At 65.6% G+C, this 55,008-nt stretch carries 54 protein-coding genes, 2 tRNA genes and 1 pseudogene (2 of these 57 running past the window's edge); 19 read left to right on the top strand and 38 right to left on the bottom strand.

Features of this window, described 5'->3' with window-relative positions; translation table 11 throughout:
* Positions 1-983: the 5' portion of a tRNA uridine(34) 5-carboxymethylaminomethyl modification radical SAM/GNAT enzyme Elp3 gene (locus ACOZ4I_RS08220; protein ID WP_424004688.1), read on the bottom strand. The gene continues 679 nt to the left of window position 1, outside the view; 983 of the gene's 1,662 nt are visible here — the first part of the coding sequence; the start codon lies at positions 981-983; its stop codon lies off the left edge, out of view.
* Positions 984-1,104: 121 nt separating this feature from the next.
* On the opposite strand from ACOZ4I_RS08220, the gene ACOZ4I_RS08225 reads away from it, so the two are divergent.
* Complete coding sequence (locus ACOZ4I_RS08225; RefSeq protein WP_424004689.1) at positions 1,105-1,239, top strand: hypothetical protein; 135 nt, start codon at positions 1,105-1,107, stop codon at positions 1,237-1,239.
* A gap of 25 nt (positions 1,240-1,264) precedes the next feature.
* Here ACOZ4I_RS08225 and ACOZ4I_RS08230 read toward each other — a convergent pair whose 3' ends face one another.
* From ACOZ4I_RS08230 to glmS, 8 genes are all read right to left on the bottom strand, one after another.
* Entirely contained in the window at positions 1,265-3,016 is a 1,752-nt protein-coding gene (locus ACOZ4I_RS08230) for a cation:proton antiporter (protein WP_424004690.1), read from the bottom strand.
* A gap of 96 nt (positions 3,017-3,112) precedes the next feature.
* The gene (locus tag ACOZ4I_RS08235; protein ID WP_424004691.1) at positions 3,113-3,601 is read right to left on the bottom strand and encodes a cupin domain-containing protein; all 489 of its coding nucleotides are present in this window, start codon (positions 3,599-3,601) and stop codon (positions 3,113-3,115) included.
* A 41-nt stretch (positions 3,602-3,642) separates the two neighbouring features.
* Entirely contained in the window at positions 3,643-5,811 is a 2,169-nt protein-coding gene (locus ACOZ4I_RS08240; RefSeq protein ID WP_424004692.1) for an OB-fold nucleic acid binding domain-containing protein, read from the bottom strand.
* A gap of 76 nt (positions 5,812-5,887) precedes the next feature.
* Entirely contained in the window at positions 5,888-6,151 is a 264-nt protein-coding gene (locus ACOZ4I_RS08245; RefSeq protein WP_424004693.1) for a hypothetical protein, read from the bottom strand.
* A gap of 24 nt (positions 6,152-6,175) precedes the next feature.
* Entirely contained in the window at positions 6,176-6,799 is a 624-nt protein-coding gene (locus ACOZ4I_RS08250; protein WP_424004694.1) for a YIP1 family protein, read from the bottom strand.
* A 127-nt stretch (positions 6,800-6,926) separates the two neighbouring features.
* Positions 6,927-7,505, bottom strand: a complete 579-nt coding sequence (locus ACOZ4I_RS08255; RefSeq protein WP_424004695.1) for an NADPH-dependent FMN reductase — start codon at positions 7,503-7,505, stop codon at positions 6,927-6,929.
* Between the two features lie 125 nt (positions 7,506-7,630).
* A complete protein-coding gene (locus ACOZ4I_RS08260) occupies positions 7,631-8,083 on the bottom strand; it encodes a hypothetical protein (RefSeq protein ID WP_424004696.1) in 453 nt (150 codons plus the stop codon).
* Between the two features lie 118 nt (positions 8,084-8,201).
* Positions 8,202-8,645, bottom strand: a complete 444-nt coding sequence (glmS, locus tag ACOZ4I_RS08265) for a methylaspartate mutase subunit S (RefSeq protein WP_424004697.1) — start codon at positions 8,643-8,645, stop codon at positions 8,202-8,204.
* A 238-nt stretch (positions 8,646-8,883) separates the two neighbouring features.
* Here glmS and ACOZ4I_RS08270 point away from each other — a divergent pair, with 238 nt between their 5' ends.
* Positions 8,884-9,420 carry an N-acetyltransferase family protein gene (locus ACOZ4I_RS08270; RefSeq protein ID WP_424004698.1) on the top strand — a complete coding sequence of 179 codons (537 nt, stop codon included), beginning with the start codon at positions 8,884-8,886 and terminating at the stop codon, positions 9,418-9,420.
* 18 nt (positions 9,421-9,438) lie between these two features.
* Here ACOZ4I_RS08270 and ACOZ4I_RS08275 read toward each other — a convergent pair.
* From ACOZ4I_RS08275 to ACOZ4I_RS08290, 4 genes and pseudogenes are all read right to left on the bottom strand, one after another.
* Positions 9,439-9,585 (bottom strand): annotated as a pseudogene (locus ACOZ4I_RS08275) (A/G-specific adenine glycosylase); the annotation flags it as partial.
* A 524-nt stretch (positions 9,586-10,109) separates the two neighbouring features.
* Positions 10,110-10,958, bottom strand: a complete 849-nt coding sequence (locus ACOZ4I_RS08280; RefSeq protein WP_424004699.1) for a hypothetical protein — start codon at positions 10,956-10,958, stop codon at positions 10,110-10,112.
* Positions 10,959-11,098: 140 nt separating this feature from the next.
* Positions 11,099-12,031 carry an A/G-specific adenine glycosylase gene (locus ACOZ4I_RS08285; RefSeq protein ID WP_424004700.1) on the bottom strand — a complete coding sequence of 311 codons (933 nt, stop codon included), beginning with the start codon at positions 12,029-12,031 and terminating at the stop codon, positions 11,099-11,101.
* 38 nt (positions 12,032-12,069) lie between these two features.
* Positions 12,070-13,965: an ATP-binding protein gene (locus tag ACOZ4I_RS08290; RefSeq protein ID WP_424004701.1), complete on the bottom strand. Its 1,896-nt coding sequence runs from the start codon at positions 13,963-13,965 to the stop codon at positions 12,070-12,072.
* 167 nt (positions 13,966-14,132) lie between these two features.
* On the opposite strand from ACOZ4I_RS08290, the gene ACOZ4I_RS08295 reads away from it, so the two are divergent.
* Positions 14,133-14,459 (top strand): hypothetical protein, encoded by a 327-nt coding sequence (locus tag ACOZ4I_RS08295; protein WP_424004702.1) that lies wholly within the window; start codon positions 14,133-14,135, stop codon positions 14,457-14,459.
* Here ACOZ4I_RS08295 and ACOZ4I_RS08300 read toward each other — a convergent pair.
* Positions 14,456-15,730 (bottom strand): MgtC/SapB family protein, encoded by a 1,275-nt coding sequence (locus tag ACOZ4I_RS08300; protein WP_424004703.1) that lies wholly within the window; start codon positions 15,728-15,730, stop codon positions 14,456-14,458. The genes ACOZ4I_RS08295 and ACOZ4I_RS08300 overlap by 4 nt on opposite strands.
* A gap of 134 nt (positions 15,731-15,864) precedes the next feature.
* Complete coding sequence (locus ACOZ4I_RS08305; protein ID WP_162414014.1) at positions 15,865-16,140, bottom strand: PadR family transcriptional regulator; 276 nt, start codon at positions 16,138-16,140, stop codon at positions 15,865-15,867.
* A gap of 210 nt (positions 16,141-16,350) precedes the next feature.
* Here ACOZ4I_RS08305 and ACOZ4I_RS08310 point away from each other — a divergent pair, with 210 nt between their 5' ends.
* A complete protein-coding gene (locus tag ACOZ4I_RS08310) occupies positions 16,351-16,623 on the top strand; it encodes an amphi-Trp domain-containing protein (RefSeq protein WP_424004704.1) in 273 nt (90 codons plus the stop codon).
* 247 nt (positions 16,624-16,870) lie between these two features.
* Here ACOZ4I_RS08310 and ACOZ4I_RS08315 read toward each other — a convergent pair whose 3' ends face one another.
* Positions 16,871-17,017 (bottom strand): hypothetical protein, encoded by a 147-nt coding sequence (locus ACOZ4I_RS08315; RefSeq protein WP_424004705.1) that lies wholly within the window; start codon positions 17,015-17,017, stop codon positions 16,871-16,873.
* A 59-nt stretch (positions 17,018-17,076) separates the two neighbouring features.
* Between ACOZ4I_RS08315 and ACOZ4I_RS08320 the strand changes: the two genes are divergently transcribed.
* Positions 17,077-17,796, top strand: a complete 720-nt coding sequence (locus ACOZ4I_RS08320) for a DUF7117 family protein (RefSeq protein ID WP_424004706.1) — start codon at positions 17,077-17,079, stop codon at positions 17,794-17,796.
* A gap of 40 nt (positions 17,797-17,836) precedes the next feature.
* Here ACOZ4I_RS08320 and ACOZ4I_RS08325 read toward each other — a convergent pair whose 3' ends face one another.
* The 4 genes from ACOZ4I_RS08325 to ACOZ4I_RS08340 form a co-directional block, all read right to left on the bottom strand.
* Positions 17,837-18,325 carry an NUDIX hydrolase gene (locus ACOZ4I_RS08325; protein WP_424004707.1) on the bottom strand — a complete coding sequence of 163 codons (489 nt, stop codon included), beginning with the start codon at positions 18,323-18,325 and terminating at the stop codon, positions 17,837-17,839.
* Positions 18,326-19,219: a bifunctional methylenetetrahydrofolate dehydrogenase/methenyltetrahydrofolate cyclohydrolase gene (locus ACOZ4I_RS08330; RefSeq protein WP_424004708.1), complete on the bottom strand. Its 894-nt coding sequence runs from the start codon at positions 19,217-19,219 to the stop codon at positions 18,326-18,328. It abuts the gene before it with no gap.
* A 160-nt stretch (positions 19,220-19,379) separates the two neighbouring features.
* Positions 19,380-19,748, bottom strand: coding sequence for a DUF5615 family PIN-like protein (locus ACOZ4I_RS08335; protein ID WP_424004709.1), 369 nt, complete (start codon positions 19,746-19,748; stop codon positions 19,380-19,382).
* On the bottom strand, positions 19,745-20,020 hold the full coding sequence (locus ACOZ4I_RS08340; RefSeq protein WP_424004710.1) for a DUF433 domain-containing protein: 276 nt from the start codon (positions 20,018-20,020) through the stop codon (positions 19,745-19,747). The genes ACOZ4I_RS08335 and ACOZ4I_RS08340 overlap by 4 nt, the downstream gene beginning before the upstream one ends.
* Positions 20,021-20,122: 102 nt before the next feature.
* Between ACOZ4I_RS08340 and ACOZ4I_RS08345 the strand changes: the two genes are divergently transcribed.
* Positions 20,123-20,758, top strand: a complete 636-nt coding sequence (locus tag ACOZ4I_RS08345) for an IS6 family transposase (RefSeq protein ID WP_423998662.1) — start codon at positions 20,123-20,125, stop codon at positions 20,756-20,758.
* Between the two features lie 23 nt (positions 20,759-20,781).
* On the opposite strand, the gene ACOZ4I_RS08350 is transcribed toward ACOZ4I_RS08345, so the two are convergent.
* On the bottom strand, positions 20,782-21,939 hold the full coding sequence (locus tag ACOZ4I_RS08350) for an acyl-CoA dehydrogenase family protein (RefSeq protein ID WP_424004711.1): 1,158 nt from the start codon (positions 21,937-21,939) through the stop codon (positions 20,782-20,784).
* Between the two features lie 114 nt (positions 21,940-22,053).
* Here ACOZ4I_RS08350 and ACOZ4I_RS08355 point away from each other — a divergent pair, with 114 nt between their 5' ends.
* Complete coding sequence (locus ACOZ4I_RS08355; protein WP_424004712.1) at positions 22,054-24,018, top strand: 3-hydroxyacyl-CoA dehydrogenase NAD-binding domain-containing protein; 1,965 nt, start codon at positions 22,054-22,056, stop codon at positions 24,016-24,018.
* Between the two features lie 15 nt (positions 24,019-24,033).
* Here the strand turns inward: ACOZ4I_RS08355 and ACOZ4I_RS08360 are convergent, their stop codons facing one another.
* Positions 24,034-24,699: a DUF502 domain-containing protein gene (locus ACOZ4I_RS08360; RefSeq protein ID WP_424004713.1), complete on the bottom strand. Its 666-nt coding sequence runs from the start codon at positions 24,697-24,699 to the stop codon at positions 24,034-24,036.
* 137 nt (positions 24,700-24,836) lie between these two features.
* Between ACOZ4I_RS08360 and ACOZ4I_RS08365 the strand changes: the two genes are divergently transcribed.
* The 4 genes from ACOZ4I_RS08365 (at position 24,837) to ACOZ4I_RS08380 (ending at position 28,764) form a co-directional block, all read left to right on the top strand.
* Positions 24,837-24,911, top strand: a tRNA-Glu gene (locus tag ACOZ4I_RS08365).
* Positions 24,912-25,124: 213 nt separating this feature from the next.
* Positions 25,125-26,306 (top strand): bifunctional sugar-1-phosphate nucleotidylyltransferase/acetyltransferase, encoded by a 1,182-nt coding sequence (glmU, locus tag ACOZ4I_RS08370; protein ID WP_424004714.1) that lies wholly within the window; start codon positions 25,125-25,127, stop codon positions 26,304-26,306.
* Between the two features lie 118 nt (positions 26,307-26,424).
* Positions 26,425-26,604, top strand: a complete 180-nt coding sequence (locus tag ACOZ4I_RS08375) for a DUF7576 family protein (RefSeq protein WP_424004715.1) — start codon at positions 26,425-26,427, stop codon at positions 26,602-26,604.
* Positions 26,605-26,778: 174 nt separating this feature from the next.
* The gene (locus tag ACOZ4I_RS08380; protein ID WP_424004716.1) at positions 26,779-28,764 is read left to right on the top strand and encodes an AMP-dependent synthetase/ligase; all 1,986 of its coding nucleotides are present in this window, start codon (positions 26,779-26,781) and stop codon (positions 28,762-28,764) included.
* Between the two features lie 5 nt (positions 28,765-28,769).
* Here ACOZ4I_RS08380 and ACOZ4I_RS08385 read toward each other — a convergent pair whose 3' ends face one another.
* The 7 genes from ACOZ4I_RS08385 to ACOZ4I_RS08415 form a co-directional block, all read right to left on the bottom strand.
* Positions 28,770-29,159 (bottom strand): secondary thiamine-phosphate synthase enzyme YjbQ, encoded by a 390-nt coding sequence (locus ACOZ4I_RS08385; protein ID WP_424004717.1) that lies wholly within the window; start codon positions 29,157-29,159, stop codon positions 28,770-28,772.
* Positions 29,160-29,197: 38 nt separating this feature from the next.
* Positions 29,198-30,184, bottom strand: coding sequence for a hypothetical protein (locus ACOZ4I_RS08390; RefSeq protein WP_424004718.1), 987 nt, complete (start codon positions 30,182-30,184; stop codon positions 29,198-29,200).
* 109 nt (positions 30,185-30,293) lie between these two features.
* A complete protein-coding gene (locus ACOZ4I_RS08395; protein ID WP_424004719.1) occupies positions 30,294-32,333 on the bottom strand; it encodes a SpoVR family protein in 2,040 nt (679 codons plus the stop codon).
* A complete protein-coding gene (locus tag ACOZ4I_RS08400) occupies positions 32,330-33,640 on the bottom strand; it encodes a YeaH/YhbH family protein (RefSeq protein ID WP_424004720.1) in 1,311 nt (436 codons plus the stop codon). The genes ACOZ4I_RS08395 and ACOZ4I_RS08400 overlap by 4 nt, the downstream gene beginning before the upstream one ends.
* The gene (locus ACOZ4I_RS08405; protein ID WP_424004721.1) at positions 33,631-35,913 is read right to left on the bottom strand and encodes a PrkA family serine protein kinase; all 2,283 of its coding nucleotides are present in this window, start codon (positions 35,911-35,913) and stop codon (positions 33,631-33,633) included. The genes ACOZ4I_RS08400 and ACOZ4I_RS08405 overlap by 10 nt, the downstream gene beginning before the upstream one ends.
* Positions 35,913-37,985 (bottom strand): PrkA family serine protein kinase, encoded by a 2,073-nt coding sequence (locus ACOZ4I_RS08410; protein WP_424004722.1) that lies wholly within the window; start codon positions 37,983-37,985, stop codon positions 35,913-35,915. Before ACOZ4I_RS08410 ends, ACOZ4I_RS08405 begins: the two co-directional genes overlap by 1 nt.
* A gap of 440 nt (positions 37,986-38,425) precedes the next feature.
* Complete coding sequence (locus ACOZ4I_RS08415) at positions 38,426-39,073, bottom strand: bacterio-opsin activator domain-containing protein (RefSeq protein ID WP_424004723.1); 648 nt, start codon at positions 39,071-39,073, stop codon at positions 38,426-38,428.
* 99 nt (positions 39,074-39,172) lie between these two features.
* Between ACOZ4I_RS08415 and ACOZ4I_RS08420 the strand changes: the two genes are divergently transcribed.
* Together ACOZ4I_RS08420 and ACOZ4I_RS08425 are read left to right on the top strand one after the other, a co-directional pair.
* Positions 39,173-39,550 carry a DUF5820 family protein gene (locus tag ACOZ4I_RS08420; protein ID WP_424004724.1) on the top strand — a complete coding sequence of 126 codons (378 nt, stop codon included), beginning with the start codon at positions 39,173-39,175 and terminating at the stop codon, positions 39,548-39,550.
* 32 nt (positions 39,551-39,582) lie between these two features.
* Complete coding sequence (locus ACOZ4I_RS08425) at positions 39,583-40,035, top strand: UPF0179 family protein (protein ID WP_424004725.1); 453 nt, start codon at positions 39,583-39,585, stop codon at positions 40,033-40,035.
* A gap of 23 nt (positions 40,036-40,058) precedes the next feature.
* Here the strand turns inward: ACOZ4I_RS08425 and ACOZ4I_RS08430 are convergent, their stop codons facing one another.
* The 3 genes from ACOZ4I_RS08430 to ACOZ4I_RS08440 form a co-directional block, all read right to left on the bottom strand.
* Positions 40,059-40,628 (bottom strand): hypothetical protein, encoded by a 570-nt coding sequence (locus ACOZ4I_RS08430; RefSeq protein ID WP_424004726.1) that lies wholly within the window; start codon positions 40,626-40,628, stop codon positions 40,059-40,061.
* Between the two features lie 121 nt (positions 40,629-40,749).
* Positions 40,750-41,538, bottom strand: a complete 789-nt coding sequence (locus ACOZ4I_RS08435; RefSeq protein ID WP_424004727.1) for a succinylglutamate desuccinylase — start codon at positions 41,536-41,538, stop codon at positions 40,750-40,752.
* Positions 41,539-41,582: 44 nt separating this feature from the next.
* Positions 41,583-42,065, bottom strand: a complete 483-nt coding sequence (locus tag ACOZ4I_RS08440; protein WP_424004728.1) for a DUF309 domain-containing protein — start codon at positions 42,063-42,065, stop codon at positions 41,583-41,585.
* Positions 42,066-42,169: 104 nt separating this feature from the next.
* Here ACOZ4I_RS08440 and ACOZ4I_RS08445 point away from each other — a divergent pair.
* The 5 genes from ACOZ4I_RS08445 to ACOZ4I_RS08465 all read left to right on the top strand — a co-directional run bounded on the left by ACOZ4I_RS08445 (position 42,170) and on the right by ACOZ4I_RS08465 (position 47,296).
* Positions 42,170-42,253 (top strand) — tRNA-Leu (locus ACOZ4I_RS08445).
* Positions 42,254-42,702: 449 nt separating this feature from the next.
* On the top strand, positions 42,703-43,983 hold the full coding sequence (locus ACOZ4I_RS08450) for a PGF-CTERM sorting domain-containing protein (protein WP_424004793.1): 1,281 nt from the start codon (positions 42,703-42,705) through the stop codon (positions 43,981-43,983).
* A gap of 211 nt (positions 43,984-44,194) precedes the next feature.
* Positions 44,195-45,814: a PGF-CTERM sorting domain-containing protein gene (locus ACOZ4I_RS08455; protein WP_424004729.1), complete on the top strand. Its 1,620-nt coding sequence runs from the start codon at positions 44,195-44,197 to the stop codon at positions 45,812-45,814.
* Positions 45,815-45,870: 56 nt separating this feature from the next.
* Entirely contained in the window at positions 45,871-46,392 is a 522-nt protein-coding gene (locus ACOZ4I_RS08460) for a metal-dependent hydrolase (RefSeq protein WP_424004730.1), read from the top strand.
* Positions 46,393-46,951: 559 nt separating this feature from the next.
* Complete coding sequence (locus ACOZ4I_RS08465) at positions 46,952-47,296, top strand: hypothetical protein (RefSeq protein WP_424004731.1); 345 nt, start codon at positions 46,952-46,954, stop codon at positions 47,294-47,296.
* A 34-nt stretch (positions 47,297-47,330) separates the two neighbouring features.
* Here ACOZ4I_RS08465 and ACOZ4I_RS08470 read toward each other — a convergent pair whose 3' ends face one another.
* The 5 genes from ACOZ4I_RS08470 to ACOZ4I_RS08490 all read right to left on the bottom strand — a co-directional run bounded on the left by ACOZ4I_RS08470 (position 47,331) and on the right by ACOZ4I_RS08490 (position 52,058).
* Complete coding sequence (locus tag ACOZ4I_RS08470) at positions 47,331-48,362, bottom strand: proline racemase family protein (protein WP_424004732.1); 1,032 nt, start codon at positions 48,360-48,362, stop codon at positions 47,331-47,333.
* Positions 48,359-48,682 (bottom strand): hypothetical protein, encoded by a 324-nt coding sequence (locus ACOZ4I_RS08475; protein WP_424004733.1) that lies wholly within the window; start codon positions 48,680-48,682, stop codon positions 48,359-48,361. The genes ACOZ4I_RS08470 and ACOZ4I_RS08475 overlap by 4 nt, the downstream gene beginning before the upstream one ends.
* A 1-nt stretch (position 48,683) precedes the next feature.
* On the bottom strand, positions 48,684-50,090 hold the full coding sequence (locus tag ACOZ4I_RS08480) for a sodium-dependent transporter (RefSeq protein ID WP_424004794.1): 1,407 nt from the start codon (positions 50,088-50,090) through the stop codon (positions 48,684-48,686).
* A gap of 208 nt (positions 50,091-50,298) precedes the next feature.
* On the bottom strand, positions 50,299-51,276 hold the full coding sequence (locus ACOZ4I_RS08485) for a DMT family transporter (RefSeq protein ID WP_424004734.1): 978 nt from the start codon (positions 51,274-51,276) through the stop codon (positions 50,299-50,301).
* A gap of 47 nt (positions 51,277-51,323) precedes the next feature.
* Positions 51,324-52,058, bottom strand: a complete 735-nt coding sequence (locus tag ACOZ4I_RS08490) for a helix-turn-helix domain-containing protein (RefSeq protein ID WP_424004735.1) — start codon at positions 52,056-52,058, stop codon at positions 51,324-51,326.
* 822 nt (positions 52,059-52,880) lie between these two features.
* On the opposite strand from ACOZ4I_RS08490, the gene ACOZ4I_RS08495 reads away from it, so the two are divergent.
* A complete protein-coding gene (locus tag ACOZ4I_RS08495) occupies positions 52,881-54,395 on the top strand; it encodes an alpha-N-arabinofuranosidase (protein WP_424004736.1) in 1,515 nt (504 codons plus the stop codon).
* A gap of 205 nt (positions 54,396-54,600) precedes the next feature.
* On the opposite strand, the gene ACOZ4I_RS08500 is transcribed toward ACOZ4I_RS08495, so the two are convergent.
* Positions 54,601-55,008 carry the 3' portion of an ABC transporter ATP-binding protein gene (locus ACOZ4I_RS08500; RefSeq protein WP_424004737.1) on the bottom strand. The gene runs 747 nt beyond the window's last position, so the window shows 408 of its 1,155 coding nt (coding positions 748-1,155); its start codon lies beyond the right edge, outside the window; the stop codon is at positions 54,601-54,603.

The following is a 55,008-nucleotide window of genomic DNA, read 5'->3' on the forward strand; positions in this document are numbered from 1 at the left end:
TTCAGGTAGTCGGGCCGGAAGTCCGGGTCGTCGAAGATGCGCCGGAAGTCCTCCAGGCACATCTCCTTGCTCATCCCGGGCTGGCCCGGCATCATGTGGAAGCCGACCTTGAACGCCGAGTCCCTGAGCCGGCGGTTCGCGTCGATGGAGGCCTGCACGCCGTGGCCGCGGTGCATCTCGCGGTTGATCCGCTCGAAGGTCGTCTGGACGCCCACCTCGACCTTCGTCCCGCCGAGGTCCAGCATCCGGTCGATCTGCTCGGGGTCACACCAGTCCGGCTTGGTCTCGAACGTCGTCGCGACGTTGCGCACGTCTGCGGTCTCGTTCTCGGCGATCACGTCCTCCAGGTACCGGAACTCGTAGTCCTCGCGGTCCTCGGCGAAGCTCACCCCCTCCTCGGGCGACGGTTCGGCGTCCACGTCGAAGTCGTTCATCGCCTCCAGCGCCCGCTTGACGAACCACTCCTGGTAATCGTGGCTCCGGGCCGTCATCGTCCCGCCCATCAGGATGAGTTCGGCCTTGTCCACGGGGTGACCGATCTCCCGGAGCTGATTGAGGCGGAGCGTGACCTGGCCGTAGGGGTCGTAGTCGTTCTGCTCGCCGCGGGCCGCCGCAGGCTCGTGGCCCGTGTAGGACTGCGACGACGAGAACTCGGAGTCGGGTCCACCGGGGCAGTAGAGGCACTTCCCGTGCGGGCAGCGCTCTGGCGACGTCATAATCGCAATTGGAGAGACGCCCGAGGCCGTCCGCACCGGCTTGCGCTGGAGGACCTCCTCCAGCACCTCGCGGTGCTCCTGTGGCGCGTAATCGAGCAGTTCGGAGTTCTTCGGGACTTTCGGCGCGGAGTACTCCCGACACACCTCGATCTTGGCCGACTCCACGTCGTCGCGCTCGACCTCGCCGGCGAGGATGCGGTCGACCAGCTCCGCACACACCTGCTGGAAGGCCTCCGTCTCGCGCGGGTCCGTCGTCTCCGTGCTCATCTGCGTTACCGAAAGGTGGTCGTCTCGCCCGAATAAGCGTGTCGCTCGGGTGTCGACGCGCGGCCGTCCGGGCCGCACAACTGCCGCGGGCTTGAATAGTGTCGCGGCCGTAGACGGTGGCATGGCCACGAACTCGGACGACGACGCGACGACGGATCGGCCGAAATTCCGCGGGTGCGTGTTCTGTTACGGCGCGGAGTGGGCCTACTACGGCGCGAAGACGGCCGCCCGGTCGGTGTCGTCGGACGGGGAGTGACAGACCGACTGCAGTGCGATTCGGCTTACTCTCCGCCCGCCGATAGCTCTTCGTCCCCGGTCGTATCGGCGTCCGTTTCCTCGGCGAGGTCGAGCCCGAACTCTTCGACTCGCTGCCGCCAGAACTCCTCGTAGCTCTCCTCGCTCTCCGAGACGGTCTGCTCGCCGTCTTGCACCCGGTCGAGTTTGATGTCGATCTCCTCGATGAGTTCGTCGCCGACGTCCCCGGAGATGACGCCGTTTCGCGTCGCGTCCATGAGCGCGCTCTTCTCGCGCCGGAGGAGTCGCCGCTCACCCGCGAGGATCTGCTCCTGTCTGAGTTCCGGGTTGTCCCGCATCAGCGTGGCGATGGCCTCGTTGAGCTGGTCTTTCTCCCGCTCGTACTCCGTGGTGAACCGGTCGTACACCTCCTGTGGGATGTCGCCGTTGGCGTGGAGTTCGTCGGCGGCGTCGAGGGCCGCGTCGACCGCCCGTGCCCGCCCGACCAGCAGTTCGTACAACTGTTCCGCGTCGCTCCGGGTGACGATGCCGAGGCCGTCCAGCACGTTCGACATCGTCAGGCCCTGAACGACCAGCGAGAAGGCGGCGACGCCGAACACCATCGCGCGGAGTTCGGTCCGCATCGGCGTCGACGGCGGGAGGCCGAGGACGAGCGCGATGGGGATTGAGGCGTGCAGCCCGCCCCAGACCATCACGTGCTGGTACGAGCGCGGGACGGAGGGTTCAGAGAGGCGGTTCGCGAGCGCTGTCAGCGGGTAGACGACCGCACTGCGGGCGAGCAACACCATGGGAATCGCCATCCCGATCAGCGCCGCGTTCGAGAGGAGGTCGCCGATCGGCGTCGTCACGCCGATCATCAGGAAGATGAACGTGTTGACGATGAACGCCGCCGTCTCCCACGTGTTGAACACGGCGATCTTCGTCTGGGGGCTCATCGCGTACTCCGCGCCGCGGTTGCCGATGAACAGGCCGGCGACGACGGTGGCGATGACCCCGGAGAGGTGGAAGCCGAGCACGTCGGCCGCGTAGTGTTCCGCCAGCAGGAACGCGCCGTAGGCGAGGATGATCGTCAGGATGATCTCGGTCATCTGGTCGTCCAGCGAGACCATCACCGAGTACGCGAGGACGCCCCCGGCCAGGCCGACCAGGAGGCCGCCGCCCGAGACGATCGCGATGTCGACGACCAGTTCGCCGATCCCGCCGACGGTGAACAGTTCGCCCGCCCCCGCGCCGCCCTCGGCGCTGCTCGTGACGTACCCGAGCAACGCCGAGAACACGACGACGCCGACCCCGTCGTTGATGAGGCTCTCGCCCTCGACGAGCGTCGCCAGTCGCTCCGGCGCGCCGAGTTCCTCGAACAGCGCCAGCACGGAGACGGGGTCAGTCGGCAGAATCATCGCCGCGAACAGCAGGGCGAGCAGGAGGTCGAATCCGGGAAACAGCGCCGCGCCGGCGACGCCGACGAGGACGACGGAGGCCAGCAGGCCGACGACGGCGAGCAGCAGGATGGGAACCAGGTTCCGTCGAAGCCGTTCGAGATCTGTCGTGGCCGCGCCCTCGAACAGCAGCGGCGGTAGCAACACGAGGAGAATCAGGTCGTGCGACAGTTCGATGTCGATGGTGACGCCGACGACGGAGGCGGCGACCCCCGCGATGAGCAGGGCGATCGTGTAGGGGAACTGCCCGACCTTGGTGACGAGGATGCCGACCCCCGCGGCGATGATGAACACCGCCAGGAGGTCGGCCAGCAGCGAGACGGGGATTCCACCGGTTGCCATGGGGGCAGTTCCGACGTGTCCCGGTTAAGCCTGCTCCCGGCGACTGACGTGTGCATCTGGACCGGTTCGGGCAGCGGACCGACGCGACTCCTCGACTTACTCGTCCCAGTAGTCTTTCTCCGCGGTGGCGTCGAGATACGTCGACAGGGAGCGCTCCGCGGCGTCGCCGCCGGGTGCCGCCCCGGCGTACAGCCCCACCATCTCTCTGTCGGGATAGACGGTAATGTCGGGTTCCTCCATCGTCGAGACCATCAGCAGGCGCAGTTCCTCCTCGCCGGCCGCGATCTCGTGGGCGCTCTCCTCGCCGGCCGGGAGCGCGACGTAGTCGCCGGGTTCGAGCGCGTGTTCCTCCTTCTCGGGCCCGAGCCACAGCGTCCCCGTCCCGCGCTGGACGAAAATCGCCTCCTCGTTGCCCTCGTGGTAGTGACGCAGCCACAGTCGCTTGCCCGCCGGCACGGCGTAAAGACTCGCGCCGAGTTCCTCGCCGCCGGCGGCCTCGCCCAGTTGCTTGCGCCGGAACTGCCGGTCGCCGTGGTCGTAGTCGGTCCAGTCGAGGTCGTCGGCGTTGACGGGGCCGTCGCTCATGGGCACGGTGACAGCACGCGACCGGAAAAAGACTCGCCGCGTTACAGCTGGTCGGCCAGCACGTCGAGCGTCGCGTCGAGCACGGCCGGGCGCTCGCCGGCCAGGTAGCGGATCGTCCCCTCGCGGACGCTCCGGGTCGCGACGCCGCCTTCGGGGACCCGTTCGGCCACGGCGGCCGCGAGGTCGTGCAGGGCAACGTCGCCGTCGGTCCGGACGTACATCGTGTCCGTGGAGATGCCGAGGACGGCCGAGCACTCGTCGCGCACGTCGCGGTGGAGTTCGTCCAGCAGGAGCGACTCCGGCGGGAACTCGTACTGATGGGTGAACGCGTCCGTGTCCAGCACGGCGATGTCCACGCCGTCGACGGTGCGGTAGTCGAGGTTGGCCCGCGCGGTCGAGACCTCCTCGTCGACCTTCTCGCGGAACTGTTCGGAGACGTGGCCGGCGAGGCCGCCCACGTCCTCCTCGTCGTCGCCGAAGACGAGGTCGGTGATGAGTTCGCGCTTGTCCTCGTAGGACTGGTAGTGCGCCTCCAGCGCGACGGCCTCGCGGAGTTCGGCGACGGCGTCGGCGTCGTAGCCGGCCTCGCTCGCTGCGTCGAGGTACGACTCCGGCGCGTCCTCCCAGAAGCTCACGGCCGGGAGGTGTCGAAGGTCGTCGCGCACGTCGTCGTTGACGTGGGCGGCGACGTTGGCCGCGAGCGCGGTCGCGGTGGTGTCCGGGGCGTCAGCCACGGTCGGCGAGACGACGGCGTCGACCGCGTCGACCACTGCGCCGTCCACGTCGATGTCGTCGATGACGACGCTCGGTGCTCCGTAGACGTTCAGGAGGTCGAAGCCGTCGAGGCTCTCGCGCGTGCCGCCGGCGGCGACGAAGACGAACAGCGGGAGCTTCTCCTCGTGGCGCTCCCGGTTGTCGAGCATCGTCGTCGTGTCCTTCGTGGCATCGTCCATGTCGTAGACGCCGCCCTCCAGCGGTCGGCGGTCGAAGTAGTGGTACTGCGCGTCGGCACGACGGTGCTGCTCGCTCACCAGCGGGAGCGTGGCGCGTTCGAGCGCGCTCCCGGCCAGGTAGCCGTCCGCGGTGTTGGCGTGCCGGACGATGACCGGCCGGTCGGTGAGGACGGCCTTGCGGATCTGCGTGGCCGTCTCGACCAGTTCCTCGGAGAGGTCCGCGATGGCGGGGTCGTCGGCCAGCGGTTCGACGGTCTCCGGTCGTGCCTCGTCGTCCAGCGCGTCGGCGAGCCGCTGTTCGACTTCGTCACGCTCGCCGGCTTCGAGGACTGTCAGCTCGTCGGTCTCCACCTGCAGTTCGCCGCGGCGGCGGCGGACCTCGCCATCCAGTCGGATCATGTCGGCCTCCTCGACCTCGGGGTAGGCGCGGACGCCGGCCTCGACGAAGGCCGCGCAGTCGACGGTGGCGGTCTCGTCTTGCAGTTCGAACACCGTCGGGCCGGAGGTCTGTCGGATGCCGACGACCTCGCCCTCCAGTCGGACGTCTTCGCCGACGTGTTCGTCGAGGTCGCCGATGGCGACGGCGACTGGCTCGGGAGCCGAGGCCGCTTCGTCGTCGGTCTCGTCGGATTCGGCGACGACCGCCGCTGATCCCCCGTCGCTCTCGCCGACGGAGCCGGCGCCCGAGACGCGGTCCTCGTCGCTGGCCCGGCTCACCGCACCGGCGCTCGAAGCCTCGTCGTCAGCGGTCTGTTCCGCGTCGTCGGAGTCGTTCTCAGCCTCGGCCTCGGATTCAGTTCCGGTTTCGGCGTCGGCGTCGACCGTCTCGTCGGTGGTCTCGGAGTCGCTCGTCTCCTCGTCGTCCTCCTCGTCATCGAGCAGGACCGAGTGGCCGATCTCCGGGTCGTCGACGAGGACGCCGCGGAACTCGCGTTCGGCCTGTCGGATCGACCAGCCGAGGTCGATGTTGCCGTTGTCGCGCACGTTCTTGACCTGGACGTAGACGTCGTCGCCCGGCTCCCAGTCGAGGGAGTCGAGCCGTCGGTCCAGTTCGCTCCGGTGGAGAAGCCCAGTGACACTGTCGCCGATGTCGACGAACACGCCGAACTCGGCGAAGCCGTCGACACTGCCGCGGTAGTACCGACCGACCGATAGCTGGTCGGGGCGAGAGCCGCGGAACTCGAACAGGGCGTCCTCCTCGTGGAGGTCACAGATGCGTCCTTCGACAGATTTGCCGCAGATGATACACGAACCCATTACACGGTGAAAGCATGTCGTGCCTAAAACGGTTGTCGAAATCCAGACGACTTCGAGACCGTCGGAACGGCACGGCTCAGTCGAACAGCTCGCTCTCCGTTTCGAGGAGTTCGAGGCCCGAGGCGACCGCTCTGGCCTGTTCCGGGAACAGGGCGATCTCGATCTCGCTGCCCTGTTCGTCTTCGAAGGCGAGTTTCACGCGCTTGTCGCCGTACTCCCGCACGTCGACCCCCTCGACGTCGTACATCTTGATCGTCGCCTCCTTGTTCGACGGGCCGACGCTCTTGAACGCGCCGTCTTTGAGTTCGAGCATGAACTGGTCGATGTCGATGCTGAGCATACCCGAGAGGAGAGCGGTGGCCACCTAAAACCCGGTCACCAGCGACAGCGCGTGGAACCCCCGGAAGCCGTACCCGAAAACGATAGCCGCGGGGACGGCCCCCACGACCGCCGCGACCGGGAGCCTGAGGTCGTGAACCGTCGCCGTTCCGAGGACGTACAGCCCCGCGCCCCAGACGGCGACGAGCGCCCGGACCTCGGGGCTCGGCAGGCCCGCGAACAGGCACGGAGCCATCGCGTAGCACAGCACCTGTACCGTCTCGCTGATACCGCCCCGGTCCGGCGCGGTGGGGACCAGGAGTAGCGTCTGCACCGCCGCGGTCAGGTGCACCGTCGCCGGCGTCACGAACATGATGATGGCCAGCAACACGAGCACGGCGACGCCGGGCGAGAAGCCGATGAGCGCCGGATAGTCGAACGGCCCGGTCGAAAGGAGTCCCCGCTCGGCCAGATGGACGACGGCGAAGCGACTCGCCTCCTCGACGAGTACGACCATCGACGCGAACACCAGTCCCGGTGCCTGATCGCCCGGCGCGACGCCGGTCCGGAAGAACCGCCGCGGTCGCCGGAGAATCTCGGCCCACGCGCGGACCAGCGCCGCCGGTCCGCGGTCACGCCCTCCGGTCGGATTCTCGACCCACTGCGTCACGCCGGACACTTGGAAACGGGCCGATTTGACGGTTTCCTTCTCCGCGTCGACCGCGGTTTTGAGCGAGAGGCTTCAGCCCCTTCGAACCGGCCGCTTACGGCTCGGACACGCTCCGCGGCCCTCCCGGCTAATCGTCCGCTCCGACGTTCTCCGTACTCTCGAAACACGCCGGATCGGGCTCGATGTTCGCGTACTGCACCGCTTCCTCGCCGAGCGTCACGACGCGGTCCTCGATGTCCTCGTCGGCGATTTCTCCGTCCTCGACGTAGGTCCGGGCCCGCGGAATCGCGGCCTGGTGGGGGATCACCCAGCAGTTGAGCGAGCGACAGACGGACCGGAGGTGTTCGAGCGCGGTGATCGGAAACCCGCCGCCGGCGACGGCGAGTAGGCCCACCGTCTTGTGTTCGAACTCGTCGAAGCCGCAGTAGTCGAGCGCGTTCTTCAGCACGCCCGAGTACGAGCCGTGGTACACGGGCGTCCCGAGCAGGATCGAGTCGGCGGCGTGGATGTGGTCGGCGAAGTCGACGGCGTCGCCGACCTCTCGCTGGTCCGCGTCGAACACCGGCAAATCGAACTCACCGAGATCGAGCAATTCGGTCGTCGCGCCGGCGTCCGCGGCGGCCGCGAGCGCGCGTTCGATGCCGACGCGGGTGTAGCTCTCGTCTCTGAGGCTCCCGACGACGCCGACGACGTGGGGTCTGGACATGGCCGGAGTATCGCATGGGCCCGGTATAGGGATGGTGGACGGGGTCGACGCGGCCGTCCAGGCTCGACACACCCGACCGTTCGGGCCCGCCAAACCCCGGTTTCGGCGGCTCGACCGTTCACGCGTCAGGATACGAGGCCGTCGAAGCGCCGGCGCGCGTACATCAGGGGAAGCCCCCCGACCGCGCCGATTGGTGCCGTCACCGCGAGAGCGAATCCGACGACGACGACGCCCGCGAGCAGCACCGTCCGTGGACCCCAGACGACCAGGACAGCGAGCGTCCAGAGCGACACCGTGACGACGGCCGTCACCAGGCCGAAGAGCGCGCCGAGCAAGTAGGATTGCGCCGCGCGCCGCTCGACGAGCGCCCACCAGCCGACCGCCCCGACGACACCGGCGGACGCTGGAAGGAGGACCGCCGCGTACGCCGATTGGAGGCCGAGAACCGTCAGCAGCGTGTCGGCGACGACACTCAGCGGCAGCAACACCAGCGAGCTACAGACGAACGCGTACGCGCCGGCGAGCAGCGACCACGCGACGGACGGGGAGGGCGACGGAACGGAGCGGTCAGGGGTCACGAGTGAGAGCAGCCCCAGGCACAGCATATATTTTCGGGATCCACTGACAGCGCTTCGGGTGATCTCGGACGGCGACGGCGCTATCGGCGAAAACAGACGCGACGGAGAAGGGCCGCCCTCAGGATCGCAGTCGCGTCCGCTCGGACGCAGCCTCGCGCGAGCGGTGGCCGAGGTCGGCCTTGAGCGCCTCGATGGCCTCCTGCGGGTCCGTCTCGGAGTTGAACACGCGGTCGAAGCCCATCTCGCGGAAGGTCTTTCGCGTCTCGTCGAAGGAGTCCTGCCCGACGGCGAGGTTCCCGCCGATGTACGTCGTCACGTCCAGGCCGGCCTCGTTCATCGCCTGATGGAAGCCCTGACAGTCCTGCTCGGCGTGGCCGTACAGCGAGGAGACGAGGATCGCCTCCGCGTCGTGGTCCGCCGCGGCCTCGATGAACTCCGACTGGGACGTCTGTACGCCGAGGTTCACGACTTCGAACCCCGCCGCTTCGAACGCCCGTTCAAGGATGGTAATTCCGACGACGTGCGCGTCGGAGCCGATGACACCGAGGATGACTGTCCTCATACAGGACCACCAACGAGGGTATCCTACATAAACCTAATGAAAGACCATTATAGATTGTGCCAACCCTTCCCACCCGCGAAGGGATGGATATTAGCCGCGATAGCTCAAATCACCTGTAGACTCCCCCAGCAATGGTATCCGAACCGTCGTCTCGCCTCGACGCCGCGGCGACGCCCGCCCGTCCGTCCCGGCGACGCGACCGGCGAGCGAACAGCCCAGACGCCCCGAGCGAGTCGCTATGACGACCGTCAGGCCGGCGTTCGACGCCGACGCCGACGACGTTCGCCGGGTGGCCAGGCGCGCGTGGCACGACGCGTACGACGAACTCGACCCCGCGGTCATCGAGTCGACCATCGACGACTGGTACGCGGACCCGCTCGGGGCCGCGCTCCACGGGTGGGCCGGCGGCGTCCCCGCGAACGACCTCGAAGATATCGAGGCGATTCTGCTGGTCGCCGAGCAAGACGGCGACATCGTGGGCTTCACGCAGGGCATCACGCTCCAGACCGTCGGGACGATTCTCCGCCTGTACGTGGACCCGGATTACCACCGCGAGCGCGTCGGGACAGCGCTGTACGAGCGGCTCAAGGAGATGTTCGAATCGCACGGCGTCGAGCGAATCCGGGCGCTCGACCTCGCCTCGAACGACAAGAGCCGACGCTTCTTCCTGAACCACGGCTTCGAGCGGTCGAACACGCGGACGGTCACCATCGGCGGCGAACCCTACGACGAGGCCGTCTTCTCCAGAGAACTGGAGACCGACGGCGAAGTGTGATGGCGGTTTCGGCAGTCGTCACCGCCGGAGTCGCGCGACCATCTCGCCGTCGCGCTCGTCCAGGTCTACGAGTCCGTCATCGTCGAGATCCGAGAGCAGTCCACGGAGCCACTCGCGACCGTACTCGCCCTCGGGGGCGTAGTCGACCCGGATTCGCGGCCCGAGTCGTCCGCAGAAGTCGTCGAGTTGGCTCTGCTTGCCGAGTTCGGCAACTCCGCTCCTCAGACGCACCTCTTAACTGGTCCTTCATCCCCTCGATCCGCCAGTCTACCGGGAGGTGTAAGAACGATTTGATGCGTTGTCCATGATATCTCTCCAGGGCGGGCTCTGGCGAGTCGAAAATAACTCGACAGAACTCCTTCAGAGTGTCTGTCCTTCGGGGATATGCATATGCGAGCCTTCGACAACGCTGTTTGGTGACCGTGGTATGTCTGACCGAATATTAGTTCCCCATTCAGGGTGAAAGTGAACTGTCGATTTCGACCGATTTGCTCTTCTGAGCACTACCTTTGGTCGTCGGGAAAGGTTCTTATGCGGGAATCACCTCTCTTATAACAGAACGGGCTGGAGGCTCCCACGATGACCTTTCAAGAACAACTCCGCTCGATAGAAGAGCGGTACGACGTAAGCGAGAGCGAACATGCCCGGGAACTCGGGCGCACTGTCGCGGACCTTCAGGACTAGCGCGGTTATTCTGCCTTTTCGAGGAACGAGACGAACGCCGCTTTTCCGATCCCTTCGATACTGACGAGTTCGTCGTGTCCAGCACGGGTAAGGGATTCAGTGAGGAACTCCGTACAGAGTTCGGTGTGTGCAGTCCCATAGTGTGCGTACGCTTCTGAACGAGTGAAATCGAGGTCGTACTCTGCAAGAACGATCTCGATACCGTTCTTCCGGATAACGGTGTCACACCCCCACTCAGAGAGTAACGAGAATGCCGTCGTATTCCGCCGAACCGTGAGAAGCCGCTTCGATTCGGTAATGTACTCGTTAACCCAGGTCTTCCAGTCGTACGCTTCGGTCGCAAAGTCCGGAAAGGAGAACCCGGTTTCGATGCTCTCTAGATACCACTGAGCCATGCTGATCGAAGTCCGGTGGTTCGCGTTGGGTAGCGCATGTTTCAGAATCAGCGTAGACATGAGTTGCCCTGCGACATCGACGGCAGTACCGGTCCAATCGACGCGTGCAATAGCATCGGGAATCCGCTCTAAATCGATCTGCTTGTAGATTTCGAGCTTCGCTTCCTCTTCCAGTTCCTTCTCCTCGACAATCTCCTCGAAGATCTGGAGCAACCGCACGGTGATCGTCCGATCCTCTGGTGACATCTCATCAAGTACGTCTTCGAATTCGTCGTCAAGGTCCTCAACCGTACCACTCGCCCCACGATTCGTATACAGCACAAAGAACTCCTCATCGAAATCGTAGTGCTCAATAATCGCACGTTGACCGGATGTCGTTATCTCACCCCTGTCCTGAGTGACATACGCGAGAGAATACTGAGAATCTTCGGGATGATGGTAATAGACACGGGCAGTCATCCAATGAGTGTAGGCGATAGACCGAAGTAAAATACACTACATGCGACGGTGGACACGCATGTTCGGACATACTGATGTCCGCACACCGATGTGAGTCGTTCTGGGGCTCTGGAGAAGTAGGCCAGCGAGTCTTAACTGGGTTATCGAAGGCGAGCAGTTATCTGACCGTCGTCTTCTTCGATCTTGACGAGACCGTCGTCGGCGAGATCCGAAAGGAGGTCTCGAAGCCACTCGCGGCCGTGCTCACCGTCGGGTGTGTAGTCCACACGAATCCGATGACCAAGCGTGTCCAGGTCCATCCCGTCGTGGTCGCCGAGGAGGCGAACGATCCGGCCCCGGAATTGCCGACGGCTCCCTTCGAAGGTCGGCTGTGTGGGCACGTCCGGCGCGGTGAAATCGCCCGTCTCGTAGGCCGAACACCACTCGCGCCAGGGACACGCCGCGCCGTCGCAATCGGGCGTCTTCCCGCAGGCTACGCCGCCCAGTTCCATGATCGCGTTGTTCCAGACGCGCGACTCGCCGTCGGGCATGAGCGCGCTGGCGACGGTCTCGAAGGCGTCGTCGTCGTCCGGCACGTCGAAGGCGCGGTACAGGACGCGCTTGACGTTGGTGTCGACGACGGCGTCCCCGTTGTTGAACGCGAAGGAGGCGACGGCGTTGGCGGTGTACGGGCCGACGCCCATCAGGTCGCTGAGGCCGTCGGGGTCGCGGGGCCACGCGCCGTCGAAGTCGTCGCGAACTTGCCGCGCGGCCTCGTGGAGGTACTTCGCGCGGTTGTTGTAGCCGAGCGAGTGGCTGGTCCAGAAGCCGACAACGTCTGCCCGATCCGCGGCGGCGAGGTCCGCGGCGGTCGGCCACCTGTCGAGGAAGTCCTCCCACGCGTCGACGACGCGGTCCAGTTGGGTCTGCTGGCTCATCACCTCGGAGACGAGAATCTCGTAGGGATCTTCGGTCTCGCGCCACGGAAACGAGCGGTGGTCGGCCTCGTACCACTCGATCAGCGCCCGCTGGACGGCAGCGGGGTCCTCGGGCACGATCCCTGGACGCTCTGCCGTCGACGACTTGTCGCTCATGCGACGCCCTTCGCGCCGTCCTGTTTTGTGCGTGGCGGTCAGTCGTCGGACTCGACGCCGACCCACTCGAAGTCGGTGCCGTACCAGTCCGGTTCGTCGGCGTCGAACACGTCCGCGAAGACGAACATCGCGCCGCCGACGTAGGTCGTGTCGACGTACAGCCGCCAGCCGTGCGCGTCGGCGATCGTCTTGACGATGGAGAGACCGAGTCCGGTCCCCTCGTCGCTGGTCGTGTGCCCGTAGTCGAAGATGTCGTCGACCTCCTCGGTGGGGATTCCGGGGCCGTCGTCGGCCACGTAGAAGCCGTGATCGGTCAGTCCCACAGAGACGGTCACGTCGTCGCCGACGTGGTCGATGGAATTCCGAAAGAGGTTCTCGAAGGCGCGCAGGAGCCGCGAGCGGTCGGCGTGAATCGTCCGGCTCTCCTGTACGTCGAGCGTGGCGTTCTTGCTGTCGATGTTGTCCCACGCGTCGGCGATGACGGCGTCGAGCGGGACCGGCTCGGTCTCCTCGACGCTCGCCCCTTTCCGCGTCAGCGTCAGCACGTCGTCGATGATCGACTCGATGCGGTCGTGTGCGCCCTCCAGTTTCTCGATGTGAGTCTGCAGGTCGTCGCCGTCGGGATCACGCTCCGACAACCGGGCCGAGAGGAGTTCGACGTGGCCGCGGGCGACCGTCAGCGGGTTGCGCAGGTCGTGGCTCAGCGTCGACGCGAACTCGTCGAGGCGCTCGTTCTGGCGCTCCAGCTCCCGACTGGACCGCTCGGCCGCCTCGCGCGCATCGTGCGCCTCTCGGATCTGCGTTCTGAGTGCGTCGCGCATGTTCGCGAAGGACTGGTACAGCCGGCCGATCTCGTCGCGGCGCGTCGTCGAGAGATCGACGCCGAGATCGCCCTGCTCCATCGCCTTCGTGCGGCTCCGGAGTCGGATGAGCGGCAGCAAGGTGTGCCGGCCGAGGACCACGCCTACCACGGACAGCGAGACGATGGCCGTGCCGACGATGACGATGAGGCTCCGCTGGATGGTCCGCGTCGTCGCGTACAGCGACGCGGTATCCGCCGACGTGGCGACGACCCAGTTCGTGCCGTTCACCGGTGCGTACGCCGTGACCGCGCTATCGGTTTCGACGACCGGCTGGCCGCCTGTCGCGGCTTCGTCGACACCCGCCTGCCGCACCGGGACACCGCGGGTCTGGTCGGCCCCAGCCATCGGCTCGCCCTCGGCGGTGAGCAGAGTCGTCTCGAACTCCGCACGGTGAGTCTGGAGTCGATCGGTCGGAATCGTCGCGACGAGGACGAGCGCGCCGTCCGAACCGGAGACAGGGCTTGCGAACGCAACCGTCGCGGGTTCACCGTCGCCGTAGACGGGCGACGTCGTCACGGTCCGGGTCGGGACGGCGGCCTCCGTCGCGTCGTCGAGCGCACCGGTCCACATCGGTTCGAGCACGGCCACCGACGTGCCGGAGGCAGAAACGTTGGTACTGGCGACGACCGTGTACCCGCCATCGGACGGTTCGGCGTAGTACAGCCCGCGGATCGGCGACGCGTCCGCCCCGAGGCTCGCGACGAGATGCCGGCGAACGTCCGCGGTCGTTCCCTCGCCGAACACGGGCGACGCCGCGACAGTCGCGGTCATCGCCTCGGTGTCAGATCGCCAGGCTGCGACGGTATCGGCGTGGTGGGACGCCGAGGTTCGGAGGTCCGTCTTCGCGTCACGCTCGACCCGCTGGTGGACCTGATAGTAACTGACCGAACCGACCGCCGAGAGCACGACGATCACGACGAGCAGTGCCACGGCGAACTTCGCCGCGTAGTTCCGGGATACGAACGTCGGCACCAGCCCACCGATGAGGGCGTCGCTCTCGCCGCCCCGTGTGTCGGTGGTGCCGTGTTCACCCCCGTTTCCACCCCGTGGCCCGCCGCCAGAACCCGTCATTGTTACCCCAAATCGGTCGGAGGACGACCGTCGCATATGCTATTAACATTCCATTTGATAAAATTTATTATCCTGATAGTTACTCACTGTCACGGTCGTGTGGCGTCGTCTGACCGGTTCCGATCGGAGTCGTAAGGGGTTTCCTCGCGCTGGACCTCGGGTGCGCTATGAGCCTCGACGATCTGCAGGACGACATCGAAGCGGCCTACGGCGACCTGGGCGACGATCTCTCGCTGTCGCTCGACCGCGAGACGCGCAACGAACTCGCGATGCTGTCGGTGGCGATGGATCCCGACGACACCGACGAACTGGTCCGGCGCGCGATCCACATGCTCTTTCAGTCCACCGTCGACCGGGGGACGCTCGACTTCCACCTCCGGTCTGGCTACGACTGCACGTACGACGAGTACCTCTCGGGGATGACGTTCGACGAGATGACCGGCAATCAGTTCCCCCAGCCCCAGGACAACGACGACCGACGCTACCAGTTCTAGAGGAGCAGTCCCAGCGCGAACACGGTCGCCACGCCGAGCACGACGGAGCTCCAGAACGCGACGCGGGACGCGAACGCCCGGTTCGGCCCCGGGGCCGTCAGCGCCGCCTTGACGCCGATGCTGGCCGCCGTCGCGGCCAGGATGGCAACCATCGCCGTCGGGCCGTCGATCGCGCCGCCGCGGTACAGTAACACGGCGGAGGTCGTCGCTCCGGCGCTCGAAACCAGCCCGCTGAGCGCGGACGTGACGTAGAGCCCGGCGGTACCGAACTGCGACTGCGCGACGCCGCCCAGGACAACGACCAGCAAGAAGACCCCGCCGAACGCCAGCGCGTTTCGCATCGAGAACGGGCTCTCGAGTCCCATCTCGACGGTCTCCGACCAGTCCGCAGTGTAGGCCGCGATGGCCACGCTACCGACGATGACCGCGCCGAGCGGTACGACCGCCTCGACGAGGATACCGCGCTCGATGGTGAACACGACGGTGATGAGGAGGTTCCGCAGCGCCATCGCGGCGTCGGCCAACAGGATCGCGGCCACCGCGTAGGAGGCCGCGTCCGGCCGCTGACGGACGTGGTCGAGCATCGTCCCGACCACGGCCGTCGAGGACGCGATGCCGCCGAAGAACCCGGTCACGGCGATGCCGCGGCCGCCGTAGCTCTGGACGATGGCGTAGTTGACGATGCCGATACCAGCGACGAACATGACCATCAGCCAGATCACCCGGAGCTCGACGCTGATGTCCAGCAGTCCGCCGGGGAGTTCGACTGGTTCGGCCGGGAGGAGCGGGTAGATGACGAACGCGAGGATAGCGAACTCCGACGCGGAACGCAGTTCCTCGCGCGAGAGGCCCCACGCGAGCGAGTGGAGTTCGCGCTTGAGCACCAGCAGGAGCGACGAGAAGACGGCGACGGCGACGCCTTCGAGGACGAACCCCTCCGCGACGAGCGCGCCCACGCCGTAGGCGACGAGCATCGAGACCGACGTGGTTAGCGACAGCCCCTCGCCGTTCTCGTCGTCGAGGAGGCCCTGCACTGCCAGCAGGATTCCCTGGACGATCACCAGCACGCCGCCGACGACCAGCAGCGCCTGGCTCTCTGCGAGAGTGAACACCGCGGCCAACAGGCTGATGAGCGCGAACGTCCGAACCCCCGCCGACTTCTGTGACCACTCGCGCTCCAGCCCCAGAAACATCCCGAGCGCCCCCGCCAGCAGGATGTGCAGGACCGACGCCTGGACTGGTGCGGGGTCGAACTGCAACAGCACGTTCACAGGTAGCATACGACAGGAGACGGGTAAAGTGGTCGGGTGCAGGCAGCACGCGGCGGGTGCCTCGCCGAGTAGCCGAGCGCTCTGCGTACGGCAGTCGCTCGTCCGTGCGCGAGGCCAACGCCGTCGTCAGTCGGCTAGAGGTCGACGTACTGGTCTTCCCAGTCGCGTCGCGCGTCGATCTCGCGTCGCCCGCGACGAGTGAGAGTGTAGAAGTTCGTCCGCCGGTCACGCTGCCCCTTCTCGACCAAGCCCTTATCTACAAGGGTGTCCAAGTTAGGGTAAAGGCGCCCGTGGTGGATCTCCTTCTCGTAGTATGCCTCGAGTTCCTCCTTGATCGCCAATCCGTGGGGTTCCTCCCTGCCGGCGATGACGTACAGGAGGTCCCGCTGGAAGCCTGTCAGGTCGTGCATCGATTGGTCCTATGTAATGATTATGTATCTATACTCTTAAATATATCGGCATAGAGAAGTTGTCGATTTCTGTGATGTCTAATTCTCCGAATACCGGAGATACAGACCGTTGTTACGGCGGTATATTTCTCACGAAATAGCATCAAATCTACATCACTCTCTGGAAACTGATGGCGATGAGATTATTTGTTAGTAGGGCGTATGGTCACTATGGTCGAAACTGTCCTCTTCGAGAACGAGCGCGTTCTCGACCGGAGCGCCGTGGCGGACTACCTCAGAAGCCTGGCCGACTCGCTCGACGAGGGATCGGACGTAACTCTCAGCGCCGGCGATCAGTCGGTGACGCTCGCGCCACCGTCGCAGGTGGAGTTCGAAGTGAAGGCCGAGCGCGAGGGACCGGCCGAGGGGAACGGCGAACTGAGTATCGAAGTCGAACTTGAGTGGCCGGAACACGCGACGGACGACGAGCTGTCGATCGAGTAGCCTCGTCCGTCTTTTTTCGGATTTCTTGACCACAGAATAGCCGCTGCTCGGATCGTAGCAGCGAAGTAAGTGGAAAGCGGTCGCGAAAATCGCGACCGCTTGCCGCCCTGAATTGGTCCCCGCTGACGCTTCGGCCCTCCAAGCGAAGCGTCACTTGGTCGAATGAGGCAGAATGACTTAAATGTACCGGCCCTGTCCTGCAGATGTTAGCTTTCGGAACAGAACTGGATGGAACGTCGCACACATCCTAGATGTGTTCCTCCTCTAAGACCCACCCGAGTGCCCGCTTGTAGTGGGTGAACATCATTCGGACCCGTTCGTGGTCCATCTCTTCTGAATCGAGTTGTTCGGCGAGGAACTCGTATTGCTCGCGGATCTCGTCTTCCGAGCGCATGCTCGCCGGTACGCGGCGCTCGCGGAACAATCTTGAGGGCGGCCCACAGAGTGTCGCACATGAAGATTCGCGGGGAGCGCGAGTGCCAGGAGTGTGGCACGCGCTGGGCCTACTACGAGACGGGCAGCGTGGAGTGCCCACAGTGTGGCAGCCTCCACAGCGTGGGCATCGACGAGCGAACCGAACACACGGACTCGCCGGCGACGCTCGACCTGACACCGGTCAGGAACCGCATCGACGCGGACTCGCTCCGCGAGATAGCGACCGCGACCGCCGATACCTGCCGCGAGTACGCGCAGAAGCGCGGCTTCATCGACGCGGGCGCTCTCAGGCCGCTGTCGGAGACGTACGTCGCGGCGGTCGAACTCCAGCACGTCGCCGCACACGTCGCCCGCGAGATGCGGGTCGACGACCCCACAGAGCGGTACTTCTACGAACTGCTCGGGGGCGCGGACGAAGGGGATCGACCGCCGGTCGACGACGTTCCGAACGCCCTCAGAGCGCCGTACGGGCTGGCGATGGCGACCGCGATCGAGCGCTATCAGGGTGACGTTCGGACGTACCTCGACGCGAACCCGAACGCCGACGCGCGCCGACTCTCCGGCCGCATTCGTGACCACCGCAAGCGGATCGAAGCCCTCGACGGCGACGTAGACCCAGCCGACGCGAACCGCCTCGTCCACGCGGCCCGCGACCTGGGCTCGTTCGTCGCCGGCGAGGAGAGCGCCGCCGTCAGGGCAGAGAACTGGCTGACCGGTATCGAAGACGAAGACGCCTGAGCGCGCTCCCTGTGCCCGTCCGCCGACGCGCCCGCGACGGCTACCGCAACCGCCGCAGCAGGTCCCGGTCGAGGCAGCTCTCGGGCACCGCCTCACGCCACGCGACCGTCTCTATCTCCTCGTCGACGAGGCCGGGGTCTGACGCGAGCGCTGTCGTCTGTGGCGTCCCGCGATACGTCCCGAAGAAGAACGTCTCGCTCTCTGGCGTTTCCGGTGTCGTCACCGTTACCTCGGTGACCGCGGCCAGGTCGTCGACGGTTATCTCGACGCCGGTTTCCTCCCGTACTTCCCGCACTACCGCCGCTTCGCGGTTCTCGCCGGCCTCGACGCCGCCACCGGGCAGTTTCCAGGTGTCGTCCTCGTAGACGAACAGCGAACGGTCGTCGGTGTCGGTGACGAGCGCGCCGACCGCCCAGTGGAGGCCGCGGTCCGCACGCTCGCGGACGCCGGCCAGCCCGTGCTCGTCGGTCTCGCGCGTGACGCGGCGGGTGTACACGTCCCGGTCCGCGAACGCCGACAGCGACGGCATTCAGGGGAGGTCGACCGCGACGTCGTGCTGGAGGCCGGCCGCCTTGACCGTGTTGTACAGCAACATCGCGCGGGTCATCGGGCCGACGCCGCCGGGAACGGGAGTGATGGCTCCGGCCTTCTCCTTCGCGCTCTCGTACTCCACGTCGCCGACCAGTTCGTAGCCCTTCTCGGTGTCGGCCTCGACGCGGTTGATTCCCACGTCGATGACCGTCGCGCCCTCGCCGATCATGTCGCCGTCGATCATCTCCGGGACGCCCGCCGCGGCGACGACGATGTCGGCGTTCCGGGTCCGCTCTGCGAGGTTCTCCGTTCGGGAGTGACACACCGTCGTCGTCGCGTTGCCGCCGGGGGCCTTCTGGATGAACAGGTTCGCCATCGGCTTGCCGACGATGTCCGAGCGGCCGACGACCACGGCGTCCTTGCCCTCGGTGTCGACTCCGGCGTGGGCGATGAGCTTCTGGATTCCGTGGGGTGTACAGGGCTTGTAGCGCGCGTCGCCGGCGACGAGGCGACCCACGTTCTCCGGGTGGAAGCCGTCTACGTCTTTCAGCGGGTCGATGGCGCGCAGGACCTCGCGGTCCTCGACGTGGTCGGGGACGGGCATCTGGACGAGAATGCCGTTGACGTTCTCGTCGGCGTTGAGGTCGTCGACGGTGTCGTACAGTTCAGACGCGTCGGCGTCCGGGTCGATGTCGATGTCGATGGCCTCGATGCCGACCTCCTCGCAGTCGTTTTGCTTCATCGAGACGTACGTCTCGCTCGCGGGGTCGTCGGACATCAGCACCGTCGCCAGCGAGGGGCGAACGCCCTCGTCGGCGAGCCGGTCGATCGCGTCCGTCAGGTCGTCTCGGATGGACTGGGCGACGGCGTTGCCGTCGATGATGTCGGTCATTAGGTAGTGTTGGTGACGCGCCCGCGTATGAACGTCCCGGATTCGGGTCGATGTAGGAAGGACGTCGGGTCGGCTGAAGGGGCGTGCGGAGAACCGACGCCGTCGCGGGGCGAGCGGTACTGAGAACGTCGGAGAGTCCTGAACGTCGCCCGTTAGCGTACTACTCGTGGAGCCAGTCGTACCACTCGCCCAGGTCGACGAGTTCGTTTTCGATGCCGTCCGTCCCGTACTGAGTGAACACCTCGTCGACAGCCCGTGCTAAGCCTTCGGGATCGGTATCCGGGAGCGTCTGCTGATAGTAGAGGAGAACGCCCGCGTGGTCGTACTCCTGGTCGAGCGCCTCGAAGTCCTTCGCGTTGTTCGTCAAGAGGACGGTTTCGTGGCTGTCACACCACTCCAGTAGTTCGGCATCGGTCGTGAACTCCCCGAACCGGTCTTTCGCCTGTTCGACGTCGTGACCGCGCTCGCGAAGCAGTCGCTCGAAGACGCGACCGACGTGTTCGTCGAGGAGAATCCGCGCGCCCGTCACTGGATCGTTTCTTTCGGCTTTAGCGACGAGTCGCGAACGCGGTCGAACGCGTCTTCGTTAGCTCGCTCGAACTCGCGCAGTTCCTCGACGTTCGCGTAGTAGTACGAGAGCGCCTCGTACACCTGTGACAGGGAGATGTCGAACTGGTCGGCGACGTGTGCGGGCGTGGAGTCGCTATCGAGGACCCGAGTCGCAACGTGGCGAACACCGACTCTCGTCCCGTCTATTCGGGGCTCACCACCGAGAATTTCATCGTCACAGGTGATACTCATGTACGGAATTAGACTCCGCCATCGGATATATGTTTTCGGCACGCTGACCGGGCGGTGTTTAGTTAAGCGTGAAAAGTGAGGCGGACGGATTTCTTGGTGCCTATGCCAGAAATCAGCCGCCTCAGCGGGAATAGAGACTGGATTGATTTGGATTTTGTGGAGCGCGAGCGGACACCCGAGTCGGCGATGGCGCTGGGTATTCAATCGCATGTTGCGGGACTCTCGCTGTCAAATACCGTCGAATTACTCGAAGATTTGGGTGTCAATCGAAGTCGAAAAGCCATCCACGATTGGGTGCAGAAAGCCGATCTACAGCCCAAATCCGGTAAATCTCCGAATCAGATTGCGCTCGACGAAACGGTGATTCGCATCAACGACCAGCAATTCTGGCTGTACGCCGCTGCCGATCCAGAAACGAACGAACTGCTTCACGTCCGGTTGTTTGCGACGACTACGATTACTCTCACGGAAATTTTCTTGCGCGAACTTCGGCAAAAACACGATATCGAAACTGCCATTTTTCTCGTTGATGGCGCTCAACACCTCCAAACTGCACTTCAACGAGCTGGACTCCGATTTCAGATGTGTCGCCACGGAAATCGGAACGCTGTCGAACGGATTTTTCGAGAGCTGAAGCGTCGAACCTCGTCGTTTTCGAACTGCTTCAGCCACGTCGAACCGGAAACAGCCGAAAATTGGTTGCAGAGTTTCGCTCGCTGGTACAATGCTCCAAACTAAACACTACCGACTAGTCAGGGACCTCACATGATTCCCTTGCCGAGTAGTTCGCGCGCGACGATGTTCTTCTGGATCTCGGTGGTTCCCTCGTAGATCTGCGTGATCTTCGCGTCCCGGTAGAACCGCTCCACGTCGAAGTCGTCGACGTAGCCGGCCCCGCCGTGGATCTGGACGGCCTCGTCGGCCACGTCGACGGCCACCCGCGACGCCTTCTCTTTCGCCATCGACGCAAGCTGGGTCAGCTGGTCGTCCGCGTGGTCGACGCTCCAGGCGGACTTGTAGGTGAGCTGGCGCGCGGCCTCGATCTCGGTGAACATCTCCGCGAGCTTGTGCTGGATGGCCTGGAACTCCGAGATGGGCTGGCCGAACTGCTCGCGCTCCTGTGCGTACGCCAGCGCGCGCTCGGCGGCCCCGCGAGCGATACCGACGCCCTGTGCGGCCACGCCGGTCCGCGTTTCGTCGAAGAACTGCATGAGCTGGAGAAAGCCCGCCCCGCGCGTGCCGACGAGGTTCTCCTCGGGGACGCGGACGCCGTCGAAGACCAGTTCCGCGGTGTCCGAGGCGCGGATGCCGAGCTTGCCCGTGATCTTCTCGGCTTCGAACCCGTCTCGGTCGGCCTCGACGACGATCTGCGAGAAGCCGTTGTAGCGGCCCTCGGCGTCGGGGTCGGTCTGACAGAGGACGACGAAGTAGTCGCCGACCGTCCCGTTCGTGATCCACATCTTCGTCCCGTCGAGGACCCACTCGTCGCCGTCTTTCTCCGCCCGGGTCGAGACCGAGGACACGTCCGAGCCGGTGTCCGGCTCCGAGATGGCCGCGCCCATGATCGCCTCGCCCGTCGCCACCGGTTCGAGGTAGCGCTCCTTCTGTTCGTCCGTCCCGAAGCCGACGATGGCGTCGGCCCCGAACGCGGCGGACTGGATGCTCAGACCGATACCCGCGTCCGCGGCAAACAGTTCCTCGGCGATGATCGCGTTCGTCAGCGTGTCGTAGCCCGCGCCACCGTACTCGAGCGGGATGTTCGCGCCGGTCAGCCCCATCTCGGCAGCGGCCTCGACGACCTCGTGGGGGAACTCCTCCGCCCGGTCGTACTCGGTGGCCACCGGCTCGATCTCGTTTTCGGCGAAGCGAGCTACCTCGTCACGGATCTGTCGCTGCTCGTCTGTCAGGTCGAAATCCATGTGCGGTATGTTGTCGTGGGCCGGCAATAATGGTTCGCAATCGATAATAAACTAGCGAGTGGTTGTCTCCCGAGAGAAACGTTGAAACGTCGGCCGAGAGTGAAAGGACATGTCATGGATTTCGAGGATATCGACACAATCGCCGTGCTCGGGGCCGGAAATATGGGTCACGGAATCACGGAAGTGGCCGCCCTCGCCGGCTACGAGGTTCGCATGCGGGACATCAAAGACGAGTTCGTCGAGAGCGGGTACGACAACATCGAGTGGTCCCTGAACAAACTGGCCGAGAAAGACCAGCTCTCGCAGGCCGAAGCCGACGCGGCGCTGGACCGCGTGACGCCGCTGGTGGACGTGGAGGAGGCGGTCGGCGACGCCGACGTCGTCATCGAGGCGGTCCCCGAGAAGATGGAGATCAAGAAGGACGTCTACACCGAGGTCGAGGAGTACGCGCCCGAGGAGGCCATCTTCGCGACCAACACCTCCAGCCTCTCGATAACCGAACTCTCCGAGGTCACCGAGCGACCCGAGCAGTTCTGTGGGATGCACTTCTTCAATCCGCCGGTCCGGATGCAGCTTGTCGAGGTCATCACGGGGGCCCACACCGCCGAGGAGACCCTGGAGACCATCGAGGCCCTCGCCGAGGACTTCGAGAAGACGCCGGTCCGCGTCCGCAAGGACTCGCCGGGCTTCATCGTCAACCGCATCCTCGTCCCGCTGATGAACGAGGCCGCGTGGCTCGTCCACGACGACGTGGCGACCATCGCGGAAGTGGACTCCACGACGAAGTTCGACATGGGCCTGCCGATGGGTTCGTTCGAACTGTCCGACCAGGTCGGCAACGACGTGGGTCTGCACGTCCTCGAATATATGCACGAGGTGCTCGGCGACCCCTACGAGCCGTGCCCGCTCATCGAGGAGAAGGTGGAGAACGAGGAACTCGGCAAGAAGACCGGACAGGGCTTCTACGACTACGAGAACGGCGGCGTCGACATCCCGGCCGACGCCGGCCGCGAGGACGTCCAGCACCGCCTCGTGGCCGTCATGGCCAACGAGGTCGGCAAGCTCGTCGAGAACGACGTGGCCCCCGTCTCGGACATCGACGAGGCCGTGATGCTCGGCGGCGGCTTCCCCGACGGCCCGGGCAAGATGGCCGACAAGATCGGGCTCGACACACTCGTCGAGACGCTCGAATCTGCCCACGAGGAGACCGGTGCGGCCCGGTACGCCGTCTCCGACGGCCTCCGAAACGCCGCCGAAGACAGCGGCTTCTACGGCGGCGACGACGACGGCGAGACCGAGTTCGACACGGTCTCGATCTCGTACCCCGGCGACATGGTGGCACACGTCGAACTCGACCGCCCCCACCGGATGAACACCGTCAGCCCGGAACTGCTGGACGACCTCGCTGCCGCCGTCGACCACCTCTCCGAGGACGACGACGTGCGTGCGATCTTGCTCACTGGAGCCGGCGACAAGGCGTTCTCGGCCGGGGCCGACGTGCAGTCGATGGCCTCGAACGCGTCCCCGCTCGACGCCGTCGAACTCTCCCGGAAGGGACAGGAGGTATTCGGCAAGCTCGAGGAGTGCCCGATGCCCGTGGTCGCCGGCATCGACGGCTACGCGCTGGGCGGCGGGATGGAACTGGCGACCTGTGCGGACCTCCGTGTCGCCTCCGAGCGCTCGACGCTCGGCCAGCCCGAGCACAACCTCGGTATCATGCCCGGCTGGGGCGGCACGCAGCGCCTCGCCCGCATCGTCGGCGAAGGCCGCGCCAAGGAGATCATCTTCACCGGCGAGCGCTACGACGCCGCCGAGCTGGCCGAGTACGGCTTCATCAACGAGGTCGTCGGCAACGACGAACTCGACGACCGCGCGATGGAGCTGGCGGCCGACCTCGCCGCCGGTCCGCCAGTCGCCCAGCGCTTCACCAAGCGCGCGATGCACGCCGGCCGCGACGACCTCGACGCCGGCCTCGAACTCGAAGCGCAGGCCTTCGGCGCGCTGTTCGGCACGGAGGACATGATGGAGGGAATCAACGCGTTCATGGGCGACGACGAGCCCGACTTCCAGGGCAAATAACAGACGGCAGTCTGGTCACGGCTGACCGGGCGTCGCCCGGTCCAGTTCGTCCTCGTCGAGTTCGATGACGCCGTCGGACTGGGCCATGCCGGTCGTCATCAGCAGCCGAATCGCCGCGCGGACGCTCAGGTCCGACTCGTAGGTCTGACTCTCGGGGACCAGCACGAGCATCCCCTGGGTCGGGTTCGGACTGCCCGGAACGAACACGCTCGAAACGTCCTCGTCGGCTGCCTCGGCCGCGTCACGCGGCCCGTCCCCGGTCTTCAGTCCCAGCTGGTAAACGCCTTCTCGCGGGTACTCGACGTAGACGACGGACTCGTAGTCCGACCGACGGTTGACGACGGAAGAGGTCATCTGGCGGATGCTCCCGTAGATCGTTCGGACGACGGGGACGAAGTTCACGAGCTGGCCCGTCCGACCGAACAGGCGCTGGCCGACGCTGCGCTGGGCGACGTAGCCGAGGACGACGATCAGCGCCACGAGCACCGAAAGCGTCAGCAACTGTGCGAGCAGGAAGTTGTCGGCCGTCAGCGTGGCGAGGCGCGTCCCCCGGATGAAGGGGTCGAGGAAGCCGCCGACCCAGCCGAGGACGATGCGCACGATGACGACGGTCGCCACCAGCGGGCCGACGAGGACGAGTCCGGCGAGGAAGTTGCTCTTGAGAAACGATTTGAGGCGCATACCGACAGACCGACAGCGAGCCGAATAAACTGTGTGGCGGGTATCACTGCGTTGACAGCCATTCGTCAGTGGGACGCATCCACAGGAAGCCGGGATTTCGATGGGGTTAAATTGGAGCACCCGAAACGCCAGAATGCGCTCGGTTGGTGTAGTCCGGCCAATCATCTTGGCCTTTCGAGCCGAGGACATGGGTTCAAATCCCATACCGAGCACATTCCTGCCGCGAACAAGTCCGTGAGCGGCTGGTGGGCGTGGATTTGAATCACGGCAGCCCGAACGACGTGAGGGCTGGCATCGGGTTCAAATCCCATACCGAGCACATTCCTGCCGCGAACGAGTCCGTGAGCGCCGGCTGTCTGTCGCTTTCCACCTCGCACCGAGCCCACAGCGGTAGGTATTTTTCGGGGCCGGGAGAGGCCCCGACCATGCAAGCTGTCGTACTCGCGGCGGGAGAAGGCACACGGATGCGGCCGTTGACCGAGCAGACGCCGAAGCCGATGCTCCCGGTCGCGGACCGGCCGCTGGTCGCACACACCGCCGACACCGCCATCGAGGCCGGGGCCGACGAACTGATCTTCGTCGTCGGCTACGAGGCCGAGGCGGTCCGGTCCTACTTCGGCGACCACTACGGCGGCGTCCCCGTCTCCTTCGCCGTCCAGGAGCGCCAGCAGGGCACGGCCGACGCCGTCGCCGCGGCGCGCGAGCACCTCGACGGCCCATTCGCCGTCCTGAACGGCGACAACCTCTACGACGCGGCGAGCCTCGGCGCGCTGTTCGACGCCGCGCCGTCGGTCGCCGCCTACCGCGTCGAGGACCCCACGAGCTACGGCGTGCTCTCGACCGACGGCGACACCGTGACCGGCATCGTCGAGAAGCCGTCGGACCCGCCGACGGACCTCGCCAACGCCGGCGCGTACGTCTTCCCCGCCGCGGCCCGCGACTGGCTCGACGTGCCTCTCAGCGACCGCGGCGAGCGCGAGATTACGGACGTGCTCGCCCGGGTCGTCGAGGAGTCGACTGTCACCGCTGTCGAGGTGGACCGCTGGCTCGACGTGGGCCGGCCGTGGGAACTGCTGGAAGCGAACGAGTGGAAGCTCGGCGAACTGGAGCGCCGCCTCGATGGCGAGGTCCGCGGCGACGCCGACCTGCGCGGCGAAGTGGTCGTCGAGGAGGGCGCGGTCGTCGAACCGGGCGTCGTCGTCGAAGGGCCGGCGCTGATCCGCTCGGGCGCGCACGTCGGGCCGAACGCGTACGTCCGCGGCGCGACGCTGCTCGGCGAGGACACCCACGTCGGCCACGGCGTCGAACTCAAGAACACCGTCCTGATGGCGGGCTCGAACGTCCCGCACGTCTCCTACGTCGGGGACAGCGTCATCGGTCGCGACGTGAACTTCGGCGCGGGGACGCAGGTGGCCAATCTGCGTCACGACGGCGAGCCGGTCCGGCTGACGGTGAAGGGCGACCGCGTCTCGACGGGACGACGGAAGTTCGGCGTCGTCGCCGGCGACGGGGCCAAGACGGCGATCAACACGAGCCTCAACGCGGGCGTCGTTCTCTCTTCGGGTGCGACGACGACGCCCGGCGAGTCGGTCACGCGGGATCGGTGAGGCGGGCGATCTACTTGCTCGGATTCGAGTACCGATTTCGACCCTGATTGCGTGTAGGATCGTTACGTACGGGCCAAGTATATGGGATTAAGTGGCGTGAAAAACACCCTCAACTAAGATGGTCGACCCCACATCCGATCACCACGAAGATATCGACGAGGACGAGGCACCGGAGTGTGCCACCTGCGGCGAGCCGATCGTCAACGAGGTGACCCACCGCGTCATCACCTGGATCGAGGACGAGAGCGTCCAGACGGCGCACTTCTGCGACGAGGACTGCCGGATGGAGTGGCAGTAGGCGCGCGGGCGACTGACCACCGCTCTCTCGACCGACGCTTCTGTCTGCCGTGGGACGACGGCGCTCTTGTTTCCCTCGGCGCGACGCGCTTCTTGCCTACCAAAGAAACTCCCGGAAACTGACCGACTGTTAACACCCTGCACGTATTTGGGTCTACCACCAGAATACGACGGTATGACCGGGGGCGACCGGACGGCCGACTGGCGGACTGCAGAGCGGGAGTACACCGACGAGGTGATCGGCGACGACACCCTCGGCGAGATGTTCGCCGCGAGCGCCGAGCGCAACGCCGACAGCACGGCCCAACTGTACAAGGGCGGCGTCTACGACCGCTCGCTGACCGACGACGTGATCGCATCGGCCCCCAACGGCGACTACGCGGCGATTTCCTACGAGCGAATGAACGATCTCGTCCGGCACCTGGCCGCCGGCTTCCGGGATCTGGGCGTCACGCCGGACACGCGCGTCGGCATCTACGCCGACACCCGCATGGAGTGGGCCCTGTGTGACTTCGCGCTCCTCTCGGCCGGTGGCGTGGTGACGACGGTGTACACCGACTCGTCGGCGAATCAGGTCGAGTACCTGCTCTCCGACCCGAACGCGAGCGCCGTCGTCGTGGAGAACGAAGCACTCCTCCAGCGCGTGCTCGCCGTCGAGGACGACCTGTCGCTGGAGTTCGTCGTCGTCATGGACGACCACGACGTGGACCGCGACGACGTGTACTCGCTGGCCGGCGTCTATCGCCGCGGCGTCGAGGCGTTCGACGAGGCGACGTACCGGTCGTGGCTCGACGAGCGCGACCCCGACGACCTCGCGGGGCTCATCTACACCTCTGGGACGACGGGCCAGCCCAAGGGGGTGCGGCTCACTCATCGGAACTTCCGGGCGAACGTCAATCAGACGCGCAGGCGGATCGGACCCCGCCCGGACAAGCACCCGGACCTGCCGGCGATCACCACCGATACGCGGTCCGTCGCGTTCCTGCCGCTGGCGCACGTCTTCGAGCGCCTCGCCGGGCACTTCCTCATGTACGCTTCCGGGGCCGCCGTCGGCTACGCCGAGAGCCCGGACACGCTGGCCGACGACCTCGGCAAGATCCGGCCCACGACCGGCGCGAGCGTCCCCCGGGTGTACGAGCGTATCTACGACAACATGCGCACAGAGGCGGGCCAGTCGGCCCTCAAAGAGCGGATCTTCGAGTGGTCGATGGACGTGGCGCGGGCGTACGCCCGGACGGACGACCCCGGCCCGCTGCTCGCCGCCAAGCACTCGCTCGCCGACCGTCTCGTCTACAGCACGGTCAAAGAGCGCCTCGGCGGCAACGTCGAGTACATGGTCAGCGGCGGCGGCAGCCTCTCGAAGACGCTCTGTGAGACGTTCCTCGGGATGGGGATCACGGTCATCGAGGGCTACGGGCTCACGGAGACGTCGCCGGTGCTGACGGTGAATCCTCCCGAGGACGTCAGGCCGGGGACGCTCGGGCCGCCCGTTCAGGACGTCGAGGTACGCATCGACACCGGTGTCGTCGACGGGAGCGAGTTCGACGGCGTCGACGGCGAGGTCGGCGAACTCCTCGTCGCGGGCCCGAACGTCACTGACGGGTACTGGAACGACGCCGACGCGACGGCCGCGGCGTTCACCGAACTCGACGGTTCGCGCTGGTTCCGCACCGGGGACATCGTCGAGCAGACGCGCGACGGCTACCTCGTCTACCACGACCGTATCAAGGAACTGCTCGTCCTCTCGACGGGCAAGAACGTCGCGCCCCAGCCCATCGAGGACGCGTTCGCCACCAGCGAGCGCGTCGACCAGGTCATGGTCGTCGGCGACGACCAGAAGTATGTGGCCGCGCTCGTCGTCCCGAATTTCGAGGCGCTCGGGCGCTGGGCCGACAACGAGGGCATCGACCTCCCGGCGGACCCGGAGGCCCAGTGCGAGGACGAGCGCGTGCGCGAGTGGGTTCAGGAAGCGGTCGACGAGGTCAACGCGGACCTCGAACGCGTCGAGCGCATCAAGGCGTTCGAACTCGTCTCTCGCGAGTGGACCGCCGAGAACGACCTGCTCACCCCCTCGATGAAGAAGAAACGCCGTAACATCCGCGGCGAGTTCCGCGAGAAGCTCCGGGAGCTGTACGGGCCCGAGCAGTTCGAACCTGCCTGACCGAGTTACTCGACCACGACGTCGACCGCGCGCTCTCGCGGCCCGTCGCAGTCGACCAGCAGCACCGACTGCCACGTCCCCACGTCGAGGCTCCCGTCCTGGACGGGAATCGTCTCGCTCGGCCCGACCAGCATCGCCCGGACGTGCGAGTCGGCGTTGCCGTCGAGTTCGTCGTGGGCCCAGCCGGTGTCGGGCACGAGGTCGGCGAGCGCGTCACCGAGGTCGCCGAGCAGTCGCGGCTCCGCCTCGTTGACGGTGACGCCGGTCGTCGTGTGCCGCGCGAACACAGTACAGGTCCCCGACGCGTCCGCCGGCAGGGCCGCCTCGACCCGGCCGGTGATGTCGACCACTGACAGCCGCTCGTCGGTCGAAACGGTGAACCGATTGGTGGTCATGGCGGTGACTACGGTCGGCCGGGACTCAAACACTCCGGTCAAGAGGGTGTCGCGGAACTGTCACTCGGGACGACGCGGACGCCCGTGGGCCCGTATGCGATTGCGTCGTCGCGGTCGTTGACGCTCGCGCCGTCGAGATACAGCGTCGCCGTCGCGGTTCCGAGGTCGGCGGTGATCGCGCCGTTCGTACTCTCCATCGTGGAGGCGTTCGCCCGGACGTCGCCGTTCGATTCGAGCGTCACGTCGCTGTTCTGCGACGCGAGCGATGCGCCCGTTACGTCGAGGATCCCGCCGCCGTTCCGCGTCGCCGAGAGCCTGACGTAGTTGTTCCGCGAGGAGAGGTCCGCGTTTCGGGCCGAGACCGTGCGCCCGGCCAGCGTGACGTGGCTGTTCTGGGCCTCGATGTGGCTTCTGTCGGCGTCGAGGGCAGCGTCCGTCGTGATCTGGACGTTCCCGTTCTGGGCGTCGATGTCGGTCCCGGAGACGTTCACGGCCTCGCCCGCCGAGAGCGTCACGTCGCTGTTCTGTGACGCGACCGTCCCGTCCGTCAGCGAAATCTCGCCGTTCGGCGCGTCGACGGCGACTGCCCCGTTCTGGGAGTCGAGCGTGCCGCCGTCGAGGGTCACGTCGCCGTCGACCGCCGTCAGCGAGACGTCGCCGTTCTGTGCGGAGACCGAGCCGCCGTACGTGATCGCGCCGGCCCGGATCTGCACGTCGCTGTTCTGCTGGTCGACCGACTCGACGCTCTCGGGGACGACGAGGTTCGCCGACGGATCGTCGAAGTCCGCCAGTTCGGCCGCCGAGTAGGTCGTCTCGCCGGCGTCGTACCGGCCGTTGCCGTTGGCGTCGTCGAAGGACTGCCCGTTGGGCGGCCCCGACGACCCGGCGGTGATCTGGACGGTCCCCGAGGCGGTGCCGTCGTCCGACAGCAGGCCGTAGGTGACGCCAGCCCCCGCGCCCGCAGTCGCGACTAGCCAGACGACGACCAGTACCGCGAGCCCCCCAGTTCGCGTTCGTTTGTCCATCAGACAGTGAGCGCCGGCCGGCGCTCCACACACCCGGGAGACAGTCGTCTCCCCGGACACATAATGGCACCTATCGTATCGATCCGGAAAACGGCGGCTGTGGCCCCGCTCAGGCCAGCCACTCGTCGGGCTTCGTGTTGTAGTCGATATCGGTCGCGGTGAGGTGTTCGACCTCCGACCAGTCCACGTCGCTGATGACCACGTCCTCGCCGTCGTACCGGATGCGCTTGCCGACCTCCTCGGGCTCGGGCTCGCGGTCGCGCCGCTTGGCGACCTCCACGTCGTGGTCGTCGAACTCCTTGACGATGGTCAGGAGGTTCACGGGTCTGCCCCAGAGCTCGAAGGTCCGCTTGAGCACCTCCTTGGCCTGGTTGATGTCGAGCATCACGCCGTTGTACTGGTGGGCCAGCAGCAGTTCGTTGCGGTTCTGGTAGTTGCCGTCCTCGACGACGATGGTCGGCTTCCCGAAGTTGGTGAACTGCAACATCAGCTTCTTCTTCACGTCCTCGTGGTCCGTCGAGGTGACGCGGTAGTCGCCCGAGGCGTGGGTGTACTCGTAGGTGAAGTAGTCGTTGTCGTCGACGAACTCCTGGGTGAGGAACTCGTCGAGGAAGGTCACGTCGTTGTGGCTCTCGCGGATCTCGCGCATCCGCTCCCAGCCGCGGGTGTAGTCCACGTCCGCGAGCGCCGCCTCGACGCTGTCGTAGCGCGAATCGTCGAACATGTAGCGGGCGGTCCGCTCCAGTTCCTCCTGGCCGACGCGGGAGACGAAGCCTCGGTACTGGGGCTTGACGAGCGAGTAATGGCGCTGGGCCAGTCCCTCGTAGGTCAGCACCTTCCACGGGTACTGCTCCACGTCGATCTCGCCGTCGCGGGCCGCCGCCAGCCCCTCGGCGTCGACCCGCGGGTCCTCCGGGTCGAGGTCGTCGAGGTGCGTCGGCACGTCCTGTAGCCACGCCGGCGGTTCGAGGTGCTCCTGAACCGCCGCGTAGTCGACGCTGTCGTCGAAGTTCCGCCAGGTGATGCCGTCGACGCGGAGCAGGCGCTCGATCACTTCCCGGCGGTTCTCCGTGTTCTCGACGTACTCCCAGATCTCCAGGCCGAGGCTGTAGGGGTTCAGTCCCCCCGAGCCGAGCACCTTCGACATGTGGTCGGCGTAGAGGACGAACTCGTCGTCGCCGGCGAAACCCTCGCCGGTCATCATCACGGACTCCCAGTAGCTCGCCCAACCCTCGTTCATGACCTTCGTCATCTTCTGGGGGGCGAAGTAGTACGCCTCGCGGCGCAGGAGTTCGAGCAGTTCCGTCTGCCAGTCCTCCATCTCGGTGGCGCGTTCGGCGTCCGCGTCGTACTGCATCCCGTGCTTGCGCAGGAAGCCGAGGATGTCCTTCTCGGGTTCGGCCGGGAACGTGACGTTCTCGTCGTCGTCGCGCTGGGCGTCCAGCCACTCGTCGTCGAACACCTGCCGCTTGACCTCCTCGGAGAGGTCGAGGTCGTCTAACTGGTCGGTTACGTCGGCCCCCTCCAGTTCCTCGAAGCGCTCGTCGACCGTCTCGACCGGGCTGTACGGCTTGTGCTGGTCGATATTGTCCTCCAGACAGAGGACGTGGTCGATGAACCGCTCGACCTCGCCGCGCTCGATCTCGGGGTCCTGCATGAACTCCTGGATGGTGTCGCCGTGGCGGGCGAGCATCCCGGCCGCGTCCGGGCCACGGCGGCGCTCGCCGCCGGACTCGTCGGTCGCGGTCCGCGAGGAGCCGTCGGTGAACATCCGGAACCACTCGTTGTTGGCGAAGAAGTCGGCGTGGGCCTCGACGTGGGTGATGACCGCCTTCTGGTCGGCCAGCGTGTTGGACTCCTGGAGGAAGGCGTGGGCGGGGTCGTCGTTGTTGACGATCTCGAAGGCCTTCCCGCCGAGGAACTGGCCCTGCTTTTGCTGGCGGTCGTACTGCATCCCCCAGCGCCAGTGCGGGTAGCGCTGCTGGAACCCGCCGTAGGCGATGAGCTCGTTCATCTCGTCGTAGTCGACGATCCAGTAGTTCACCGGATAGGGCTTGAGCCCGAGTTTCCGGGCGAGAGCGCCCGCCTCTTCGACGGGCTCTTCGAGGTCGTCGGCCACGCGCTGTTTCGCGAATCGGTCGTCGTTCATTGGTCCTCCGTGCTGAGTATCTCGTAGATGGCGTCCACCACGTCCTCCGGCGAGGAGACGTACGCGACCGCGACGTTGTCGGCGTCGCGGAAGCTCCGTTCGACCTCCTCGGCGTGGGTGGCGTTGATGGCGTTCCCGCTCGGCTGGGTCTCCACGTAGGCGTGGAGGTTCGCCGGGATCTGTTCCATCAGCGGGACGACCTTCTCCTCGGTGTCGTTCGAGGAGTTCTCGCTGTCGCCCGCCGCGAACACGTAGCGGTTCCACTCGCTCCAGGGATACTCCTCTTCGAGGATGGCCGCCGCGAGTTCGTAGGCGCTGGAGATGCGCGTCCCGCCGCCCGAGCGGATGCCGAAGAACTCGTCGCGCTCGACCTCCCACGCCTCCGCGTCGTGGGCGATGTAGACGAACTCCGCGTTGTCGTACTTGCCCGTGAGATACCAGTCCAGCGGCGTGAAGGTCCGCTCGACCAGTTCCCGCTTCTTCTGGCGCATCGAGCCGGACACGTCGCGGATGTTCACGACCACGACGTTCTTCTCGCGCTCCTCGACGATCTCGGGGTAGCGGTAGCGCTCGTCCTCCCGACGGAAGGGAATCTCGTCGACACCCTCCTGTCGGATGCGCTGGGAGGTCTCGACTCGCTCGACGTTCTCCTCCATCTCCTCGATGGACTCCCAGACGGCCTTCTCGTCGCCGGGCAGGTCCGCGTAGGCGTCGTCGATCCACGCCTTCGAGACCGGAATGTTCTGCTCGCGGGCCCACTCGTAGACGGTCGCCGGGCCCCAGCCGTCGACTTTCAGCGCCTCGCGGATGTAGTCCTCGTCGAAGTCCATCGCGAGCTTGCGCTTCAATCCCTTCTTGAACAGCCGTTCGAAGTCGAGCGTCGAGGAGGGGCCGGTCCGCGTGATGTCCGTGAAGTCGCCCTCCTTCTCCTCGATGACCTTCTTGCCCTTCGGTTCGAGGTCGAGCCCGAGTTGCTCGTCGAGCTCCTCGGCGAACTCCTCGGGGTCCATCTCGTAGTACTCGTGTTCGCCGCCCTCCTCGCCGGGCTCGCCGTCCTCGTCGCCGTCACCGGGCTGGGGCTGTGGCTGGCCGACCGGGTCGCCCTCCTCGGCCCCTTCGCCCTGGCCGACGCCGCCCATGTCGCGGCGGTCGTACTCGAACTCCGGCAGGTCGACGATCTTGATCGGGATGCGGACGGAGTCGCCCCGAGACTGGCCGAGGTCGCCGTACTGGATGAACTCGGCGAGGTCCTGGCGGCGCTCCTCGCCCACGTCGCGGTACCGTTCGAGGTCGTCTTTCAGTCCCATCTGTAGGTCACCTGGCTCATGACGTGCCTGCTCGTCAGTTCGGCCGACGCCTCGGTGTACTCGAACATGTCGACCATGTTGTCGAGGGTCTTCGCCTTGAGGCGGGCCGTCTCCGTGCCCGACGGTGGGTTGTCCCACTGCGCGGGCTCGAAGTCCTCGTAGGTCCGCTGGATGTCGTCCCAGTCGTAGCTCCCGAGGACGGTGTTGATGACCGGGATCTCCTTGGGGTTCACGTCGCTGACGCGGAACTCCTCGTCGCGGCGCTGCCACGCGTGGCGGTTCAGCGCCGTGATGATCTTGTCGGTGCGGAACTGCGTGACGGCGTGGTCGGGCTCGTTACCGTCGTAGTTCTTCTCGTCGAAGCGCCCGAGGTGCTCGATCTCGAACACCTTCATCTTCAGCGGGTCGGGGTCGACGAGTTCGCCGCGCTCGTTCTCGATCTGGTCGTCGGACTCCCAGGCGTAGACGTGCTCGATGTACTCTTCGACGGTCGCCTCGTCGACGCGCTTGTCACGCATCATCGCGTCGAGCACGTCCTGTTCCTGCTGGCCGAAGACGTAGTTCTTCACCGTGACGACCCGCTCTTCGTACTCCGTGGCCTCGCCGGTCGAGAACACGGGGGCGTCTTCGAGCCCCTCGGCGACGGCGTTGAGCACGTCCCGGGGCATCAGCACGTGCTCGACCGGGAGGTCGGGGTGGTGGCGGTCCTGCGTTTCGTGCAGCAGGTCGGCGATGATGTCCCGGACGTGGGTCACCGGGATGCCGTGGTCGCCGTCGTCGGCCGTCTTCTCTAACTGGTAGTCGTCGATGTCGACCCGCTCGTCGCCCTCCATGAGGTAGCCGCGGTCGAACAGCAGCGCCTTGTCCACGAGGTCGAGCCCCGTCGGAATCTCCGCGCTGTCGAGTCGCGAGACGACGGCGTACAGCGCCGCGGCCTCGATGGTGTGGGGAGGCAGTTCCTTCTCGGTGGCCGAGGCCACCTCGTCTCTGACCGAGATGGTCAGGGGCTCCTGAATCCACGTCTCCAGTTCCTCCCATGACTCGGGGTCCCAGACCGCCGTCTCGTTCGTGAGTTCCCGCCGGAGCAACTGCGCCTCCAGCGAGAGATTCGTCAGGTACGTGAACTCGTGCTTGTCGAGGCGGCGCTTCAGCGCCTTCAGCGGGTCCTGTCCCTCGCGGTCGGCGTGCTGATTGAGCTGCGCTTCGAGGTCGGGGTTCGAGATGATGACCAGCTGCGTGTCGACGTCCATCCCGATGCCCTTGTCGAGCTTGACGTGGCTCTCGTCGGGGACGTTCAGCAGCTTCTGGAGCAGGTCGGCGTGCTGGGCCGCGTCCTCGACGACGGTCAGCAGGCCGTTGCCCTGCGAGAGGACGCCGTCGTAGCTGAACGCCTGCGGGTTCTTCCGGCCGCGGGAGTCCAGTTCCCGGAGCATCCCGTGCATCCACGAGCCGACGAGACGCTCCTTGGGCGTGCCCTCGTCCTCCGAGTGGAGGACGCCGATGCCGTGGCCCACGTCCACGACGAAGTTCTTCACCCTGAGGTGCGAGGGCTGTGTGACGGCCGAGAACAGGTCCGTCTCGCCCTGTCGCCGGTACTGCTCTTCGAGGAAGTCGTAGGCCTCCCGCGAGAAGGGGTCGAGTTGGCCGTCGACGCGAATCGGGATGTGGTCGTCGAGGCGCTCGTTGATCTCGGCGACCAGGTCGGCGCGCACGTCGTTCGGGAACACCGTCAGCGGGTGGACCTGGACGGGGCTCTCGTACCAGTCGTCCTCGTCCTCGACCGGGGTGTTCCCGTAGGTCATGCTGGTGGCGTCGTTGCCGGCCCCCGCGACGTTCCACTCGACGGTGTAGCGCCGGCCCGCGGGTGTCTTCGAGTACTCTCGGAGGCCGTTGATGAGACAGCGCTTGAGTTCGGACTTGCCCGTCGCCGTCGGCCCCTCGAGCCAGATGATCTTCTCGTCTTTCCCGCGGCCCGCCGCGATGGAGCGCAGGTCGTCGACGAAGGCGTTCAGCACCTCGGTGTTGCCGAGGATGGCGTGCTCGCCGTCGTTGTGCGGGTCGTCGAAGAAGCGATAGCGCTCTTTCTCCTCGCCCTCCTCGATGACCGTTCGCGTGCCCGCCGCCTCGATGGCGTCGAGCAGGTACTTCGACGCGTGAGCGGCCACCTGCGGTGTTTCGAGGACGGCGTCGACGTACTCCGCGAGGCTCATCGGGGCCTCGTAGGCGGCGTCGAGCGACGCGTCCGCGCGATCGATGTACTCCTCGCCTGTCATTACTCTTCCATCTCGCTCTTGGCGACCTCCGCACCGGCGAATTCGAGCACCTCCTTGGCTCCCTCCTCGGAGTAGTGCTGTTCCATCAGCGCGTCGATCCACTGGTTGCGCTCCTCGTCGTCCATCTCCGAACTGGAGACCAGCGCCGAGAAGTTGATGTTGTGCTTCTTGTCCTCCCAGAGCTTGCGTTCGAGCGCGCGGCGCAGGCGGTCGTTGTCCTGCGGGTTGAACGTGTCACCCTCGCGGGCGCGCCGGGACACCCAGTTCGAGACCTCCTGTCGGAAGTCGTCCTTGCGGTCCTCGGGGAGGTTCAGCTTCTCCTCGACGGAGCGCAGGAACTGCTCGTCGGGCTCTTGCTCGCGGCCGGTGAGTTCGTCCTCGACGGTCGCGTCGTCGATGTAGGCCATCACGTGGTCCATGTACTTCTCGCCCTGGCGCTGGATCTCGTCCATGTCGTAGGCGAGCGCGTGGCGCACGTCCTCGATGGCCCGCTCCTTGTACTCCTCGCGGACGAGTTCGAGGTAGCGGTAGTACTGGTCGAACATCTCCTCGTCGATGGAGCCGTGGTTCTCCAGGTTGCCCTCGAGGTGGTTGAACGTCGTCAGCGGTGAGAGGAACTGCCGGTCGCGGTGCATCGAGTCCATGATGGCCTCGGCGATCTCGTCGCCGATGAACCGCGGGGAGACGCCGTCCATCCCCTCGCCGATATCGGCCACCTTGTCGGCCTCCTCGCGCAGTTTCTTCACGTCAACGTCGTCGGCCTCGTCGATCTCGCCGTTGTAGGCCTTGGCCTTCTGGACGAGGTCGACCGACTCGGTGTCGGGTTCCTCGATGCGGGTGAGAACGCCGAACAGGCCGGCCATCTCGAGCGTGTGGGGCTCGACCTGGATGTCCGGCAGGTCGGCGTTGCGCAGCATCTTCCGGTAGATCTGGGCCTCCGCCTCGTACTGGAGGACGTACGGGAAGTCGATGCGCTTGGTCCGGTCGTTGAACGCCTCCATCTTCTCGTCGCCCTTCTTGTCCCGGTACTCGGGCATGTTCGTCCGGCCGACGATCACCTGGTCGATGTCGATTCGGGGGTTGTTCTTGGGCTTGATCGTTTGTTCTTGACTCGCATGGAGGAAGTCGTAAAGGAACTCCCGCTGCAGTTTCAGTAGCTCCTCGCCGGAGAAGATGCCGCGGTTGGCGTTACAGAACGCTCCGGAGTAGTCGAACGCGCGCGGGTCGCTCTCGCCGTAGATGGCGATCTTCGAGTAGTTCACGTCGCCCGTGAGTTCCGTCTCGTCCTGGTTTTTCTTGTCCTTGGGTTCGAACGTCTCGATCCCGCGACGCTGGTTCTCGTCGGCGAGGAAGCGGATGATCTCGATGTGGTTCTCCAGGACGGTCTGGAGGTCGTCGTCGTACTCCGCCAGCAGCCGGTCCATGTAGAACTCCGAGGCGGGGTCAAGCGACTGCTCGTTGCGAATCGTGTAGGGCGCGTCGAGCGCCTCGTTGATGTCATCGATGACTTTGTCGCGTTGCTTCTGGGGGAGCAACACGAGCGGGTCCTGGTTCATCGGCGACCGGACCACGTCGTCGGCGGGATCCTGGTCGTGGATCACGTCACAGAGGTTCGTCCACCGGAAGGTGTACATCCGGCCGTCCTCGTTGCTCGTGTAGTCCTCGAAGTACCGCCGGACCTGTCGGTCGAAGTCGGACTTCCCGGAACCGACGGGGCCAAGCAGCAGCTTGATGCGCTTCTCGGGCCCGAGGCCGCGAGCGCCCGATTTGACCTTGTTGACGAACTCGTGGATCGCCTCGTGGATGACGCGTCCGTAGAAGGTGTTCTCGCCGTCGTTGAGCGGGTCCTCGCTCGCCAGTTCGTACTCGACGACGCCGGCGTCTTCGTCGTACGTCGTTCCGTAGTAGTCGAACATGTCCGCGACGCGCTGGTGCGCGTTGCGGGCGATTCGCGGCTCGTCGTACAACTGTTGGAGATACCAGTCGAACGGGTGCGTCTTCCGCAGGTCCGCTGGTATCGTGTCACGGTACTCCTTGCTCAGCGCTTCTAGTGTCTCGTTGTTCTTGCTCATACTCTCTCAGTGCAGTCGTCTCGTGGATGAACGCGGCCGACCACGCCACAGACGCCACGGGGAAGTCCCGCGGATTCGTTTCGGAAACAGTCCGTCGTCGATACCGCTCGCTCCGTGCGCGCTCGGGTGCGGACGCCGGATGACCCAACCGAAGCGGGTCGACGCGTGTGCCCTTCCATGGCTAACCTGCCCGGGGAACGCGGGGACGCCTCCCGGAATGGTAACGGGTGACAGTGCGAGACTGTTTCCGATACTATTTATTGTATGAGCCTTTCGCGAATAAGTACCTTTTCCCGACACGCATATAACGCCGGATGTTTTCACCCCTCGAATCGGACCGGAATGCGGCGATGGAGACGACTATCTCTGACGAAGCCCGACAGGCCGTTCGTCGTCGTTTATAAGCGGTGTCCGACGGGGCGGCCCCACGGCGTCGGTATTCAGTCGTGGTCCGCGAGGAGCATCGTCTCGATGAGGTTTCGGTACCCACGACGGAGCCTGGCGGCGTAGGCCTGTCGCGAGATGTCGAGTTCGGCCGCGAGCGATTCGAGGTCGGGGCGATCTGAGTCGCCGTAGTACCCCCGCTCGTAGGCGAGCAGCATCGCCTCGCGCTGCCGGGCCGTGAGCGTCTCCGTCCCGTCGCCGTGGTCCGTCAGCCGACTGAGTCGCGTGAGCGTCACGTCGATGCCGTGTTCAGTGCAGTAGGACTGAAACCCCGAGATACCCTCGCCGGTCTCGTCGCGGAGTTCGAACAGCCAGCCCTCATGCGACCCGCTTGCCGAGACGACGGTGACGCCCGACTCGGAGATGGCCTGCATGATGCCGAGGTACTCGGGTTTCCAGACCGCCTTGAACAGCCCCTTCCCGTCGACCGTCTCGAGGAGCGTGACGGCCCGCAGTTCGTGGATGCGTTCGAGCGCGGCCAGCACCGCGTCGAGGTCGTCGTCAGCCACCCAGAAGTACGGCATCGCCGTGTCGCCGCTCGGCACCACGCGGTCGAGTTCGAACGTCGCCGCAGGCCGCTCGTCGAACACCGTTCCCAGGGGGAACGAAGCCGCCGGGAGCGTGAACCGGGCGATGGATGCCATGGCAGACTATTGAACAGATAGCGTCGTAAAGCTGTCCAGTGGTCGACACCACCGCCACCGACCCGCTGGATTCTTGCCCGTCGGTCCGAATCCACGCGTATGGACCTGTCGGCCCTCTCGGCGGACTGGACGGTGTGGAACGAGACCGAGGAGAAACTCATCCTCGCCTACCGCCCGGACGTGTTCGATACCGAGCGCTTCCCCGCACCCTGCCTCCCGACCATCTATCTCACGCGCGGCCGACGGACCCGCCGTCCCGGTGCTGAGCGGACCGGACAGGACTGGTACGTCACGCTCTACCTCGAACCGGAGGTCGAACGCGACGCCGACAGCTACGAGACTCGCGACGCCGCCGTCGAGGGGGCGGTCGACCTCGCGAACCGCTTCGCCGAGGGCTCGCTCGACTACCGCTCGCTGTATCAGGTCCCCCGCGACGCCTACCTCGACGAGCTCGACGACCTGACCGGTCGGACCTGACACTTTAATCCGCCGGTCGTCTAGTGACGGCTATGACTACTGTCACGCTCGTCGGCACCCGCCTCGCGGAGGTCGGCGAGGAGTTCGTCTACCGCGGCGAGGCCAGCGGCTGTGAGGGCTGTCCGTATCGCGACCAGTGTCTCAATCTCACGGCGGACCGCCGGTACCGCATCACCGACATCAGACAGAGCGGGCAGACCCTCGACTGCGCGGTCCATCAGGACGGCGTCCGGGCCGTCGAGGTCGAGCCGGCACCCATTCGGGCGAACGTGCCGTCGAAGGGAGCCTACGCGGGCAGCAAAGCCAGACTGGCCGGCCCGTGTCCGCACACGGAGTGTCCCAGCCATCCCTACTGCGAACCGGCTGGGGCCGACTTCGACGGCGAGTACCGTATCGACGACATCGTCGGGGACCCGCCCCACGACTACTGCATGCTCGACCGCGACCTCACGCTGGTGGAGTTCGAACCGCCGGAGGACACCTGAACGGTGCGTCGGTCGACCGGCAGTCAGTCCCGCCAGCTCTCGTAGGCGTTGCGACCGACCACCCCGAGGCCGAACCAGCCGATGAGGTTGGCGAGGAGCTGTCCGATCAGGGGAATCGCAAACGGCAGCGCCAGCACGACCGCGCCGACGACGGCGTCTTTCGCCCCGACGGACTCTCCGCGGGTGCCGGCCACCATGTTTCCGAGCCAGACGGTCGTCACGCCGAACCCGATGAGCTGGAGGACCGCGAGGAGGATGAGCCCCGGAATCGTGACGATGAGGCCGATGATGGTGATCGCCAGCACGACGAGTCCGATGGGAACGAGGACGCCGAAGGCGAACCCCCAGCCGAACGCGCTGCCGGGGTCGTCCTGAATCTCTCGCACCCTCTCCGTCGTGTACTCGGGACCGAGGACGGCACAGGCCCCGCCGAGGATGAGATAGATGACGAACGAGACGCCGAACCGGATGCCGATCCGAGCCGGGAGGCCGAGACCGGTGCCTGCTGTGGGTGACTGTGCGGCTGCGATACCCGAGAACCCGACGACTGCGGCGAGGCTTCCCAGGCCGGCGAGCGTGCGTTTGGAGGGCATTGGCGCGTCTCCCCGTTTCGACACCGTGGACAAGTGCTTTGCGTCTATCGAGTGGCTGTCACGAGCGATCGGCGGGACCGCTGTGGGTGTCGCCGCACCGCTCAACTCCGCAGGTCGCCGCTCAGTCCAACACGCCGATGCGGTCGGCCGTGTAGCCGAACACGTCCTCGTAGCCGTAGGCGGAGAGCAACACCGGATGGAACGGCTCCTCCGCCACGATCTGTTCGCCGTCGGCGGCGGCGACCGGCTCCCCCTCGTTCACGGCCTCGAAGTTCCGGGCGTACACCTCGTACTCACCGGCGGCGGCCTTCGGAATCGGGTCTCTGAGCTGGAACACCGGCAGGGATTCCTGAATCGCGTTCGGGTCGGATTCTGTGACGCCGGTCGCGGCGAGGAACTCCCGTATCACTTGCTCGGCGTTCTCGGCGGCCGCCGCCGAGCCCTGGTAGCCGCACTCGACCTCGATCGTCGCCGGGATCGCAGAGAAGATACGGCCCTCGTTGGCCCCCTGGGTCCTGACGACCGCGTCGATCGAGAGCCGCGGGCAGACGCGCCGGATCATCGGCGTGATCTCGTCGACGAGTGCGAACATCCCGTCGTAGGACTGCGTCGAGTGCAGTCCGAGAACCGTACAGTCCGATAGTTCCGCCGTCAGGCGAGCGGCGAGGCGCTCCTCGTGTAAGTCGCTGTCCGGGTCGCCGGGGAATGCCCGGTTCAGGTCGGTGTCGAGGTAGCGGACTCCGGCCTCGAGTGCCTCCTCGTTCGCCACCACGAACTTGACCGGTCGCTGAACCTCGGGCGGGTCGGCGAGCACCGCTTCGATCCCGTCCCGGCCGCACGGCTCGTCCCCGTGGATACTTCCGATCACGGCAATCTCGGGCTCCCCGTCACCCAGTTGCTCGATACGCATTTACGCGGGATAACGTTCCCAGCCTTTAGAACTGTCCGATTCGGTCAGTGGTCCAGCGACTCGGCGAACTCGACGTCCTCCGGGCGGCAGGTTGGATACCCGCCGTCGAGTCGGATCTGCCAGCCGTGCAGCGCCGTCGGGTCCGTGAGGGCGTTCGTGACCACGGTGCGTACGTCGAGCAGATCGACCCCGTAGTAGTCGTTCGGCACGCCCCGGAAGTACTGAAGCGAGGTTCGGAACAGCGACCGCATCCCGTCGTCGTCCTCGAAGTCGAAGTGTTTGTACGCGCCGGCGGCCACCTGGACCATCCCGTGGAGGAACTTCGACTCGGTCGAGCCCCGGCCGTAGTTGTACCACTCGTCCTCGAAGCAGTCGTGCGATTCGTGGAACTCGCCGGAGTTGTAGAGGCGGACCCCGTGTACGACCGCCCGGCGGAGGGTCTCGTGTTCCCACTGGCCGTCGGTGCGCCACCCTGACGGGTCCCCTTCGGGCGGGTCCACCGTCGGGTCCCGCGTGTGGTCGTCCATACCGAACCTATCGGTGTCCCCGTGGGTCAACCCTCCGATTCGGACAGTCCGCATTCGTACGACCTTTATAGCGCACCGACAGAGTTGGGACTGCGAGCACGCGTGCGAGGGTAGCCAAGCCAGGAAACGGCGGCGGACTCAAGATCCGCTCCCGTAGGGGTCCAAGGGTTCAAATCCCTTCCCTCGCACTGACCGACCGCTATCGCCGCCGGGCGGTGTCGCCGATGGCGACGACGCCCGGGACGTGAAAGCGGTCGGGACGAGGGCCACCACGGTCCCTCGCACACAGTGCGGGAAGATCCACGGAGCGATCTTCCCTCGCAACTCCTGCTACCGAACCGACGAGAGCCGTGCGTCCCCCTACCGGGGTCGCGGGAATCGGCAAGTCGGTCTATGGTACCTACGTTCGTGTTCCACTTCTATCCGATTACGTTGCACTCGGAGACGGATATATATCAGTAACCGATAATCATAGATTCGGTGAACGTCTCGCCGGGGTGTTTCCACTAACCCACAGACGATAGCGGGATTTGGCAATCTCTTAGTTTTGTCACTGCGCAAGAACTATACCGGATGCATTTGAATCATGTCAGTAATGATGGACCCACCACCGGTTCGAAACGCGATCGTCGCCACGATGGCCGTCGCGCTGGTACTGGTCGCACCGCTCGCCGTAACGGCTCCCGCCGGAGCGACCCCCGTCGCCGAGGGACAGACGACCTCGCTCTCGGACAACGTCGACATCTGGAACCGATCGCCGCTCCCGTTGCGGACGACAACGAACGGTTCTACGACGGTCGTCGCACCGCGAACGTTCATCAACGTCGAATCGGCAGCCACCGGCGATCTGCCGGTAAACAAGCGCACAGTGACCGTGTACGACCGCAACCAGACGGTGAACATGTCCTTCGAATCCCGTGTCGGCGCGGGGACGACCGCGCTCGCGGGTGACGAGGCGCAGTTACTCGCCGTCAACCTGACGGCCTCGCCGAGCGCGGAGGGCGTCGGTAACGGCAGCGTCCAGATGAATCTGGAACGCCTCTTCCGTAACAACTCCAACGTGACCTCGGCCGAACTGCTCGACGACGCCGAGGGCGTCGGGACGTTCGACGAGGACGGCGAACTCGACGCGTCCTACACCCCCGAATCGAGCGGTGCGTACGCCTTCGTCCTGGTGTCCGTCGACGACGGACCGGGTGTGTCCGTAGAGGACGACTCCGTCTCGGTGGACGGGAACGTGACCGTTGTCGGCGTCGAACAGGCGCTCGTTCGAGAGAACGCCTCGACGGTCGAACCCACGGAGAACCGCCTCAACCCCGGCGACAACGTCACGCTCGACGTGGAGACGGACCTCGAGAACGAGTCGGCCACGCACGCCGTCATGCTGGTCCGGAAGGGCGAACTCCAGCGCCAGTCTAGCACCGTGCGTGTGACCGGCGAACTCGACGAGAACTTCTCGAGCGAGCAGGTCTCCGTCGAGACCTCCTGGGACCGCGTCAGCGGCGTCGCGACGATCGAGAACGGGACGATGATCGGGAACACGAACGTCACCGACCTCCAGACCATCCCCGCCACCGGATTCGCGGGGCTGTTCGGGATGGTGCTCTCCGGGGCGACGACGACCGGGAACGCCTCGGGCGAGGTGATCCACGCCTCGGCGACGGTCGCCTCCGACGGACCGAACGCGAACGTGACCGTCGAGACGCTCGACTCGTGGCCGAACGGTGCCTACGAGTACGTCCACGTCGCGGTCAGTAACGAGACCGGGACTGTCTACACCGACAGCGGCACTGTCGCACTGAGTCAGGCCGGTGGACAGAACGGCCAGGGACCACCGGACAACGCTGGTGGACCGGGTGAGACGGGGCCGCCGGACAACGCTGGCGGTCCGAACGACGACGAAACGGACGAAGAATAACGCACGCGACGACCCGCGCCCGAACTTCTCTCACTCTCTCCGACGGGACCCCTGCCTCAATCATTCCGTCGGACGCCCTGCTTTGCATCGCGGAGTGACGCGTTCCCCTGGTTCCGAGTCCCCTTCGCTCTCTGCGCTCGGGTTATCGAGGCTGCTCCCAGGAATGTCAGTGCAAAAGAAATATATTATAACGGACTGGATTGTCTCGACAATGGTACTCCGTCAGTCCGCGAAAACCGCCCTGATCTGTACGATCGCAGCGGCGTTGCTCCTCTCGTCCCCGCTGGCCGCCACCTCGGTCGCGATGCCCGTCCCTAGCGGGCAGACGACGACAGTCACCGACGGCGTCGACGTCTGGGAGCGGTCGCTCCTCCCGCTGCGGACGACCTCCGACGGCGCGACGACGGTCACCGCCCCGAACGCGTTCGTCAACATCGAATCCGCATCGACCGGTGACATCCCGCTGAACCGCGACGCGATGACGATTCACCAGTCGGGCGAGCCGATCGAGATGCGCTTCGAATCCACGACCGGTGCCGGAACGTCGGCAGTCGCCGGCGAGGAGGCCCAGCTCCTCGCCGTCCGCCTGTCCGAGCGCCCGAACGCGACCGGACTCGGTGGCGCGGGGACGGACCTCGCCGCCGTCTTCGGTAACGACTCCGACGTGGCGTCGGCCGAACTACTGGACGACGAGGAGGGGGTCGGTTCAATCAGCGACGACGGCGCGCTCGACGCGTCGTACACCCCCGACGACGGCGGGACGTACGGCTTCTTCCTGGTGACCGTCGACGACGGCTCGGGTCTGTCGGTCGACGGGACGAACGTCTCCGTTGACGGGAACGTGACTATCGTCGGCGTCGAACAGACGCTAGTCCAGGCCGACGCCTCGACCGTCGAGGCGACGGGATCGCAACACAGCGTCGGTGACAACGTGACCTTCGCCGCCGAGACCGCGGCGGACGACGAATCGGTCTCTCACGCGGTCGTGCTGTTCCGCCCGGACGAACTCGCGAGCCAGTCTAGCACCGTGACGGTGTCGGGCGAATTGAGCGGCCCCCTCTCCGAAGACCAGGTGTCCGTCGAGAACTCCATCACCGGCGTCAGTGGCGTCTCGACGGCCGACGGCAACCGCGTCCTCGGCGTCGACCTCGACGGGTCGCCCACGCTACCGGCCGTCAGTTTCTCCGGCCTCTTCGGCCTCGTCTTCACCGAGGCGTCGCCACAGGCGGGGTCCGGTGACGGCGTCATTCACGCCTCCGGGGCGGCGGTCACCGACGACCCGACGGCGAACGTGACCGTGGAGGCGCCCGACTCGTGGCCCAGCGGCTCGTACACGTACGTCCACGTCGCGGTCGGCGAAGAGACGGGACAGTTCTACAGCGAGTCAGGAAACATCTCGCTCAGCGAGGCCAACAGTACGAACGGAACCGACGACACGACGGAGACGCCGAGTGGCGGCGACGACGGAAGCACGGGCGGATCCGGTGACGGTGGTTCGAGTGATTCCGACAGCGGTGGGAACGACAGTGACGACGGCGACGGGTCGAACTCCGACGGCGGCGGGGCGGCTCCGTCCACCGACACCGAGACGACGACGGACGCGACCGAAACCGGAACGGCGACGGACTCGGAAGAGACGACCACCGACGATCCGACTGCGACGGCCGTGGACACCGACGTGACGACCTCCGACGGCGGTGGCGGTCAGCCGCCGACCGACGGCGAGACGGCTACGACGGTCCAGACGACGAGCGGAAGCGGCCCGGGATTCACCGCGCTGGCCGCCGCGATCGCCCTGCTCGGCGCGGGATTCCTCGCCCGACGGCGGTAGGTCTCCGGTCACGACCGCCGCACAGCTTTTGTACGGGTATCGCCTGATGCCGGTAGATGCTGCCCCTCGGTCACCTCGTCGTCGCCCTCCTCCCGGTGACACTGTACACGCTGGTCCGAAAGCGCCGGCTGCCGACCGGAACGGTCGTGGTCCTGCTCGTCCTCGCGACGCAGCTCCCCGACCTGATCGACAAGCCGCTGGCGTGGACGTTCCACGTGTTACCCAGCGGTCGAATGTTCGCCCACTCCCTGGTGGTGAGCCTCCCCGTTCTGGCTGGCGTCACCGTCCTTGCACATCGTCGTGGCGAGGGGCGGCTCGGTCTGCTCTTCAGCGCCGCCTACCTCTCGCACCTCGCGGGGGACTTCTATCCGATCCTGTACCGCGGGACCGACTACTACTTCTTCCCGAACCTGTTCTGGCCGCTGCTGGCGGCGAATCCCGACCGCGCGCCCTCGTTCGCCGCTCACGGGCCCGAGAGCGTCCTGTCGCTGTTCGTCTGGGTCACCGTCTTCGGCTGTGTCACTTGCTACGGCATCGTCTCGATGTACCGACGGCGCCGCCCCGCTGCACCTGTGTGAGCCGAGCCCATTGAACCCACGCGCGTCTCCAGTTTCACGCCAGCGACAAGCGTCTCTAGCGATGTTCGTCCCACTTCCCAGAACGAGTCCTGAGCGCCCGTACTAGTGGCTCCCTAATTTGTCTTTTGGTTGAACATTCTTTTGCAGGGAAGCGTGTTCTTATACGGTCATCTATCCCACATTCATCTGAGTTGAAAGGACATGGGGAAATACGCAAAACCATCCCGCGCCGCGAAGATCAAGTGTATCGAGTGTAACTCACCGGTCGTGACGACTGTGGACGGGGAATACATCTGCGTCAACTGTGGCGGGACGCCGATCGAACCGTCGATCCGTTCCTGACACCGACTTTCGAATCGGGGTCTCGACCACCGACCGCGGTCGACGCTCGCCACGCGAGTGACACGATCGAAGACCGGCCCTCGCGCGACCAACCCGGCTCGACGTGTGTCTCGCTCGTGACGCTGTGCCGCGACCCTCAGTAACCAGGGTAGGGCCCTCGCTCGGTCGAAACGTGACCCTAGGTGTTTATCAGCGCTCACACATCTTATTACGGGTAATGGACGACCCCCTTCCCGATATCATTCTGCAACCGGGCCTGGACCGCGTGTTCGAGGCGCTGTTCACACGGCGACGGAGACTGATATTGTTCATGCTGCAGCGGAGCGACCCACGGCCAGTGGTCGATTTCCTGCCGCGGAGCGCCAAAGCGAGCGAGTCGACGAGCATGCAACTCCAGCAGGACGACCTGCCGCGACTGGCCAGCCTCGGATACATCGACTGGGACAGAGACGCCGGCGAGGTGTCGAAAGGAGACCGGTTCGAGGAACTCGAACCGATGCTCGACCTCCTCGAAGACCACGCCGACGAGTTCCACGCGGCGTGGTCGAACGGCCGACGCTGAACGGTCGGTCGCGTCGGGGAACGGGGTCTGTGGGCTACTCGCCGCTCGGAGAGAGACGCAGGCCGGTGATCGGATCCCGCGGATCTTTTACGAACGTGTGGCTGCCCGTGATCCGGGCTGAGCCGGTGATCGTCGGGACAGTCAGGGTGACGCCGTCGCGCTCGTGCGTGTCGACGATCCGGCCCTCGAACCTGGTGCCGACGATGCTCTCGTGCGGGTACGGTTCGTCGACCGTGAGCGCTTCCTCGTCGTGCAAGAGCGCCATCTTCGCACACGTCCCGGTCCCGCAGGGCGAGCGGTCGACCTGCCCGTCGCCGAAGACGACGATACTACGATCTACGTCGTCGGATCCGTCGTAGATCTCGGTGATCGAGACGCGCCCAGGGTCGCCGGTGAGCGGGTGTTCGATGTCGAGGGCGTCGTTGACGGCGTCGCGGATTTCGAGGCCCCAGTCGACGAGGTCGTCGGCTCGGGAGGTGTCGACCGACACGCCGAGGTGGTCGCTGTCGACCAGCGCGAAGTAGTTGCCGGCGTAGGCGACGTCGACCGGAAGCGGCGAGTCCAGGAACGAGACGGGAACCTCGACCGTGTCGTAGACGAACGACTCGACGTTCTCGATGGTGACCGCTTCGACGCCGTCTTCGGCGTACTGGGGCGTCGATTCGACGATGCCAGCCGGGGTCTCGACGCGGATGGTCGGCTCGGCCGAGAGATGACCCAGTTCGACCAGCGCGGTCACGATGCCGATGGTTCCGTGACCGCACATGTCCAGATAGCCCTCGCTGTCCATGAAGAACGCGCCGATGTCGGCGTCGCCGTCCCGTGGCTCGACGAGGACCGCGCCGAACATGTCGTCGTGGCCTCGCGGCTCCCGCATCAGCAGTTCGCGAACCCAGTCGTACTGCTCGGCGAAGGAGTCGCGCTTCGCGCGAACGCTCTCGCCGTCCAGCGTCGATCGATCGACGCCGTCGAGGAGGATGCGCGTCGGTTCTCCCTCGGTGTGCGTGTCGACCGTCGTGAACGAGGCGTCCACGGGTACGTCGCCGAGGTCACCGTCGATGTTCATTCCTCAATCGTCTCCAGGTCCTCGATCTGCTCGGGCGTCCAGTCGTAGTACGGTTCGTCGATCGCTCGGAGGGTCCGTACGCACTCGTTGTAGCGTTCCCGCGCCACCGGCGCGTATGAATCGTTCGGGTTCGTCTGAATCCACTCGCGGAGTTCTTCGAGCGCCCTGGGCGAGTAGCTGTCGATGTTGTCCTGTCGCTCGAGCAACTCGAGCTTCCGGTCTTCGGAGCGCATCGACCTGACGAGGATGGCGGTCGCGACGCCGGGCAGGACGAGTATCGAGAGGGCCATCGTCACCCAGGCGAGGGTCGAGAGTGCCATCTCAGTCACCCCCCTTCGTGGTGGCTCCCGGTCGGTCGCCCGGCGAGTCGCCGATGACGCTCATCACAGCCATGCTCGCGACGACGAGCACCGCCATGAGTGCGACGCCGACGATCGTCAGCGTCTGGTTGTCGGTGCCGATGTTCGTGACGATTCCGTACCCGAGGATGAACACCATGACGACTGGGATGACGTACTTGATCACCGGGTTCCACCAGCGGCCGACGTAGACGCCGGCGTTGCGGTTGAGGTCGATGACGCGGGCGCGCTCCGGGCCGAACTTCCACGCGACGAGCGCGATGATCGACAGCGTCGCCAGCGGCAGGCCGAAACTGCCGAAGATGAAGTCCATCTGTCCGAGGAACGACGACGAGTAGGCGCTCGGGAGGCCGAACAGCCAGATCGTCCCGCAGACTGCGAGCACCGATCCCGTCCGCGACAGCCGCGTCTCTTCGGAGACGGTCGTGACACCGACCTCGGTGATGCCCAGGCCGGAAGTGAACGTCGCGAAGAAAAACGAGACGAAGAACACGGCCGCCCAGGCCGCGCCGCCTGGCAGTTCCGGGAACACCTCGGCCAGCGAGATGAACAGCAGGTTCGACCCGGCGGTCGGTTCGAGACCGAACGCGAAGACCACCGGGAACGTCGCGAAGACGGCCAGTAGCCCGATGCTGGTGTTCCCGATCGCGGTGAACAGACCACCGCCGAGGGGCACGTCGTCGTATCGTCCGAGATAGCTCCCGTAGGTGAGCGCGATCCCCCAGCCAAGCCCGGTCGAGAACAGCGCCTGGCTGAGCGCCGCGACCCACGTGCTCCCGCGCGTGAGGTACCTCCAGTCGGGAGTGAACACGAACGCCAGCCCGTCCATCCCGCCGGGGAGGGTGACTCCCCGAATTCCGACGGCGACGAGCGCGACGACGAGCAGCGGAATCATCCACTTCACGACGCGTTCGATCCCTCGACGGATCCCGAACACGAGCACGCCGGCGAGCCCCGCCATCGTCACTGTGTGCATGCCAATGACGAGCGCTGTGTTCGAGATGAAGCCGTCCCAGAACGCCTGTGGTGCGAACCCGGGCTGCGTGAACGTCCCGAGCACCGAATTGCCGGCGTAGTACAGCGCCCAGCCGATGATCGGCGCGTAGTACGACATCAGCGCCACGTTGACGACGAGGACGACGAGACCGAGTCCCCGTGCGCGCTTGCTTCCGACGATCTGGTTGAACGCCCCGATAACGCCGTTGTTCGTGTACCGACCGATCATCGTTTCGGCCATGAGGCCGGGGACTGCGATGAGGTACAGCAGGAGGACGTACGCGACGAGGAACGCACCGCCGCCGTTCTGCCCCGTCGTGAACGGCATCCGCCAGATGTTCCCCGCGCCGACCATCGCGCCCACCAGGGCCATCAGGAAGCCGAATCGACTTCCCCACTCTTCTCTCGCTGTTCTCGCCTGTGACTCTCCCATGATAATCGTACACAATTCGTTCTAGAGATGTCAGTTATATCCGTGGCCGACCATGGTTGGCATCTCGGTATCCATATTGTCCGGAGGGGTGGGATTGGTACGCGTGGGGTGCCTCCGTCTCGGAGCCGTCAGGTGTCACGGCCCGCGCTCACTCTGCCTCGACGCCACTGCGGCGTTGCCGGTACGTCTCGTGTAGCTCGTCGCGTTTGAGGATCGCGAACCCGGCGGCGACGAGTCCGAAGCCGACGAGCGTCTCGGCCGTTACCGGTTCCGTGAACAGGAGCCAACTGAACACCGTCCCGAACAGCGCGGTCGCGTACGTGACGAGATTGAGTTCGATCGAGCCCAGTCGCGGGAGGAGCGAGAAGTACAGCAGATAGCCCGCCGCGCTGACGAAGACGCCCAGGTAGACGAGCCCGAGGAGACCGGTGACGGACCACTGCACCTGCGAGACGGATTCGCTCGGGCTCGCGATGCTGGCGAGGTGCGTGAAGACAGCGCCGACGACCATCGCCCACGCGGTTCGAGCGGGGAACGGCATCTCGGCGTCCGCCCGCTGCGTGAGGACGCCGCCGAGCGCGAAGGATGCGGCCGCAAGCACCAGGACCGCCTGCCCGACGGTGTCCCCGGAGAGCAGGTTCGTGGGGTCGGGCTGGGTGATTACCGAGAGGCCGAGGAACCCGAAGCCGACGCCGGCCAGTTCGGTGCGCCCGAACGTCTCCTCGGGGAGGAACACCCTCGCGAATCCGACCGTCAGTATCGGGATCAGGCCAGTGAGGACGGCGGCGATCGCACTCGGAACGGTCTGCTGGCCCACGTTCTGGAGGACGCTGTAGCCGGCCAGCGTCAGGAGCCCGCCCGACAGCACCGCGGCCCAGTCGCGAGTGCCTCGCGGCCGCCAGTACTCTTCCGACCCCCCGACGTACAGGAGCAGGACGATTGCACCGAGGTCCAGACGAAGCGCGGCGTACAGGATCGGCGGGAACGCGTCGAGTCCGACGCTCACGGCCGGATACGTCCCGCCCCAGATGGCCGCCAGGAGAACGAACAGGACGGCGGTGCGATACCGGGGTGCGAGGAGCGATCCGAGACAGCGTGCAACAACTCCGGCTCGACTGTCGCTCATCACGTGAGGAGTCGGGGGCCGGAACGGTGAACGGGAGGGTTAGTATCCTAACCGTCGTCCCGACGGCGTTCGTCAGCCGTGCCGTCGACGGTTTCGAGCGCCGTGACCGCCGCGCCGAGGAGTTTTCGCTCCGCTCGGCGGAGCGTCTTCGAAACGGCGGCGTCGGAGATCCCACAGCGCTCACCCAGCGACGCGAGGGTCTCGTCTCGCGGCGTTTCGAAGTATCCGTGTTTAACCGCCGTGCGGAGGACCTGCGATTCGGTGTCCGTGAGCTGTGCGAACCCGTCGAGGAGCGCGGCCGCCTCGTCGAACTGCCGGAGGACGTTCGCGCTCCCGCGGTCGTCGAGGGCGGTGTGCTCGACGACGGTAAACTCGTGACGGCGGTCGAGGCGGCCCAGCGCGGCGTCGATAGCGCTGGCGTCCGCGAACCCGAGATGCCAGCGTTCCCGGCCGTCCACGTCGGTGAACGGACCGATGACCGCCCCGCCGCTGGCCAGCACCGGGTCGATAGCGACCGCCTCGTCCAGCACCACGCGCGTCGTCGCCCGCGAGCCGCGTTTTCGCTTTAGCTCGAAGGCCGTTATCTCGCTGGCGTCTCTGAGCGCCCGCAGGCCGGCCTCCAGGGCCGAACGGTCGTCGGCCGCCGCCTCGATCCAGAGGTCCCACTGTCCGGTCTCCGGCGAGACGTTCCAGTACGGCGTCGTCAGCGCCACGTCGTGGTTCGCGGTCACCCGACCGAGCGGGCAGCCATCGAGCCAGGTATCGAGCGTGACACGATGCACGGCAGTGCTATTCGAGCGGGTGTACATTAAGATATTTAGTCCCGTTTCGAGCACCCGATCTGGGGATCGGTGACGATCGAAGCACAATAGGATCATCTTCGATGCAAATATGAGTTTCAATCCGACAATCAGTGAAAAATAGAGCCAGATACTGGCATAAATAGAGATATCTGTGCGCCCATTCCCAGATATGGCTAAGAAATAAATATTTATTATACTATGTGGGGCGGAGCCGTAGATGAATCTGGAGAACGTTTATTGAAGCTCCAGATTACTTACGAAAACACTCTATTTCACATGTCGAATCACCTGATTAGCTGTCACCTGCGACAAACCGTCAGGAGTTCTGGGAAGTGTTCTTTCGCCTGCCAGCGTCCGGAATAACAATCGTACAGATGTGATGTGGGAGTGCGTCGGTCACGCGGAGTGTGTCGCGGCGAGTCGAGGGGCGTAAACAAGTGATTGAACACGGCCTATTGCCGCCGATATTTCGGGAGGCGGACGCCAGTTCCCGAGACTGCGCTCTCCGAAACCGACCCGGGAACACGCCTGTGTCGAGAAGTGTCTGAACACGTCTCGTTCCCACTGCTATCGCCAGAGCGAGGGCGAACAACGAGTGAGACGGGACAATCGGCGAGTACCAGGGCTTCGTCGTCTCGGCCGGAACGCTCCAGGCCTCGTCTATACTGTGTGCCCGCCCCTGTCGTTAACTCACTTTTCTGTGCCTCTGAGCGCAACTCCGTCGGTCAGTCCTCCGACGCCCCGACTCCGGCCTCACCATGATGCGTAAACTTTTTACGCTAGTTAGGAACAGTGAAGAGCATGCGAACAGAGATCCATGTCCAGCAGCACGAACAGATAGCCGACATCGCGCCTGATATCTACGGCCACTTCGCGGAGCACCTGGGGCGGTGTGTCTACGGCGGGCTCTGGGTCGGTGACGACGACCGCGTGTCCACGGAGGACGGCATTCGTCTGGACACTGTCGACCTGCTTCGGGACCTCGATATGCCGGTCCTGCGCTGGCCCGGTGGCTGTTTCGCCGACGACTACGACTGGACGGACGGCATCGGCCCACGCAAGGAGCGACCCACCCGTCGGAACATGTTCTGGACGCAGGGGCGCAGGGACCTCCCCGAAGAACCCAACACCTTCGGGACCGACGAGTTCGTCCGTCTCTGTGAGATGCTCGATACGGAACCGTACCTCGCCGTCAACGTCGGCAGCGGCTCCCCCGACGACGCCGCCGACTGGGTCGAGTACTGCAACTACGGCGGCGGAACGGAACTCGCCGAACGCCGCGAAGAGAACGGCTCCGAGGACCCACACGGCGTGAAGTACTGGGGCGTGGGCAACGAGAACTGGGGCTGTGGCGGGCGGTTTAGTCCCGAGGCCTACGCCGAGCAGTACCGCCGCTACGCCACTTACCTCCGCGGGGCGAACGGTATGCTGAGCGAGCGCGACATGGAGCTGATCGCCTGCGGACACATCGAGGGCGACTGGAACCGCGAGTTCCTCGACGCGCTCGCCGACTGCTCGGAGTGGGTCGAGGGCCCCTACGACCTGATGGAGCACATGTCCGTCCACCGGTACTACGAGGCCGGCGGCGACACCGACTTCGACGACGAGGACTACTACCGCCTGCTCGCCCGTTCGCGGCAGGTCGCGGCGGACGTCGACGATCTCGTCGAGGCGCTGTCCGTCTACGCCCCCGACAACGACATCAGCGTCATCGTCGACGAGTGGGGTGTCTGGCACCCCGAGGCGACTAACACCAACGGGCTGGAACAGGAACACACTGTGCGAGACGCCATCTCCGCCGCTGGCGTCCTGGACGACCTGAACGCGCGGGCGGACGTGGTGTCGATGGCGAACATCGCCCAGACGGTGAACGTGTTGCAGTGTCTGGTCCAGACCGACGAGACCGACGCCTGGCCCACCCCCACCTACCACGTCTACGACCTCTACAAACCGCACATGGGGGCGACCGCCCTCGACACCGTCGTCGACACCGAAACCGAGACCGTCGACGACGAGTCCTTCGACGTGCCGCTGGTGAGCGCCTCCGCCTCCGAGCGCGACGGCGACATCTACGTGACGCTCTCGAACCGCTCGCTCGACGACAGCGACGCGGTCGAGGTCACGCTCACCGACGGCGACGCCTCGGTCGTCGGCGCGGAGACGCTGTTCGACGGCGACGCCGTCGACGAGTACTCGACCGCCGACAACGCCGACGCGTTCGCCGCCGAGGAGATAGACGTCGGGGACCAGGGCGACGGGACGTTCCTGGTCGAGGCCCCCGCTAGCTCCGTGGTCGGACTGACCCTCCGCCAGTAGGCCCTCTCGCGGTCCGCCGGGGGTTCGAATCGGCCGCTTTTCGCACTTCTTCTCGGTCTCGTTGTGCACCGACGTGCGTCGCTCATCGGTTCGGGCTGTCCGCTGTGCCACGTCGCTCGTCGGTTGCGCTCGACTGTCGACTGCTCGCGGTGGACTGTCTACCGACTGCAGGCTCGAGAAGTGGCCGATTCGCTACTAAACCGCGCTATCCTTCGGTGCTGACCATCGACTCTTGCGGTGCCTCAGAGGCCCGTGTCTGGTCGTGTGCACCGTAGAGGAGATTCCGGCCGCTGTCGCGCTCGAACAGGTGAAGATGCGACGGATCGAACCGCATCGTCAGCGTCGTCCCCTCCTCTGGCTGGCGCTCGCCCGAGACGCGGACGCAGCACTCCTCGTCGCCGACGGAGAGGTACAGGAAGTTGTCGCTGCCGACGGGTTCGCGCACGTCGAGCGACGCCCTGATCGTGTTCTGTCCGCCCGTTTCGACGACGTCGACGTGCTCCGGACGGATGCCGAGGACGAGCTCCTCGCCGTCGCTGGCGCGCTTCGAGACGCGCTCGCGGTACGTCTCGGGGAGCGTGTACTCGAACGCCGTCCCGACGAGCACGTCGTC

Origin of the sequence: Haloarcula salina (genome assembly GCF_049603855.1) — an archaeon.
Lineage (GTDB): Archaea > Halobacteriota > Halobacteria > Halobacteriales > Haloarculaceae > Haloarcula > Haloarcula salina_A.

Excerpts from the sequence above, each read along its gene's own strand:
- ACOZ4I_RS08355 (WP_424004712.1), top strand. The coding sequence starts at position 22,054 with ATGGATTTCGAGGATATCGACACAATCGCCGTGCTCGGGGCCGGAAAT.
- ACOZ4I_RS08240 (WP_424004692.1), bottom strand. The coding sequence starts at position 5,811 with ATGGGTTCGTGTATCATCTGCGGCAAATCTGTCGAAGGACGCATCTGT.
- ACOZ4I_RS08410 (WP_424004722.1), bottom strand. The coding sequence starts at position 37,985 with ATGAGCAAGAACAACGAGACACTAGAAGCGCTGAGCAAGGAGTACCGT.
- ACOZ4I_RS08305 (WP_162414014.1), bottom strand. The coding sequence starts at position 16,140 with ATGCACGACCTGACAGGCTTCCAGCGGGACCTCCTGTACGTCATCGCC.
- ACOZ4I_RS08255 (WP_424004695.1), bottom strand. The coding sequence starts at position 7,505 with ATGTCCAGACCCCACGTCGTCGGCGTCGTCGGGAGCCTCAGAGACGAG.
- ACOZ4I_RS08270 (WP_424004698.1), top strand. The coding sequence starts at position 8,884 with ATGACGACCGTCAGGCCGGCGTTCGACGCCGACGCCGACGACGTTCGC.
- ACOZ4I_RS08440 (WP_424004728.1), bottom strand. The coding sequence starts at position 42,065 with ATGGACGACCACACGCGGGACCCGACGGTGGACCCGCCCGAAGGGGAC.
- ACOZ4I_RS08350 (WP_424004711.1), bottom strand. The coding sequence starts at position 21,939 with ATGGATTTCGACCTGACAGACGAGCAGCGACAGATCCGTGACGAGGTA.
- glmU (WP_424004714.1), top strand. The coding sequence starts at position 25,125 with ATGCAAGCTGTCGTACTCGCGGCGGGAGAAGGCACACGGATGCGGCCG.
- ACOZ4I_RS08405 (WP_424004721.1), bottom strand. The coding sequence starts at position 35,913 with ATGACAGGCGAGGAGTACATCGATCGCGCGGACGCGTCGCTCGACGCC.
- ACOZ4I_RS08390 (WP_424004718.1), bottom strand. The coding sequence starts at position 30,184 with ATGGACAAACGAACGCGAACTGGGGGGCTCGCGGTACTGGTCGTCGTC.
- ACOZ4I_RS08225 (WP_424004689.1), top strand. The coding sequence starts at position 1,105 with ATGGCCACGAACTCGGACGACGACGCGACGACGGATCGGCCGAAATTC.
- ACOZ4I_RS08430 (WP_424004726.1), bottom strand. The coding sequence starts at position 40,628 with ATGCCCTCCAAACGCACGCTCGCCGGCCTGGGAAGCCTCGCCGCAGTC.
- glmS (WP_424004697.1), bottom strand. The coding sequence starts at position 8,645 with ATGAGGACAGTCATCCTCGGTGTCATCGGCTCCGACGCGCACGTCGTC.
- ACOZ4I_RS08380 (WP_424004716.1), top strand. The coding sequence starts at position 26,779 with ATGACCGGGGGCGACCGGACGGCCGACTGGCGGACTGCAGAGCGGGAG.
- ACOZ4I_RS08245 (WP_424004693.1), bottom strand. The coding sequence starts at position 6,151 with ATGCTCAGCATCGACATCGACCAGTTCATGCTCGAACTCAAAGACGGC.
- ACOZ4I_RS08345 (WP_423998662.1), top strand. The coding sequence starts at position 20,123 with ATGCCAGAAATCAGCCGCCTCAGCGGGAATAGAGACTGGATTGATTTG.
- ACOZ4I_RS08235 (WP_424004691.1), bottom strand. The coding sequence starts at position 3,601 with ATGAGCGACGGCCCCGTCAACGCCGACGACCTCGACTGGACCGACTAC.
- ACOZ4I_RS08285 (WP_424004700.1), bottom strand. The coding sequence starts at position 12,031 with ATGAGCGACAAGTCGTCGACGGCAGAGCGTCCAGGGATCGTGCCCGAG.
- ACOZ4I_RS08450 (WP_424004793.1), top strand. The coding sequence starts at position 42,703 with ATGGCCGTCGCGCTGGTACTGGTCGCACCGCTCGCCGTAACGGCTCCC.
- ACOZ4I_RS08395 (WP_424004719.1), bottom strand. The coding sequence starts at position 32,333 with ATGAACGACGACCGATTCGCGAAACAGCGCGTGGCCGACGACCTCGAA.
- ACOZ4I_RS08420 (WP_424004724.1), top strand. The coding sequence starts at position 39,173 with ATGGACCTGTCGGCCCTCTCGGCGGACTGGACGGTGTGGAACGAGACC.
- ACOZ4I_RS08230 (WP_424004690.1), bottom strand. The coding sequence starts at position 3,016 with ATGGCAACCGGTGGAATCCCCGTCTCGCTGCTGGCCGACCTCCTGGCG.
- ACOZ4I_RS08315 (WP_424004705.1), bottom strand. The coding sequence starts at position 17,017 with ATGCGCTCGGAAGACGAGATCCGCGAGCAATACGAGTTCCTCGCCGAA.
- ACOZ4I_RS08360 (WP_424004713.1), bottom strand. The coding sequence starts at position 24,699 with ATGCGCCTCAAATCGTTTCTCAAGAGCAACTTCCTCGCCGGACTCGTC.
- ACOZ4I_RS08400 (WP_424004720.1), bottom strand. The coding sequence starts at position 33,640 with ATGGGACTGAAAGACGACCTCGAACGGTACCGCGACGTGGGCGAGGAG.
- ACOZ4I_RS08290 (WP_424004701.1), bottom strand. The coding sequence starts at position 13,965 with ATGACGGGTTCTGGCGGCGGGCCACGGGGTGGAAACGGGGGTGAACAC.
- ACOZ4I_RS08330 (WP_424004708.1), bottom strand. The coding sequence starts at position 19,219 with ATGACCGACATCATCGACGGCAACGCCGTCGCCCAGTCCATCCGAGAC.
- ACOZ4I_RS08325 (WP_424004707.1), bottom strand. The coding sequence starts at position 18,325 with ATGCCGTCGCTGTCGGCGTTCGCGGACCGGGACGTGTACACCCGCCGC.
- ACOZ4I_RS08480 (WP_424004794.1), bottom strand. The coding sequence starts at position 50,090 with ATGGCCCTGGTGGGCGCGATGGTCGGCGCGGGGAACATCTGGCGGATG.
- ACOZ4I_RS08310 (WP_424004704.1), top strand. The coding sequence starts at position 16,351 with ATGGTCGAAACTGTCCTCTTCGAGAACGAGCGCGTTCTCGACCGGAGC.
- ACOZ4I_RS08320 (WP_424004706.1), top strand. The coding sequence starts at position 17,077 with ATGAAGATTCGCGGGGAGCGCGAGTGCCAGGAGTGTGGCACGCGCTGG.
- ACOZ4I_RS08455 (WP_424004729.1), top strand. The coding sequence starts at position 44,195 with ATGGTACTCCGTCAGTCCGCGAAAACCGCCCTGATCTGTACGATCGCA.
- ACOZ4I_RS08460 (WP_424004730.1), top strand. The coding sequence starts at position 45,871 with ATGCTGCCCCTCGGTCACCTCGTCGTCGCCCTCCTCCCGGTGACACTG.
- ACOZ4I_RS08465 (WP_424004731.1), top strand. The coding sequence starts at position 46,952 with ATGGACGACCCCCTTCCCGATATCATTCTGCAACCGGGCCTGGACCGC.
- ACOZ4I_RS08375 (WP_424004715.1), top strand. The coding sequence starts at position 26,425 with ATGGTCGACCCCACATCCGATCACCACGAAGATATCGACGAGGACGAG.
- ACOZ4I_RS08475 (WP_424004733.1), bottom strand. The coding sequence starts at position 48,682 with ATGGCACTCTCGACCCTCGCCTGGGTGACGATGGCCCTCTCGATACTC.
- ACOZ4I_RS08495 (WP_424004736.1), top strand. The coding sequence starts at position 52,881 with ATGCGAACAGAGATCCATGTCCAGCAGCACGAACAGATAGCCGACATC.
- ACOZ4I_RS08425 (WP_424004725.1), top strand. The coding sequence starts at position 39,583 with ATGACTACTGTCACGCTCGTCGGCACCCGCCTCGCGGAGGTCGGCGAG.
- ACOZ4I_RS08470 (WP_424004732.1), bottom strand. The coding sequence starts at position 48,362 with ATGAACATCGACGGTGACCTCGGCGACGTACCCGTGGACGCCTCGTTC.
- ACOZ4I_RS08435 (WP_424004727.1), bottom strand. The coding sequence starts at position 41,538 with ATGCGTATCGAGCAACTGGGTGACGGGGAGCCCGAGATTGCCGTGATC.
- ACOZ4I_RS08385 (WP_424004717.1), bottom strand. The coding sequence starts at position 29,159 with ATGACCACCAATCGGTTCACCGTTTCGACCGACGAGCGGCTGTCAGTG.
- ACOZ4I_RS08340 (WP_424004710.1), bottom strand. The coding sequence starts at position 20,020 with ATGAGTATCACCTGTGACGATGAAATTCTCGGTGGTGAGCCCCGAATA.
- ACOZ4I_RS08280 (WP_424004699.1), bottom strand. The coding sequence starts at position 10,958 with ATGACTGCCCGTGTCTATTACCATCATCCCGAAGATTCTCAGTATTCT.
- ACOZ4I_RS08295 (WP_424004702.1), top strand. The coding sequence starts at position 14,133 with ATGAGCCTCGACGATCTGCAGGACGACATCGAAGCGGCCTACGGCGAC.
- ACOZ4I_RS08415 (WP_424004723.1), bottom strand. The coding sequence starts at position 39,073 with ATGGCATCCATCGCCCGGTTCACGCTCCCGGCGGCTTCGTTCCCCCTG.
- ACOZ4I_RS08485 (WP_424004734.1), bottom strand. The coding sequence starts at position 51,276 with ATGAGCGACAGTCGAGCCGGAGTTGTTGCACGCTGTCTCGGATCGCTC.